The organism is Gilliamella apicola (genome assembly GCF_000599985.1).
Classification (GTDB): Bacteria; Pseudomonadota; Gammaproteobacteria; order Enterobacterales; family Orbaceae; genus Gilliamella; species Gilliamella apicola.
This window is the reverse complement of sequence record NZ_CP007445.1, coordinates 2247951-2305621: the sequence shown is the minus strand read 5'-3', so window position 1 is coordinate 2305621 and position 57671 is coordinate 2247951. Positions and strand designations below refer to the sequence as shown.

44 protein-coding genes, 7 tRNA genes, 1 other RNA gene and 1 riboswitch (1 of these 53 only partly in view) are annotated in these 57671 nt (G+C 33.9%); of the genes, 33 read left to right on the top strand and 19 right to left on the bottom strand.

The features are described 5' to 3' along the window. Positions 1 to 207 precede the first annotated feature (207 nt). Positions 208 to 888, top strand: coding sequence for a tRNA (cytosine(32)/uridine(32)-2'-O)-methyltransferase TrmJ (trmJ, locus tag GAPWK_RS10335; RefSeq protein WP_051516314.1), 681 nt, complete (start codon positions 208 to 210; stop codon positions 886 to 888). Between the two features lie 82 nt (positions 889 to 970). Here trmJ and cysS read toward each other — a convergent pair whose 3' ends face one another. The 5 genes from cysS to mog form a co-directional block, all read right to left on the bottom strand. Beyond that, a complete protein-coding gene (cysS, locus tag GAPWK_RS10330) occupies positions 971 to 2362 on the bottom strand; it encodes a cysteine--tRNA ligase (RefSeq protein WP_025316151.1) in 1392 nt (463 codons plus the stop codon). Positions 2363 to 3450: 1088 nt separating this feature from the next. Beyond that, positions 3451 to 3693 (bottom strand): GlsB/YeaQ/YmgE family stress response membrane protein, encoded by a 243-nt coding sequence (locus GAPWK_RS10320; protein WP_025316149.1) that lies wholly within the window; start codon positions 3691 to 3693, stop codon positions 3451 to 3453. A 365-nt stretch (positions 3694 to 4058) separates the two neighbouring features. Further along, on the bottom strand, positions 4059 to 5420 hold the full coding sequence (lysC, locus tag GAPWK_RS10315; RefSeq protein ID WP_025316148.1) for a lysine-sensitive aspartokinase 3: 1362 nt from the start codon (positions 5418 to 5420) through the stop codon (positions 4059 to 4061). Between the two features lie 82 nt (positions 5421 to 5502). Next, positions 5503 to 5677: riboswitch (Lysine riboswitch) on the bottom strand. A 110-nt stretch (positions 5678 to 5787) separates the two neighbouring features. Next, positions 5788 to 6246: a transcriptional regulator ArgR gene (gene argR, locus GAPWK_RS10310; protein ID WP_025316147.1), complete on the bottom strand. Its 459-nt coding sequence runs from the start codon at positions 6244 to 6246 to the stop codon at positions 5788 to 5790. 194 nt (positions 6247 to 6440) lie between these two features. Further along, a complete protein-coding gene (mog, locus tag GAPWK_RS10305) occupies positions 6441 to 7019 on the bottom strand; it encodes a molybdopterin adenylyltransferase (protein ID WP_038517465.1) in 579 nt (192 codons plus the stop codon). 241 nt (positions 7020 to 7260) lie between these two features. Here mog and GAPWK_RS10300 point away from each other — a divergent pair, with 241 nt between their 5' ends. Together GAPWK_RS10300 and GAPWK_RS10295 are read left to right on the top strand one after the other, a co-directional pair. Further along, positions 7261 to 8202, top strand: a complete 942-nt coding sequence (locus tag GAPWK_RS10300; protein ID WP_025316145.1) for an ABC transporter ATP-binding protein — start codon at positions 7261 to 7263, stop codon at positions 8200 to 8202. Next, entirely contained in the window at positions 8195 to 8965 is a 771-nt protein-coding gene (locus GAPWK_RS10295; protein WP_025316144.1) for an ABC transporter permease, read from the top strand. Before GAPWK_RS10300 ends, GAPWK_RS10295 begins: the two co-directional genes overlap by 8 nt. A gap of 48 nt (positions 8966 to 9013) precedes the next feature. Here the strand turns inward: GAPWK_RS10295 and GAPWK_RS10290 are convergent, their stop codons facing one another. The 3 genes from GAPWK_RS10290 to accB are packed head-to-tail and all read right to left on the bottom strand — an operon-like array spanning position 9014 to position 11557. Further along, a complete protein-coding gene (locus tag GAPWK_RS10290; RefSeq protein ID WP_025316143.1) occupies positions 9014 to 9652 on the bottom strand; it encodes a bifunctional 4-hydroxy-2-oxoglutarate aldolase/2-dehydro-3-deoxy-phosphogluconate aldolase in 639 nt (212 codons plus the stop codon). Positions 9653 to 9709: 57 nt separating this feature from the next. After that, the gene (gene accC, locus GAPWK_RS10285) at positions 9710 to 11056 is read right to left on the bottom strand and encodes an acetyl-CoA carboxylase biotin carboxylase subunit (protein ID WP_025316142.1); all 1347 of its coding nucleotides are present in this window, start codon (positions 11054 to 11056) and stop codon (positions 9710 to 9712) included. A gap of 33 nt (positions 11057 to 11089) precedes the next feature. Continuing rightward, complete coding sequence (accB, locus tag GAPWK_RS10280; RefSeq protein WP_025316141.1) at positions 11090 to 11557, bottom strand: acetyl-CoA carboxylase biotin carboxyl carrier protein; 468 nt, start codon at positions 11555 to 11557, stop codon at positions 11090 to 11092. 367 nt (positions 11558 to 11924) lie between these two features. Between accB and GAPWK_RS10275 the strand changes: the two genes are divergently transcribed. The 6 genes from GAPWK_RS10275 (at position 11925) to GAPWK_RS10250 (ending at position 18176) form a co-directional block, all read left to right on the top strand. Further along, positions 11925 to 12968, top strand: a complete 1044-nt coding sequence (locus GAPWK_RS10275) for a rod shape-determining protein (RefSeq protein ID WP_025316140.1) — start codon at positions 11925 to 11927, stop codon at positions 12966 to 12968. Positions 12969 to 13107: 139 nt separating this feature from the next. After that, entirely contained in the window at positions 13108 to 13950 is an 843-nt protein-coding gene (gene mreC / locus GAPWK_RS10270) for a rod shape-determining protein MreC (RefSeq protein WP_025316139.1), read from the top strand. Then, positions 13937 to 14422 carry a rod shape-determining protein MreD gene (gene mreD, locus GAPWK_RS10265; protein WP_025316138.1) on the top strand — a complete coding sequence of 162 codons (486 nt, stop codon included), beginning with the start codon at positions 13937 to 13939 and terminating at the stop codon, positions 14420 to 14422. Before mreC ends, mreD begins: the two co-directional genes overlap by 14 nt. A gap of 14 nt (positions 14423 to 14436) precedes the next feature. After that, complete coding sequence (gene rng, locus GAPWK_RS10260) at positions 14437 to 15912, top strand: ribonuclease G (RefSeq protein ID WP_025316137.1); 1476 nt, start codon at positions 14437 to 14439, stop codon at positions 15910 to 15912. A 107-nt stretch (positions 15913 to 16019) separates the two neighbouring features. Beyond that, complete coding sequence (gene tldD, locus GAPWK_RS10255; protein WP_025316136.1) at positions 16020 to 17477, top strand: metalloprotease TldD; 1458 nt, start codon at positions 16020 to 16022, stop codon at positions 17475 to 17477. Positions 17478 to 17507: 30 nt separating this feature from the next. Beyond that, a complete protein-coding gene (locus tag GAPWK_RS10250) occupies positions 17508 to 18176 on the top strand; it encodes a DedA family protein (RefSeq protein ID WP_025316135.1) in 669 nt (222 codons plus the stop codon). A 9-nt stretch (positions 18177 to 18185) separates the two neighbouring features. Here the strand turns inward: GAPWK_RS10250 and rnpB are convergent. The 3 genes from rnpB to GAPWK_RS10240 all read right to left on the bottom strand — a co-directional run bounded on the left by rnpB (position 18186) and on the right by GAPWK_RS10240 (position 19595). Continuing rightward, an RNA gene (rnpB, locus tag GAPWK_RS14375) (RNase P RNA component class A) lies at positions 18186 to 18574 on the bottom strand. A 200-nt stretch (positions 18575 to 18774) separates the two neighbouring features. Continuing rightward, the gene (bamE, locus tag GAPWK_RS10245; protein WP_025316134.1) at positions 18775 to 19137 is read right to left on the bottom strand and encodes an outer membrane protein assembly factor BamE domain-containing protein; all 363 of its coding nucleotides are present in this window, start codon (positions 19135 to 19137) and stop codon (positions 18775 to 18777) included. Between the two features lie 140 nt (positions 19138 to 19277). Then, complete coding sequence (locus GAPWK_RS10240; RefSeq protein ID WP_025316133.1) at positions 19278 to 19595, bottom strand: helix-turn-helix domain-containing protein; 318 nt, start codon at positions 19593 to 19595, stop codon at positions 19278 to 19280. Between the two features lie 178 nt (positions 19596 to 19773). Here GAPWK_RS10240 and GAPWK_RS10235 point away from each other — a divergent pair, with 178 nt between their 5' ends. From GAPWK_RS10235 to GAPWK_RS10180, 12 genes are all read left to right on the top strand, one after another. Further along, positions 19774 to 20130: a DNA-binding protein gene (locus tag GAPWK_RS10235; protein ID WP_025316132.1), complete on the top strand. Its 357-nt coding sequence runs from the start codon at positions 19774 to 19776 to the stop codon at positions 20128 to 20130. 69 nt (positions 20131 to 20199) lie between these two features. Continuing rightward, positions 20200 to 20748: an RNA chaperone ProQ gene (proQ, locus tag GAPWK_RS10230; protein WP_025316131.1), complete on the top strand. Its 549-nt coding sequence runs from the start codon at positions 20200 to 20202 to the stop codon at positions 20746 to 20748. Between the two features lie 9 nt (positions 20749 to 20757). After that, on the top strand, positions 20758 to 22833 hold the full coding sequence (gene prc / locus GAPWK_RS10225) for a carboxy terminal-processing peptidase (RefSeq protein ID WP_025316130.1): 2076 nt from the start codon (positions 20758 to 20760) through the stop codon (positions 22831 to 22833). 199 nt (positions 22834 to 23032) lie between these two features. Then, positions 23033 to 23120: transfer RNA gene (locus GAPWK_RS10220), tRNA-Ser, on the top strand. A gap of 145 nt (positions 23121 to 23265) precedes the next feature. After that, a complete protein-coding gene (gene prmB / locus GAPWK_RS10215; RefSeq protein ID WP_025316129.1) occupies positions 23266 to 24159 on the top strand; it encodes a 50S ribosomal protein L3 N(5)-glutamine methyltransferase in 894 nt (297 codons plus the stop codon). Positions 24160 to 24187: 28 nt separating this feature from the next. Continuing rightward, positions 24188 to 25261, top strand: coding sequence for a chorismate synthase (gene aroC, locus GAPWK_RS10210; RefSeq protein WP_025316128.1), 1074 nt, complete (start codon positions 24188 to 24190; stop codon positions 25259 to 25261). Further along, a complete protein-coding gene (locus GAPWK_RS10205) occupies positions 25258 to 26010 on the top strand; it encodes a TSUP family transporter (protein ID WP_025316127.1) in 753 nt (250 codons plus the stop codon). The genes aroC and GAPWK_RS10205 overlap by 4 nt, the downstream gene beginning before the upstream one ends. Positions 26011 to 27277: 1267 nt before the next feature. Further along, complete coding sequence (locus tag GAPWK_RS10200) at positions 27278 to 28201, top strand: LysR family transcriptional regulator (RefSeq protein WP_025316126.1); 924 nt, start codon at positions 27278 to 27280, stop codon at positions 28199 to 28201. Positions 28202 to 28349: 148 nt separating this feature from the next. Beyond that, entirely contained in the window at positions 28350 to 28619 is a 270-nt protein-coding gene (gene rpsO, locus GAPWK_RS10195) for a 30S ribosomal protein S15 (RefSeq protein ID WP_025316125.1), read from the top strand. 276 nt (positions 28620 to 28895) lie between these two features. Next, positions 28896 to 31010: a polyribonucleotide nucleotidyltransferase gene (gene pnp / locus GAPWK_RS10190; RefSeq protein ID WP_025316124.1), complete on the top strand. Its 2115-nt coding sequence runs from the start codon at positions 28896 to 28898 to the stop codon at positions 31008 to 31010. A gap of 22 nt (positions 31011 to 31032) precedes the next feature. Then, entirely contained in the window at positions 31033 to 31893 is an 861-nt protein-coding gene (gene nlpI / locus GAPWK_RS10185; RefSeq protein WP_025316123.1) for a lipoprotein NlpI, read from the top strand. A gap of 353 nt (positions 31894 to 32246) precedes the next feature. Next, positions 32247 to 34016, top strand: a complete 1770-nt coding sequence (locus tag GAPWK_RS10180) for a DEAD/DEAH family ATP-dependent RNA helicase (RefSeq protein WP_025316122.1) — start codon at positions 32247 to 32249, stop codon at positions 34014 to 34016. Positions 34017 to 34099: 83 nt separating this feature from the next. Here GAPWK_RS10180 and GAPWK_RS10175 read toward each other — a convergent pair whose 3' ends face one another. Beyond that, positions 34100 to 35494: an MFS transporter gene (locus GAPWK_RS10175; RefSeq protein WP_038517458.1), complete on the bottom strand. Its 1395-nt coding sequence runs from the start codon at positions 35492 to 35494 to the stop codon at positions 34100 to 34102. A 146-nt stretch (positions 35495 to 35640) separates the two neighbouring features. Here GAPWK_RS10175 and GAPWK_RS10170 point away from each other — a divergent pair, with 146 nt between their 5' ends. From GAPWK_RS10170 to recB, 3 genes are read left to right on the top strand one after another with little or no spacing between them, the layout of a single operon-like run. Continuing rightward, entirely contained in the window at positions 35641 to 35937 is a 297-nt protein-coding gene (locus GAPWK_RS10170) for a YfcZ/YiiS family protein (RefSeq protein WP_025316121.1), read from the top strand. A gap of 10 nt (positions 35938 to 35947) precedes the next feature. Beyond that, entirely contained in the window at positions 35948 to 36403 is a 456-nt protein-coding gene (gene sixA / locus GAPWK_RS10165) for a phosphohistidine phosphatase SixA (protein ID WP_025316120.1), read from the top strand. Beyond that, positions 36385 to 39861 (top strand): exodeoxyribonuclease V subunit beta, encoded by a 3477-nt coding sequence (gene recB, locus GAPWK_RS10160; RefSeq protein WP_025316119.1) that lies wholly within the window; start codon positions 36385 to 36387, stop codon positions 39859 to 39861. Before sixA ends, recB begins: the two co-directional genes overlap by 19 nt. 60 nt (positions 39862 to 39921) lie before the next feature. Here recB and GAPWK_RS10155 read toward each other — a convergent pair whose 3' ends face one another. Then, positions 39922 to 43002: a beta-galactosidase gene (locus tag GAPWK_RS10155; protein ID WP_025316118.1), complete on the bottom strand. Its 3081-nt coding sequence runs from the start codon at positions 43000 to 43002 to the stop codon at positions 39922 to 39924. Positions 43003 to 43367: 365 nt separating this feature from the next. Between GAPWK_RS10155 and GAPWK_RS10150 the strand changes: the two genes are divergently transcribed. Beyond that, positions 43368 to 45152: a carbohydrate porin gene (locus GAPWK_RS10150; RefSeq protein ID WP_025316117.1), complete on the top strand. Its 1785-nt coding sequence runs from the start codon at positions 43368 to 43370 to the stop codon at positions 45150 to 45152. Positions 45153 to 45243: 91 nt separating this feature from the next. Here GAPWK_RS10150 and GAPWK_RS10145 read toward each other — a convergent pair whose 3' ends face one another. Both GAPWK_RS10145 and GAPWK_RS10140 read right to left on the bottom strand, forming a co-directional pair. Next, positions 45244 to 46248 carry a substrate-binding domain-containing protein gene (locus GAPWK_RS10145; protein ID WP_025316116.1) on the bottom strand — a complete coding sequence of 335 codons (1005 nt, stop codon included), beginning with the start codon at positions 46246 to 46248 and terminating at the stop codon, positions 45244 to 45246. A gap of 343 nt (positions 46249 to 46591) precedes the next feature. Beyond that, a complete protein-coding gene (locus tag GAPWK_RS10140) occupies positions 46592 to 48709 on the bottom strand; it encodes an alpha-galactosidase (RefSeq protein WP_025316115.1) in 2118 nt (705 codons plus the stop codon). Positions 48710 to 48937: 228 nt separating this feature from the next. Here GAPWK_RS10140 and GAPWK_RS10135 point away from each other — a divergent pair, with 228 nt between their 5' ends. The 8 genes from GAPWK_RS10135 (at position 48938) to GAPWK_RS10095 (ending at position 51561) form a co-directional block, all read left to right on the top strand. Continuing rightward, the gene (locus GAPWK_RS10135; protein ID WP_025316114.1) at positions 48938 to 49546 is read left to right on the top strand and encodes a TIGR04211 family SH3 domain-containing protein; all 609 of its coding nucleotides are present in this window, start codon (positions 48938 to 48940) and stop codon (positions 49544 to 49546) included. After that, a complete protein-coding gene (locus GAPWK_RS10130; protein WP_025316113.1) occupies positions 49547 to 50644 on the top strand; it encodes a CCA tRNA nucleotidyltransferase in 1098 nt (365 codons plus the stop codon). A 117-nt stretch (positions 50645 to 50761) separates the two neighbouring features. After that, positions 50762 to 50838: transfer RNA gene (locus GAPWK_RS10125), tRNA-Met, on the top strand. A gap of 37 nt (positions 50839 to 50875) precedes the next feature. After that, positions 50876 to 50960 (top strand) — tRNA-Leu (locus GAPWK_RS10120). Positions 50961 to 50985: 25 nt separating this feature from the next. Then, positions 50986 to 51060, top strand: a tRNA-Gln gene (locus tag GAPWK_RS10115). 186 nt (positions 51061 to 51246) lie between these two features. Continuing rightward, positions 51247 to 51321, top strand: a tRNA-Gln gene (locus GAPWK_RS10105). Positions 51322 to 51386: 65 nt separating this feature from the next. After that, positions 51387 to 51471: transfer RNA gene (locus tag GAPWK_RS10100), tRNA-Leu, on the top strand. 15 nt (positions 51472 to 51486) lie between these two features. Then, positions 51487 to 51561, top strand: a tRNA-Gln gene (locus tag GAPWK_RS10095). Positions 51562 to 52483: 922 nt separating this feature from the next. Here the strand turns inward: GAPWK_RS10095 and GAPWK_RS10090 are convergent. The 4 genes from GAPWK_RS10090 to GAPWK_RS10075 form a co-directional block, all read right to left on the bottom strand. Further along, positions 52484 to 53908, bottom strand: a complete 1425-nt coding sequence (locus GAPWK_RS10090; protein WP_025316112.1) for a hypothetical protein — start codon at positions 53906 to 53908, stop codon at positions 52484 to 52486. A gap of 3 nt (positions 53909 to 53911) precedes the next feature. Next, positions 53912 to 55282 carry a DUF6384 family protein gene (locus GAPWK_RS10085; RefSeq protein ID WP_025316111.1) on the bottom strand — a complete coding sequence of 457 codons (1371 nt, stop codon included), beginning with the start codon at positions 55280 to 55282 and terminating at the stop codon, positions 53912 to 53914. Beyond that, positions 55282 to 56433, bottom strand: a complete 1152-nt coding sequence (locus GAPWK_RS10080) for a hypothetical protein (protein ID WP_025316110.1) — start codon at positions 56431 to 56433, stop codon at positions 55282 to 55284. Before GAPWK_RS10080 ends, GAPWK_RS10085 begins: the two co-directional genes overlap by 1 nt. Positions 56434 to 57016: 583 nt before the next feature. After that, positions 57017 to 57671 carry the 3' portion of a YdgH/BhsA/McbA-like domain containing protein gene (locus GAPWK_RS10075; protein ID WP_025316109.1) on the bottom strand. 146 nt of this gene lie beyond the right edge of the window, so the window shows 655 of its 801 coding nt (coding positions 147-801); its start codon lies off the right edge, out of view — the gene reads right to left on this strand; its stop codon occupies positions 57017 to 57019.

Sequence of the window (57671 nt, the reverse complement as noted above, 5' to 3'; positions counted from 1 at the left end):
TTAACATGAGTTTTTGTGATTTAAATCTAAAAAAAAGATTTTATTAATCATGTATTTTATGACTATATGGCTATGAACCTGCATTTTGCATCGCTTTACTATATACTGTAGCTAAATACTATTTCTATAAGATCTTTTAATGAGGAAGATGTGAGCTATTTAGACAATGTTAAGATTGTTTTGGTTGAAACGTCCCACACGGGTAATATGGGGTCTGCCGCTAGAGCAATGAAAACTATGGGTTTATCCAATCTTTGCTTAGTCAATCCAGTGATAAAACCTGACTCTCAATCAATTTCATTAGCGGCAGGTGCTAGTGATATTATTAAAAATGCAGTAGTTTTTTCATCTTTAGAAGAGGCAATTGCTAATTGTTCACTTGTGATAGGTACTAGTGCTCGTCCTCGTACCTTACAATGGCCTAATTTAACACCAAAAGAGTGCGGTGATAAAATCATTGAGGAGGCCGTTAATGCCCAAGTTGCGTTAGTATTTGGTCGTGAAAGAGTGGGTTTAACTAATGATGAATTGCAAAAGTGCCATTTTCATGTTGGTATTCCTGCTAACCCTCAATATAGTTCTTTGAATCTTGCTATGTCAGTACAAGTATTATGTTATGAAATTCGCATGTCAATGCTAAACTTTCAAGATAATCAATCAGAGCCAGCAAATTTAAATACGCATACAAGCGAGTACCCTAAAGATATCGATGTTGAGCGTTTTTATCAGCATTTAGAGCAAACTTTATTGCAAACAGAATTTATAAATGCTAATCACCCAGGTCAAATTATGGGACGTTTGCGAAGATTATTTACTCGGGCACGTATTGAACAGCAAGAACTGAATATTTTACGTGGTATTTTAACGTCGATTGATAAAAAATTCTAATTCCTAGAAATAAAAATAAATACCCACAAAAGAGTGGGTATTTTTGAATAATAATCAATTATGATAAGGTTAATTTAATGGATTAACTTTTTTTCCGCCAAGTTGTACCATTTGCCCCATCCTCCAACACAATATTCATTGCGTTAAGTTTATCACGCGCTTCATCAGCTTGAGCCCAATTTTTGCTAGCACGAGCTTCATTACGTTGTTTTATTAATGCTTCAATTAATTCTGCATCGGCGTCATCTTGCTGATTACCTTGTAAGAATTTTATTGGATCTTGTTCAAGTAGACCAAGTACGGCTGCTAAATAACGTAATTCAGCCGCTAATTTGTTGGCAAATGACATATCGTTATCAGCTTTAGCTTTATTGATTTCTCGGGCTAAGTCAAATAAGGTTGAATAAGCTTCAGGAGTATTGAAGTCATCGTTCATCGCATTACAGAATTGACGGTAATAATCACTCTCTTTTGTAGTATATGGATAATCTGCATCAGTATCACGAAGTGCTGTATAAAGGCGTTCTAAAGCCATTCTTGCTTGTTTTAAATTTTCCTCACTGTAATTAAGCTGACTACGATAATGACCCGATAATAAAAAGTAACGGACAGTTTCAGCATCATAGTGTTTTAATACATCGCGAATAGTGAAAAAATTATTAAGTGATTTTGACATCTTTTCTTGGTCTATCATCACCATACCTGAATGCATCCAATAATTAACATATTGTCCATCATGGGCACATGTAGATTGAGCAATTTCATTTTCATGATGAGGAAACATTAGATCTGACCCTCCGCCATGAATATCAAAGTGATTACCTAATTGAAAACTGTTCATCGCAGAACATTCAATATGCCAACCTGGGCGTCCTTTGCCCCATGGTGAATCCCAGTTAGGCTCGTTAGGTTTTGACATCTTCCAAAGTACAAAATCCATTGGATTACGTTTAACATCAACCACATCAACGCGTGCACCAGCCTGAAGTTGCTCCAAATTTTGACGCGACAAAATACCGTAATTGGGATCACTATCGACTGAAAACATTACATCACCATTATCAGCAATATAAGCATGATCTTTTGCAATTAATTCTTCTATTAATTGAATAATCTGTGGCATTTGCTGTGTAGCGCGAGGTTCGACATCAGGGCGCTTAATATTTAACGCATCAAAATCCGCATACATTTCTTGTAACATACGTTCAGTTAGTTGTTCACAAGTTTCACCGTTTTCTAGAGCGCGTTTTATAATTTTGTCATCCACATCGGTGATATTACGCACATAAGTTAGTTGATAACCTAAAAAGCGCAAATAACGTGTTACAACATCAAATGCAACAAAGGTGCGACCATGACCAATATGACAGAGGTCATAAATAGTAACACCACAAACATATAATCCAATTTTATTGGGATGAATTGATTTAAAAGTTTCTTTTTCTCGAGTTAATGTATTGAATATTTTTAACATTACAATCTTTAGGTTTAATTTAATGAAGTTTGCTAAATAATATAACAAAAATATTGTTATCGTGAAATTATTTATTATAATGCTTCTATGTACTGTAATTATAATTTTATCATATGCTAGGCGAAGTTTTTGGTTACTTTTTTGGTTACATTGCAAGTGGTTTCATTCATGTATTTTCTGAAGATATGCTGGAATTAGGATGGTCAAAAAGTACTTTTAAAAGCAAACTATTCTGGGTTTCTTTTATTATTTTAAATATTGTTATGTTTGCATTTGTCTTAATATTTAAGTGGCCTATTAGTATAACTGAGGGTTTGTTACTCTTTTTGATTTCATCTTTACTTTCATTTTTGACTATAAGTTTTTGTTGGGGTATGTGGCGCTTCATTAAACATTTTAAGAAATGTAAAATATAACTTAAAGTTTGCAGAAATAAATGGTTGTAGGTATCTAGTCAATAATAATCTCAATTCACTCTTTAATAAATAATTAATGGGTAATCCTAGCCAATTTTATTGGGATAAATTGATTTAAAGGTTTCTTTTTCTCGAGTTAACGTATTGAATATTTTTAACATTACAATCTTTAGGTTTAATTTAATGAAGTTTGCTAAATAATATAACAAAAATATTGTTATCGTGAAATTATTTATTATAATGCTTCTATGTACTGTAATTAGAATTTAATCATATGCCAGGCGATTTTATTGGTATTATTGTAGAAACTATCGTTGAAGAAGGTTTGAGAGGTATTTGTGAGTTGGTAACCTGGAAAGATACACCAATTAGGTATCCTTTCATTATTTTAAATATTGTTGTGTTTGTATCTTACTTAATTTTTAAGTGGCCTATTACTATAATAGATGGTTTATTTTTCTTTTTCATTTCATCTTTATTTTCATTTTTCATTGTGATTTTTTGTTTGTGTATATGGCGCCTGATTAAATACTTAAGAAATTTGATATGTTAAATATAAGCTATGGTTTACAGAAATAAATAGTTGATGTCATCCAGTCGATACAAATTTCAATTCTCTTTTTAATAAACAATTGGCGGTGAATCCCCGCCAATTTTGTGTAAAACAAAGTATTATTTCATTAGACGGTAGATATAAATAAGTAATATTGCGCCTAAGACTGAGATAAATAAACTAGGGAAATTAAATCCTGTCACAGTTCCCCAGCCAAAGAATGTACTTATATACCCACCAACGATAGCGCCTGCAATTCCTAATAGAATAGTTTTAAATACTCCTACACGTCCAAGTGGCATAAAAAACTTTGCAATCCAACCGGCAATTAATCCTAGAATAGCCCAACTTAAAATACCCATGATAATTTCCTTTGTTTGATTAAGGTTAAATTTAGTTTATAAACACAATCTAAAAATCTAAGAAATGTTGATATTTAATGTAATAGCTTTAACGATATTGATTAAAATTAATAAATCAAAATTTAAAAATATTAATAAATAACAGTCATAAAATGGAGATAGAAGATTTAATCGTAAGACTAAAGAATGACTATATGAATTGAGTGCATAAAAGCGTATTCATATAGTAATTGATGAATATTCTATAATTATTTGTAACAAAAGTTAAGGTCTTTTATTGCGTTTTCAAACTTTTAACATGCTTCTTTAAGATAGTCACTTTGATTTAAGTCGAAGGGAGATTAACTCTCCCTTTGAATGAGTTGTTATTCAAAAATAGATTTATGTAAAATTTTGATAATAGCTTCTGCATCATTACTTTTTGATAACAGGCACAGATTGTGGGTGCTTGCACCATAACAACAAAGTCTTATAACAAAATCATCTAACACGCCGAATACTTCTTTTGCTATACCTTTTGTCGTCGTTAAGTTATTGCCAATAATGGCAATAAGAGCTAAATCTTCCTCAACATCTACATGACAAAGAGTTGAAAGTTCATCAAATAGTTCTTTGGTTAATAAACTGTTACCATTAGTGTAAGTGCCTGTAGTATCAATTGTTAAAGCGATACTGACTTCTGATGTAGTAACTAAATCAACGGATATATTATGTTTAGCTAATATAGTAAATACCCTTGCAAGAAAACCTTGAGCATGCAGCATATTTAAACTTGTTAAGGTTAATAATGTCTGTTTGCGTCGTAATGCTAACGCCCTAAACACAGGTAATTTTGATGTAATACTATTAGTGTTATAAACAATTGTGCCGCCATCTTGTGGTGCTTTGCTTGAGCCAACAAAAACAGGAATGTTACTTCGTACTGCTGGAACCAACGTCGCAGGATGTAAAACTTTTGCTCCGAAGGTTGCCATTTCCGCGGCTTCTGCGAAAGATATTTCATCAATTTTTTTTGCCGCTGGCGTAATTCGTGGGTCATTGGTATAAATTCCTGCAACATCAGTCCAAATGTCTATTTGTGTTGCATTTAATGCTTCACCAAGTAACGCAGCTGTATAATCACTTCCACCACGTCCTAATGTTGTCGTCTTACCTGTACTTTCACTGCCAATAAAACCTTGAGTAACAATTAGCGCATTAGTATTTAAAGATTTTAAATGTGCACAACAAAGTTGTTTGATTTCTTCAATTTTGGGTTGAGCTTTACCAAATTTATCATCAGTACGCATAACTTTACGTACATCAAACCATATGGCACTTTTTTGTTTTTCTCTTAATACCTCAACAAATAGTTTTGAAGACATAATTTCACCATGACTGACTAACTCATCAGTTAATGCTGGTGACGTTGCTAAACTTGCAGCTTCCGATAAAGAGGCTATATTTGCAATAATTCGGTCAATTTCGGCTCTTAACGTAGGGTTTTCAGGAAGTTGCTCTAAAATATTGTATTGAATTGATTGAATTTTGGCTAAATGCTGAGCTCGAACCTCCGCATCACGTCCTTCTGCTAATGCAACTAATAAGTTCGTAATACCCGCAGAAGCAGATAATACAACAACTTTTACACTAGGGTTAGCAATAACAATATTAGCACTATTTACCATTGCTGAATAATCAGCAACACTAGTACCACCAAATTTAGCAATTACGAATGATGTTTCCATGGATTCCTCATATTAAAAATTTTATTTTTAACAGAGTTAGAGCGAGGGTATGTGCAATTTACAGTTATAATTTAAAAAGTACAAACCGCGAAGCGCTCCACCTGTTAAGGTGACAACCCAAGGGATTCAGCCCTTGCAGTCGATTTGATTGCTTTCTGGCTACTCAATCAAACCTCGGCATTGCATCCCCTCAATTATTTATCACCGATTCCAGTATCTAAAATAATCTACCTGAGCAATGCGCCTCTTCGTTCTCGTAACTTGAGTTACAATTTAAGTGCTATATAGAATTAACGATTTTACTAAATGTGTCAATAGGTTAAATAGGAAAAATTATTTATTAAATATTAAATTGATATATCAATAGTTATAATTCTTGTTCAAATAGTTGAATAATAGTTTGATATAAACTTTTAACCGTACAGGATTTGGTTGGCGTACTAAAAATTGTATCATCGCCTGCAATTGAACCTAAAATACCTTCTGATTTACCAATTGAATCAAGTAAGCGAGCGATAAGTTGAGCCGCTCCTGGGCTGGTACGAATGACAACCATTGAGCTATTATAATCAATATCAACAATCAAATTTTTTAGTGGACTACTGGCTGTTGGCACACCCATTTCAGCAGGTAAGCAATAGACCATTTCTGATTTTGCGTTACGTGTTCTAACCGCTCCAAATTTGGTTAACATTCGTGAAACTTTAGATTGATTAATGTTATCAAAACCTTGTTCTTGTAAAGCTTGCACAATGCTTATTTGAGAACTGAACTTTTCTTGTAGAAGCATTTCTTTAAAAGCTTTAGTAAGATCATCTTGTTTCATATTTTTCCTTTTGGATTAATTGATTGCTGTTTTAGGTAAAAGCAGTAATAATTGTTTGTTGCTTGATATATTAGTAATAAAATCTAAGTTAATTAGTAAGTTTTATAGACATTTTGTTAATGAATTGAATATCAAACAACAAGTTTTAGACTTTAAAATATTTAAACATAATTATGCATAAGATTTGCATAAAATCAAATATTCGATTTGTTACTGCTTTTAGGGCGAAATGACTTTACTATTTGATCATGCGTCTCAATGTAGGGACCTTCTAATAACTCTAAACAATAAGGAACGCTGGCAAAAATTCCATTAACAATTATTTTTCCTGCACTATCTTTTACACCTTCAAGTGTCTCCTTTATCGATTTTGGTCTACCCGGTAAGTTCAAAATTAAACATTTTTTGCGAATAACACCAACTTGTCTGGAAAGAATGGCAGTAGGTACAAAATGTAAACTAATTTGGCGCATCTGTTCACCAAATCCAGGCATAACTCGATCGGCTATTGCTAAAGTTGCATCTGGGGTGACATCTCTAATAGCTGGCCCTGTACCGCCAGTGGTTAGAATCAAATCACAATGTAATTTATCAACGAATTCACATAATGTTTGTTCAATAATAGGTTGTTCATCTGGAATTATTCGATTTTCGGTAATAAACGGAGTTTTCAATGCTGTTTGTAACCAAGATATTAATGATGGGATACCTTCATCGTCATAGATCCCATTTGCCGCTCTATCAGACACAGAAACTAAACCAATTTTGAACATAATACTTATTCCTTAGGATATTATTTATCTATATTAATTAGAAATTAAGACCGCCTATATATGGCCAATGGTTCGCTAAAATTAATATACGCTAAAAGTTAAAAATTATAACTTATTTATACTCAATATAAAGAAAACTAAAAAGACCTTTACAACAATTGATTATATTGTCAATATTGCTGGTCATTAATAATTGAGTTTACATAATTTCAATCATAACTTATTCAATTAGGATTTTATCATGTCATCTATTCCTGCGCTTGAATTGGTCGCGCTTAAAAAAATTTATAAAAATGGTGTAGAAGCATTAAAAGGTATTAATTTAACGGTTCAAGCAGGTGACTTTTATGCATTGCTTGGTCCAAATGGTGCCGGAAAATCAACAACTATTGGCATAATTAGCTCACTTGTAACCAAAACTTCTGGTGAAGTGCGAATATTTGGTTACGATTTGGATACTGATATTGTCAATGCCAAAAGACAATTAGGCTTAGTACCACAAGAATTTAATTTTAACCAATTTGAAGAAGTGATTCAGATTGTCACTAATCAAGGAGGCTATTATGGATTGCCACGTAAATTAGCATTAGAACGCGCAGAAAAATATCTAAGAATTTTAGATTTATGGGATAAACGCCATAGTCGAGCCAACATGTTATCTGGTGGTATGAAAAGACGTTTAATGATTGCAAGAGCACTCGTTCATGAGCCTAAATTATTGATTCTTGATGAACCAACAGCCGGGGTTGATATTGAGTTGCGGCGCTCAATGTGGGACTTTTTACGTGAAATCAATCGTCAAGGCATTACTATTATATTAACTACCCATTATTTAGAAGAGGCAGAAATGCTATGTCGCAATATTGGCATAATTCAACATGGTCAATTGATAGCAAACTCTTCTATGCGTGAATTATTAGCTAATAGCCAATCTGAAACTATTATTATTGATTATGTACCAACAAGTGAATCCATTGTTTTAACAGATTATAGTTATGTAAATGTTGATACGGGCATGTTAGAAGTTAAAGTTGATAAACAACGTGGCTTAAATCAGTTATTTGAGCAACTTAATCATCAAAACGTCAAAGTGATTAGCGTGCGTAATAAAACTAATCGATTAGAAGAGTTATTTGTTGATTTATTACGTAACAATAATGCAAAAGGAGCTGATAATGTGTAATTTATATTGGATTGCCTTAAAAAGTATTTGGCGTAAAGAGGTGACTAGATTTTTAAGAATTTGGCTGCAAACATTGATACCGCCAGTTATCACTATGTCACTTTATTTTATTATATTTGGTAATTTAATTGGCTCACGTGTGGGGAATATGGGTGGCTTTAGTTATATGTCATTTATTGTTCCTGGTTTAATCATGATGTCTGTAATTACAAACTCTTATACCAATGTCTGTTCTTCATTTTTTAGCGCTAAATTTCAACGTAATATTGAGGAATTATTGGTTGCACCTGTACCAACGCATATTTTGATTTGTGGATATGTAGGTGGTGGCGTGATCCGAGGTATTTTAACTGGAATTTTAGTGACGATAGTATCGTTATTTTTTGTTCGTCTTGAAGTGCACTCTTGGCTCTTTGTTATTTGCACTTTATTATTAACATCAATTTTGTTTTCATTAGCAGGTTTATTAAATGCCGTATTTGCTAAGACTTTTGACGATATTAGTATTATTCCAACATTTGTATTAACGCCATTAACTTATCTTGGTGGGGTATTTTACTCAATAACCATGCTACCTACTTTTTGGCAATGGGTATCAAAACTAAATCCAATCGTTTATATGATTAATGGTTTTCGTTATGGTTTTTTAGGTGTGACTGACGTATCACTATGGATCACATTTTCAATGTTGATTTTATTTGTTACCGTGCTCTATATAATTGCATGGCGACTGATTGAAAGTGGGCGAGGGTTAAGAAGTTAAATTAATTAACTAAAAATACAACCGCCGAAAAATATCGGCGGAAAATAATTACTTAGCACCAGCAACTGCTTCTTTTGCCATTTGAGTAATTTTAGTAAAATCACCATTAGCAATAGCATCAGTAGGAATAAACCAAGTTCCACCAACACAAAGTACATTACTAAGCGCTAAATAGTCTCGATAATTTTTTGGATTTACACCGCCAGTAGGGCAAAACTTCATATATCCACAAGGACCAGCAAAAGCTTTTAATGCAGCCACGCCGCCATTGATTTCTGCTGGGAAGAACTTTAATGCAGTTAAGCCATATTCTTGGGCTGTTAATAATTCAGAAATGGTCGCAATACCTGGAATGACAGGAACAGATCCTTCAACTGCAGCTTTTAAAATAGCGTCAGTTATGCCAGGAGTAATAATAAATTCAACTCCAGCTTCGGTTACTTGCTTAAGTTGTTCAACACTTGTTACTGTACCCGCACCAACCACAGCTTCTGGAACTTCTTTAATGATTTTTTTAATTGCTTCAAGTGCACATTCTGTTCGAAGAGTAACTTCAAGAACTTTTACACCGCCAGCAATTAAAGCTTTCGCTAATGGCACAGCATCTTCAAGTCGTTCAATAACGATAACAGGAACAACAGGTCCCATAGTTAGAATTTCTTCAGCACTTCTTTTCCAGTTTTTCATTTGTATCAATCCATCTTTATTTATAGCAATAATCCCTAATTGATAGGGATTATTTTGTTACTCGTAAATGCCTAATTTTTTCTCTAAATAATGAATGTTTGTTCCTCCTTTTTGGAAGCCTTTGTCATTCATAATTTCAATGTGAAGATCAATATTCGTTTTAATACCATCAATCACTAGTTCAGCTAATGCATTTTTCATTCGTGCAATAGCAACATTACGTGTTTCACCATAAGCAATTAGCTTACCAATCATTGAATCATAGTAAGGTGGTACAGTGTAACCCGCATAAATATGTGATTCCCAACGAATACCAAACCCGCCTGGTGCATGAAAGCGAGTAATTTTCCCTGGTGAAGGCATAAATGTTTTAGGATCTTCGGCATTTATACGGCATTCAATAGCATGACCCTTGATTTCAATATCACTTTGTTTGATAGAAAGAGGTTTGCCTGCAGCGATTAGGATCTGTTCTCTAATCAGATCCACACCTGTTATCATTTCGGTAACTGGATGTTCTACCTGAATACGCGTATTCATTTCAATGAAATAAAATTCACCATTTTCAAATAAGAATTCAAATGTTCCTGCACCACGATAACCAATTTCAATACATGCATTAACACAGCGTTCACCAATGAATTTGCGCATTTTAGAAGTAATACCAACCGCTGGTGCTTCTTCAACAACTTTTTGGTGACGTCTTTGCATTGAACAATCACGTTCACCTAAATAAATAGCATGACCTTGACCATCAGAAAGCACTTGAATTTCAATATGACGAGGATTCTCAAGGAATTTTTCCATATAAACCATATCATTATTGAAAGCGGTTTTTGCTTCTAATTTGGTCATTTTAATTGCTTGTTCAAGATCTTTTTCTTCCCGAACAATACGCATACCACGACCACCGCCCCCACCAGATGCTTTGATAATAACTGGATAGCCTATCTGTTTGGCGATCTGCTTATTATTTTCAATATCATTACTCAAAGGGCCATCAGAACCAGGTACACAAGGTACACCAGCTTTTTTCATGGCATGAATTGCTGACACTTTATCACCCATTAAGCGTATAGTATCTGGTTTTGGTCCAATAAAAACAAATCCAGAACGTTCCACTTGCTCGGCGAAGTCAGCGTTTTCAGATAAAAAACCATATCCCGGATGAATTGCTGCTGCACCGGTAACTTCGGCGGCAGAAATTAACGCTGGGATATTGAGGTAGCTTTTAGCGGAAGCCGCTGGACCAATACAGACAGTTTCGTCTGCAAGTAATACATGTTTTAAATCTTTATCTGCCGAAGAATGAACAGCGACAGTTTTAATTCCAAGTTCTTTACATGCTCGTAGGATACGTAGAGCAATTTCTCCACGGTTAGCAATAAGAATTTTATCAAGCATATTCGATCTCTTAATCTTATAAATAAGTTAATATTACTCAATGATGAATAGTGGTTGATCAAATTCAACAGGTTGACCATTTTCAACTAAAATAGCTTTAATTGTGCCCGCTTTTTCAGATTCAATTTGGTTCATCATTTTCATCGCTTCAACGATACAAAGTACATCACCGACATTGACAGCTTGACCGATTTCTACAAAAGCTTTCGATTCTGGGCTTGGTGTACGATAAAATGTTCCAACCATTGGTGATTTTATAGTTGTTCCAGCCGGAGCCGGAGTAATAGGATCCGCTTCAGCTACACTTTCACCTGCTGAGCTTGGTGCAACAACAACCGGAGCTGCTTGAGGTATTTGAATGTTTTGTATTGGCGCTGAATAGTTTGTTGTAGGTATCGTTCGACTAATTCGAACTGATTCTTCACCTTCGGAAATTTCAAGTTCAGAAATACCTGACTCTTCAACTAATTCAATTAATTTTTTAATTTTGCGTATATCCATGAATTACACCGTGTTTATTTGATATAAGTAACAATTAAATTAATGCATCCTTAATATCTCAAAAGTAATCTTTCAAAATGATAATAAGGCAGTAACTCAACATTAACGCGGAAGCATACACTGTAAAATAGATTTTGTCATTATATATCTCTCCTTTACAAACTGTTATTATACTATTTTCTAGGTATTATTTTAGAATTGCGATACAATAGGTAAACCTAATTGTTATTGAAGTAAACAGGTTTTAAAAATAAACTAGAATACTATTTTATATGATATAAAATTAAAAATAAGTATTTTATTCTATGGTTTGCTTCAAGCACTCACTAACACTTTAACAAGATTATTTCTAGGAAGAGTTTTTATTATGTTCAAAAAAGTTCGTGGCTTGTTTTCAAATGATCTATCGATTGATTTAGGTACAGCTAACACCCTCATTTATGTAAAAGGTCAAGGTATTGTACTAAACGAACCTTCAGTTGTCGCCATCCGTCAAGATCGCACAGGCACACCTAAAAGTGTCGCTGCTGTTGGGCAGGCTGCGAAACAGATGTTAGGACGTACTCCAGGTAATATTGCTGCTATTAGACCAATGAAAGATGGTGTAATCGCTGACTTTTCCGTCACGGAAAAAATGTTACAGTATTTTATTCGTCAAGTGCATAGTCATAGCTTTTTAAGACCAAGTCCTCGCGTTTTAGTTTGTGTGCCAGTTGGAGCAACACAAGTTGAGCGTCGTGCTATCCGTGAGTCCGCATTGGGGGCAGGTGCACGTGAAGTTTATTTAATTGAAGAACCGATGGCAGCAGCTATTGGTGCTGATTTACCAGTTTCCTCACCAACAGGCTCAATGGTAGTTGATATTGGTGGTGGTACTACGGAAGTTGCTGTTATTTCGTTAAACGGTGTTGTCTATTCTGCATCAGCAAGAATTGGTGGAGACCGTTTTGATGAGGCAATTATCAACTATGTGCGTCGTAATTATGGTGCATTAATTGGTGAAGCAACCGCTGAACGAATTAAACATGTTATTGGAAGCGCGTATCCTGGGGATGAAGTTCTTGAAATTGAAGTTCGTGGTCGAAATCTTGCCGAAGGTGTACCGCGTAGCTTTACTTTGAATTCTAATGAAATTTTAGAAGCGCTTCAAGAACCACTAAGTGGTATCGTCAGTGCCGTTAAAGTTGCATTAGAACAGTGCCCACCTGAACTGGCTTCCGATATTTCCGAACATGGTATGGTGTTAACTGGCGGTGGCGCTCTATTACGTAATATTGATAAATTACTATCGGCTGAAACCGGTATTCATGTGGTTGTTGCTGAAGATCCTCTTACATGTGTAGCACGAGGTGGAGGCAAAGCTCTCGATATGGTCGATATGGAGGGAGGAGACCTCTTTAGTGAAGAGTAATTATTGTCTAATTATTGATTAATTTCATATTTATGAAATCGATAATTAATAAACATCTCACTTTTTCCGCCGACATAGTCGGCGGAGTCATATCTTGAATTAATTAGATTTTAAGCATATAACAGGTAAGTACTGGATAATGAAATTACTTTTTTCTAAACGTTCTCCTCTTAGTGTGCAATTATTTATATCTTTGCTATTATCTATTATATTGATAATATTAGATTTAAATTATCGTCCGTTTAAAGAAGTTCGTTACTATTTAGATACAATGATTTCGCCTTTGTATTACATTTCAAATGCACCAAAAGCGACCTATGACTCACTTTATGAGATGTCAAAGACGCGCGAAGCTTTAGAAAAAGAAAATGCAAATTTAAATAAAATACTGCTTGAAAAAAAGACAGACTTATTGTTGCTTGAACATCTTAGACATGAAAACGATCGATTAAGAGAATTATTAGGGTCGCCTTTAAGGCATGATGAGCATAAAATGGCAGCTCAAGTTATATTAGCTGATACAGATCCTTACGTTTATCAAGTCGTTATCAATAAAGGTAAAAAAGATGGTGTCTATATTGGTCAACCTGTCGTTGATGATAAAGGTATCGTTGGGCAAATTTATGAAACTGCTCAAAAAACTAGCCGAGCAATTCTAGTTTGTGATTATCAACATGCAATACCTGTACAAATATTAAGAAATGATATTTCTATGGTGGCAGTCGGTAATGGGTGCAGTAATGATTTAACACTCGATTTTTTACCAAATAATGTTGATATAAAAGTTGGGGACATATTAGTAACTTCTGGACTAGATGGTCGTTTTCCTGAAGGTTATCCTGTTGCGGTAGTAAGTTCAGTTAAACTTGATATTAGCGATTCAACTCCGGTTATTTCTGCAACACCGACAGCCGATCTAACACGTCTACGTTATCTATTATTACTATGGGGAGATCAAGGAGTAAAACATGAGGGCTCGTAATAGCATATTAGTTATTTGGTTCACTTTGTTAATAGGCTTATTTTTTCAAATTATACCTTGGTCACCTTCATATGATATGTTCAAACCACATTTGTTTCTATTAATTATCGCTTATTGGTTAATTACTCTGCCTTATCAGATTAGTATAGGTACAGCATTTGTTTTTGGTTTAATTATAGATTTATGTTCGGGAACAATATTGGGCGTACATGCCTTCATCTATTCTCTAATTGCCTATCTACTTGTATTCAAATACCAATTGTTGAGTAATTTAGCTTTATGGCAACAGGCTTTTATCTTATTTGGTATTTCAGTATGTTATAATGCATTAATCTTTATATTTCAGGCAAGTATTTATCATACAATTACTATGTCACCTTATATTCTATTATCAAGTTGTGTTGATGGCTTTTTATGGATATGGATATATTTGCTATTGCAAAGAATAAAACTGAGCTTTGCAATTAATTAGGGGAATATTTCTGTATGTCTGTTGAATTATTAATGAATGTAACTCCGTCTGAAACGCGAGTTGCTTATATTGAAGATGGTGTTTTGCAAGAGATTCATGTCGATCGTGAATCTCGTCGAGGTATTGTCGGTAATATTTATAAAGGAAAAATTATTCGCATTTTGCCTGGTATGCAGGCAGCATTTGTTGATATTGGTCTTGAAAAGGCTGCATTTTTACATGCATCAGATATCATGCCTCATACTGAATGTGTATCAGATTCAGAACAAGAGCAATTCCAAGTAAAAGATATTTCTGAACTTGTCCGTCAAGGGCAAGATTTGATGGTACAAGTCGTTAAAGATCCCTTAGGAACTAAAGGTGCTCGACTTACAACTGATATTACTTTACCGTCACGTTATTTAGTATTGATGCCAGGTCAAAATTCTGCACATGTTGCTACTTCGCAACGTATTGAAAGTGAGGAAGAGCGTCAAAGGCTAAAACATATTGTTGAACAATATGTAACTCCAGACGGAGGTTTTATTGTTAGGACAGCTGCAGAAGGTGCAAATGCTCATGAGCTTGAGCAAGATGCAAACTTTTTAAAACGACTATGGGCTAAAATTAAAGAACGGATGGCTCGTCCTACCAGTAAAAATTTAGTTTATGGTGAATTAGCTTTATCGCAGCGCGTATTAAGAGACTTTGTTGGTGATCCAATTGAACGTATTTTAGTTGATTCTAAATTAACTTACGATCTTCTTGTTGATTTTACTCAAGAGTTTATGCCAGAAGTTACAGATAAACTCTTTCATTATCGTGGTAATATCCCAATATTCGATCTATATGATACTGAAAATGAGATTCAACGAGCGTTGGATCGTAAAGTTAAACTAAAATCTGGTGGTTATTTAATTATTGACCAAACCGAAGCCATGACAACAATTGATATTAACACTGGTGCCTTTGTTGGTCATCGTAATTTAGAAGAGACAATCTTTAATACAAATATAGAGGCAACCATTGCTATTGCTCGTCAATTACGTTTACGCAATTTAGGTGGGATTATCATTATCGATTTTATCGATATGCAAGAAACGTTGCATCGAGAACGGGTATTACAGTCATTGCAAGATTCTTTATCGAAAGATCGAGCCAGAACAACAATTAATTCATTTTCTACATTGGGATTAGTAGAAATGACACGTAAACGAACTCGTGAAAGTATTGGGCACATTTTATGTGAAGAATGTCCTGCTTGTAAGGGACGAGGAATAGTGAAATCAGTTGAAACTGTTTGCAATGAAATTCTACGTGAAATTGTTAGAGTATATAAAGCTCATCGTTCTGAATATTTTTTAGTATACGCTTCATCTGCTGTTGCTAATGCTTTAACTATTGATGAATCACATGCACTAGCAGAAGTTGAAGTCTTTGTTGGTAAAAGAGTTGAAGTAAAAATTGAACCACTTTATATTCAAGAACAATATGATGTAGTATTAATGTAAAGCAATACTTTGTTAAAAAGTTTCAGATTAACTATACGTTTGAGTATAAGAAGAATAATGGATATATATCAAAAATATATCATTATAAATTAAAATTTAAGGAATTTATGATAGTAACTCAAGTGAGTGAACGGCTACTCACCCCTAATAATTTAAGCCATCAAGATATTTCACATTTGCTCGATATGTTAAGTTCAAGACAAATTGATTTTGGTGATTTATACTTTTTATCTGGTTATTACGAAAGCTGGGTACTGGAAGATAGCATTATTAAAAATGCATCTTTCCATCGTGATCAGGGGGTTGGTGTTCGTGCAGTTGTTGGCGAAAAAACAGGTTTTGCTTATACTGATCAGCTCTCCCTAAATCGTTTAGAACAGAGTGTATTGGCTGCTAATTCAATTACTAAGCAGCAAACCCCAATTGTTGTCACGCCTTTTAAAACGTCTAAAATGATACCAATGTATGCATCAATTAATCCAATTAACTCATTTTCCCAAGAGCAAAAGATTGCATTGTTGCGACAAGTTGATCAGTTAGCAAGGTCAATTGATAAAAATGTAATTGAAGTATCAGCCAGTTTAACTGGTAGTTACGAAGATATTTTGATTGCAGCAACTGATGGTACATTATGTGCTGATGTCCGTCCATTAGTGCGTTTATCTGTTTCGGTCATTGTAGAAAAAGGCGGAAAACGTGAGCGTGGAAGTAGTGGCGGTGGTGGTCGTTTTGGTTATGAATATTTTTTAAATATTAATCCAAAAACGTCTGAAAGCTTTGCTGATAGTTATACTCGTGAAGCGGTGAGATTAGCATTAGTTTCATTGTCAGCTAAAGCTACCCCTGCAGGTACAATGCCTGTAATTTTAGGCGCGGGTTGGCCAGGAGTACTACTTCATGAAGCGGTAGGGCATGGTTTAGAAGGCGATTTTAATCGCAAAAATAGCTCGGTATTCTCAGGAAAAATTGGTGAAAAAGTTACGTCAGAACTCTGTACAATTGTCGATGACGGAACAATTGAAAACCGTAGAGGTTCATTATCAATAGATGATGAAGGTACAGTTAGTCAAAAAACCGTTCTTATCGAAAACGGTGTTTTAAAAGGCTATATGTTTGATAAGATTAATGCTAAATTGATGAACACACATTCAACTGGCAATGGGCGTCGGGAAGGGTATTCATGCTTACCTATGCCAAGAATGACTAACACTTATATGTTAGCAGGAGAATCTTCTTTCGACGACATTATCAACAGTGTTGATTATGGACTTTATGCACCTAATTTTTCGGGTGGGCAAGTTGATATCACTTCTGGTAAGTTTGTATTTTCGACATCAGAAGCTTATTTGATTGAAAAAGGAAAAATCACTACACCAGTTAAAGGTGCAACATTAATTGGCTCTGGCATAGAAACCATGCAACAAATATCAATGGTTGGAAACGATCTGACATTAGATTCTGGTGTAGGTATTTGTGGTAAAGCTGGGCAAAGTGTTCCTGTAGGAGTCGGACAACCCACATTAAAAGTGGATAATTTAACCGTTGGTGGAACGATCAATAACTAATAAATATAAATAAAATGGGAAATTAAATAGATGGAAACAATCATCACTCTTTATCATGCTTTTATTAACATGGATATTGCGACACTATCCAATCCGAATGTGCTTTGGACACTTTATGGAATGTTGTTTGTCGTCATCTTATTAGAAAATGGCGTATTACCAGCAGCATTTTTACCAGGTGATAGTTTATTATTCTTAACTGGTGTATTGATTAGTCTTGATGTTTTTCATTTTGGTTTAATAAATTTTATTTTAATTTCTGGCGCGGCTTTAGGTACTTGGTTAGGTTATGTACAAGGTCTCTGGTTAGGTAACACTAAGCTGGTGAAGGGATGGATGGAGCATGTTCCTGAAAAATATCATAAAAAATCAGAAGTGTTATTCCATAAATATGGATTACAAGCTTTATTCATTGGACGCTTTATTGCTTTTGTTCGTACGTTATTACCTATGATGGCGGGAATATCGGGACTGCATAGTCGAAAATTTCATATTTATAACTGGATCAGTGCGACATTATGGATTTTTCTAATTGTGACATTAGGTTACTTATTTGGTTTATCGCCAGTTTTTAATAAATATGAAAAACAAATCATGTCTCTTCTTATGTTGATTCCTGTTTTCTTATTAGTATTAGGATTAATTTTCTCACTATGGCTTGCATTTAAACGTTGGTGGGCAAAGAAAAAACAATCTTGATATAAAAAAGGGCGAAATTAACCGATAAGCCGGGTTCTGTCGTGGACAATCATTCCTCTAGGCTAATGCTCACGCATTAGCTCAAGCAGTCTACCCGGATTCAACGCGGGCCGCGCCAATGAATCCCTATTTGACCTTGCTCCGAGTGGAGTTTACCGTGCCACAACTGTTACCAGTTGCGCGGTGTGCTCTTACCACACCCTTTCACCCTTACCTGTACTTATAAATAAGCCATCGGCGGTATACTTTCTGTTGCACTAGTCGTGAATGTTTGCTCACGCTAACATCCCCCAGGCGTTACCTGGCACTCTGCCCTATGGAGCCCGGACTTTCCTCCCCTCTGTTTGTCTCCTTTTTACAAAGGACTTCAACAAAGCAGCGATTGTCTGGTTAATTTCGCTAATGAGTATAACTTAATGTATGATTTTGTCCAGTAATGTCTGTTTTTAAATAGGCAGATGAATAAAGTGTATACTTTTTTAAACTGATATTATCAGAAAAGGTGGGAGCATATTAAGTGAAGTGTTAATGAATAAACAACATACTATAATAGCACATTATAACAATGTGCTATAGGTATTAAATAAAGTGAGTTTAACTACCATCTTTTTTGTTCATGATTCTCATCATAGTTATACCAAGTTACAACACCTTTCGAAATGATAACTTCCAGTGTACCGCTAATGGTATTAGATCTTGTTTCACCAATAATTAAATGACTGGTTGAACTCTTTCTAATATATTTATATGTCCACTTCACTTCATCAGAATTAATCACTTTCTTACTTGCTGGTTCACCAAACAATGATATTATTTGTGATTCAGTCGTTGAACCTTCAACTATTCTACTAACTTTCTCTTTACTTAGTGGTGTTCCTTGTTCAATAAAATTATTTTGTGAACAACTCGATAATATAATTATTGAGAATAAAGCGATAAAGAACTTATTAACATTTTTCATAATACTGTAGCCTGATAATTAATATTATTTCTCCATGAATATTAATGATAGCATATGTTTGGTAAGGTTCAAGATCAACTAAAATTTAATCTATAATGAATATAGAAAATGTATTATTTCTATATGTTTCCATAGTTTCATCATTCTTTATTAGTTTTTCTTCGTTTAGACGTTGATTTTCGCTTTTTCTTCTTTTTAGTAGTAGTAAGTCGTAATACGCGTTTTATCGGTTCATTGGTGATTGAGTCAATATAACGACTTGGCCAAATTTCATAAGGCTCCACATCTAGCGCTTGGGCAATAATGAACTCTCCTTTTGTCCATGGTCGAGCTAAAGCATTACTAAGCGTTGATGAACTTAGACCCGATTGTCGAGATAGACTTGCAAGCGTTGTCCCTTTCTTTTTTAGTGCGGCAATAATGTCTGCAGGATGCCAATCACTAGAATTTATTTTCATTTTTTATTTCCTCTTTGTTTATAACCTTGTATATCTATGTTATGCTTTGATGTTACTAAAACAAGTAAGTTTATAATCTAACTATAGTTATTTATGATTTCTTGTTTCTTATTTATTGTATCAAAGTTTCTTTAATTTCTGTATTTTTTTCTTATTGTGTTAAAATGGGATAATAAAAATGAAAGAATGGTTCTCATCAAAAGAGCTATTAAGTATTGCCGGGATGCCATCAACGATACAAGGTGTTAATCGTAAAGCAAGATCTGAAAATTGGATTGCACGCAAAAAAACAGGTGTTCGAGGAAAGGCTTTAGAATATCATATAAACAGCTTACCTCTTAGTGTCAAAAAAGCACTATATCTTGAAGAAGAAAGTGCTACTTATGTTGTTTCACCAATTGACCCATTGCAATTATGGATGACAGCATTTGAACAGTTATCTGTTGATGAAAAATCAATTGTTATATCATGGTTGATGCGAAACGGTATTAAAGATTTTATAAGTTTTATTAATAAACATAAAAAAGATAGTTAGTGTTATTGCGCAAGCTGCGATATACTTTAACGCTAGTAAAAAATCAATTTAGTTGCTACGGAATAAACAATGGAAAGTCAGTTTCAATTAACAAATAGTAAAGATATTATTGCATATTTAGCTCAACAATTTCCAAATTGTTTTACTCTTGAAGGTGAAGCAAAACCCTTAAAAATCGGAATTTTTCAAGATATTCTTTCTCGCTTGGATGATGAGGCACTAAGTAAAACAAAACTTCGTGTTGCCTTACGTGCTTATACTATGAGTTGGCGTTATTTATACAGCATTAAAGAGGGCGCTCATCGCATCGATTTAGATGGAAATCAAGATGAGCTTATAAGCAAAGAGCAAATGGAATATGCCCAACAACAGTTAAAAGAAAGTAAGCAGAAAGCAAAAGAGCGTTTAAAAGAACGGACACAAAAAGAAAAGCGTAAAAATATACGCCCACCTATGAAAAAAGCTAAAACTTTAAAAGTGGGTGATTATGTTAAAGTATTATTAGGCAATAAACCGTTAAGAGTACAAATCATTAATATTGAAAAAGAGCATATCAAAGTAAATGTTGGCTCTGGAATGGAATTAACTGTTAAACCTGAGCATATTATTACCAAATAGAGAATTTGAATGAATAAATTACTCAAAGGCACCATTAAATTAAGCCTTGCATTATGTATTGTAAGTCTGACTGTCCAGGCCAAACAGCCTGACGCTGAATCATTACCAGTACTTAAACAAGATGATGTTCATCAAGTCGTTGCTAAGCGATTAACGAATTTTTTTACTCAAGCACACTATCGTAACTTTGCATTAGATGGTGCATTTTCAGCTAAAATTTTTGATCGCTATTTTAAAATGCTAGATGGTAGTAAAGCGATATTTATTCAAAATGATGTCGATACTTTCCGTAATCGACAAGATTCATTAGGTCAAGAATTATTCAGTGGTAATTTAAAAACTGCTTACGATATTTATAATCTTGCAATGCATAAACGTTATGAACGTTATAAGTATGCACTTAAAGTTTTACAATCTCCAATGGATTTTTCTACTAACGATGAAATTGATTTTGATCGTGAAGATATATCTTGGCCAACTACTGAAAAAGAGCTCGACGCTTATTGGGATAAGCGCGTTAAATATGATGAGCTTAGCTTATCCTTATCTGGTAAAGATGAAAATCAAATTCGAGAAACGTTAACTAAACGTTATAAACGAGTTCTAAAAACCATTGAACAATCAAATAATGAAGATGCTTTTCAAGTGTTTATGAATGCATTTGCGCGAGAAATTGATCCTCATACCAGTTATTTAGCGCCACGTAAAAAACGTGATTTTAATTCTGAAATGAGTTTATCTTTTGAAGGTATCGGTGCAACACTTAGCCAACAAGATGATTATACAGTAATCATGTCTTTTGTTACTGGCGGTCCGGCTGAGAAAAGTAAATCGATTGCCGTAGGGGATAAAATTATTGGTGTTGGGCAAAGTAATTCCCCAATAGAAGACGTAATCGGTTGGCGTTTAGATGATATTGTTGACAAAATCCGTGGTCCTAAAGGAACTGTGGTTAAACTCGAAATATTGCCTGCGGGTAATAATAGCAAGCCTAAAGTTATTGAGCTTACCCGAGATAAAATTCACTTTGAAGATCGTGAAGCAAAATTAAATATTGTTGATAACCCACGAGGAAAAGTTGGTATTATTGATATTCCAAGTTTTTATATGGGATTAACCGATAAAGTTGAATCACTCTTATTAGAAGCTAATAACGCTAAGTTACAAGGTCTTGTCATCGATTTACGCAATAATGGCGGTGGTTCTTTAGCTGAAGTTATCTCTTTGACAGGACTTTTTATTGACTATGGGCCAGTGGTTCAAGTTCGCGATAATCTTCAAAAAGTTATTGTTTATGATGATAAAAATAAAGGCATTGAATATACAGGCCCGATTGTTGTAATGGTTAATCGTTACAGTGCTTCAGCTTCTGAGATATTTGCTGCCGCATTGCAAGATTATGGTCGAGCTGTAATCGTTGGTGAAACAACTTATGGTAAAGGGACAGTACAAACTTCTCGAGATATTGCTTATCCAACAGATGCTAGACTTCATCCTAATTGGCCGGAGCTTGGTGGTGTTCAGTATACCGTGCAAAAATTTTATCGTATCAATGGTGGTAGTACACAACTTAAAGGTGTCGAGCCTGATATTGAAATGAGTAAAACTAAATACGACGATGAAACAGGTGAGCGTTTCTTAGATAACGCTATGCCATGGGATAAAATTCCATCATCTGAATATTTAACTCTGGCTAACATAAAACCAATATTGCCTTATTTGAAATCAGAACATTTAGCACGAATTTCAAATAACCCAGAGTTTGTTTATATTGATCAAGATATTAAAGAGCTTAATGATAAAAAAGATCGTCGATATATTGTGTCTCTCAATAAAAAGAATCGTGAGGCAGAACAAAAAATTTATGAAGATCGTGATTTAAAAAGAACGAATGAACGTTTAGCTCGAGAAGGTAAACCACCTATTTCTAAATTAGAAGATTTACCTAAAGATTATAAGCAACCTGATGCTTATCTAAATGAATCAGTTGAAATATTGTTGGATTTGGTAACTAAATATCCGGATATTGAAGTTAAAAAATCAATTCAACAAATTATTTCACTTGATTCACCAATTAAAAAATAGGTTATGATAAATAATAAAATTATTGGAGATAATAAACATGTGTACAGATTTGAAATATGCTTTAATGGCAACGATTGGAGTTCTATCCGTTTTTTTTGTGTTTGGTGCTATCGTTTTCATGAATTAAAAAAGCTTGATTAATTAGCTTGAGATTATTATAGTATGCAACCTGCTTTAGAAGAGCAGGTTGTAAATAGAAGGTGAGGTGTCCGAGTGGTTGAAGGAGCACGCCTGGAAAGTGTGTATACGGCAACGTATCAAGGGTTCGAATCCCTTCCTCACCGCCATATTTATTTTAGTTATTGGAAGTGACCTCTGGTTTAACATAGTTGTTATTAGTCGCTTGCAATATTATTTAAGTGCATTTCCTCATTATAATGTGATCGGAAGTGACGAGTAATACCTTCCCACTCCTTAATCATTGGAGCCATTATGGAAAACTTACGCACGGTTCAGGATTTTATACGCTGGACATCATCACAACTTAGTCTATCAGATGTTTTCTTAGGTCACGGAACAGATAATCCTATCGATGAAGCTAAACAACTTATCTTAGCCACTTTGGGGTTATCATTGTATATTCCTACCGAATTTTATGCTGCAAATCTTACTAATGACGAAAAACAAGAGCTTTTCGCTATAATTCAAAAACGGATTAGTGATCGAGTACCAACGCCATATTTAACTAATCAAGCTTGGTTCTGTGGACATAGTTTTTACATTGATGAACGTGTATTGATTCCACGTTCTCCGATTGGAGAATTAATTGATAACCATTTCCAATCTTTATTATCACAGCCACCCCAACAGATTTTAGATCTCTGTACCGGTAGTGGCTGTATCGGTATTGCTTGTGCTTATGCTTTTCCTGAGGCACAAATTGATATTACTGATATTTCATTAGAAGCGTTAGATGTAGCACAACAAAATATTGACTTGCACGAAATGAATTTTCAAGTTACACCAATGCAGTCTGACTTATTCAATGATATTCCAGAAAAACAATATGATCTTATTGTTACCAATCCTCCTTATGTTGATAATGAAGATATGGGCGATTTGCCCGATGAGTTTTCCTATGAACCTAAATTAGCACTTGAAGCAGGATTTGATGGTTTAGACATTGTTAAACGAATTTTAAGAGATGCAATTGATTATTTATCACCACAAGGAGTATTAGTTTGTGAGGTAGGTAATAGCTGGGTTAGCTTACAAGAGCAATATCCTCAAGTTCCTTTTAATTGGTTAGAATTTGAACGTGGCGGTCTAGGTGTTTTTTCTATCACGCGTGAAGAATTAATTCAATATCATCACTGTTTTAAATAAGCTGTTTTTAATATACGGAAAAATTCTTATGGCTGGAAACTCAATTGGAAAATTATTCAAAGTTACAACATTTGGAGAGTCACATGGTATTGCTTTAGGTTGTGTTGTTGATGGCGTACCTCCAGGCCTTGCTTTGACTGAATCAGATCTGCAACATGATCTCGATCGTCGTCGTCCTGGTTCATCGCGCTATACCACTCAACGGCGTGAAGCTGACCAAGTAAAAATTTTATCAGGTGTTTTTGAAGGGGTAACAACGGGAACCAGTATTGGTTTATTAATTGAAAATACCGACCAACGTTCGCAAGACTACAGCCAAATTAAAGATATTTTTAGACCGAGTCATGCTGATTACACTTATCAACATAAATATGGGATTCGCGATTACCGAGGTGGAGGACGTTCTTCCGCGCGTGAAACAGCTATGCGAGTTGCAGCAGGTGCAATAGCAAAAAAATATTTGTATGAAAAATTAGGAATTACCATTCGTGGCTATCTAGCTCAAATGGGTGAGATAAAATGTCAATTAAAAGATTGGCAACAAGTTGGAAAAAATCCATTTTTTTGTGCTGATGAAAGTAAACTTGATGAGTTAGATCAATTATTAAGATCATTAAAAAAAGAAGGCGATTCAATTGGGGCCAAAGTTTGTATTGTTGCTGAAAATGTACCTGTTGGTTTAGGTGAGCCTGTCTTTGATAGATTAGATGCCGAACTAGCTCATGCACTTATGAGTATTAATGCCGTAAAAGGTGTAGAAATTGGTGATGGTTTTGATGTTATCAATAAACGTGGCAGTGAAAACCGTGATGAAATAACGCCACAAGGCTTTTTATCTAATCACGCTGGTGGTATTTTGGGTGGAATTAGCTCAGGGCAAACTATTTTAGCCAGTATTGCATTAAAACCGACGCCGAGTATTGAAATTGCTGGTCAATCAATTAATATTCATGGTGAAAGTGTTGAAGTATCAACACATGGTAGGCATGATCCATGCGTCGGTATAAGAGCCGTGCCGATTGCTGAAGCAATGGTTGCTATTGTTTTAATGGATCACTATCTTCGTTATCGTGCTCAGTGTAATGATGTAAATGAATTATGAGTTATGAACTACTTTTATTATTATTTGCTATTGCTGCTTTAGCTGGCTTTATTGATTCAATTGCTGGTGGAGGTGGTTTATTAACCGTACCAGCATTATTGGCAGTTGGTTTACCACCAGCTAGTGCATTAGCAACCAACAAATTGCAAAGTTGTGGTGGTTCATTTTCTGCGAGCCTCTATTTTATTCGGCAAAGAATGGTTGATTTAAATCAACAAAAATGGGCAATTGTAGGGGCTTTTGTCGGTTCAGCAATCGGTACGGTTTCGGTAATGCATATCCAGACCGATTTTCTGAAATTATTGCTGCCAATATTAACGATTAGTGTTGGGCTATATTTTTTATTATCACCAACGATTGGCGAAAGTGATCGTAAAAGTCGTTTTACGGTTCTCCAATTTGCTCTAATTCCAGCTTTAGGTATTGGCTTTTATGATGGCTTTTTTGGACCAGGTGCCGGGTCATTTTATGCTTTAGCATATATTACCTTGGCAGGATTTAATCTAACTAAAGCAACTGCTCACACTAAAATTCTCAACTTCACCTCAAATTTAGCTGGATTGCTATTTTTTATTATGGGCGGGCAAGTGGTATGGTCAATTGGTCTTGTCATGCTAGTTGGGCAGTTTATTGGTGCAAGGTTAGGCGCTAAAATGGTCATAGCTAAAGGGCGTAAATTAATAAGACCAATGCTTATTACGGTTTCTACTATTATGAGCATTAAACTGATTTATGAAAATTTCTTTTAAAACACGGCGTTCAATTTGTTTAATCTATAATAAAAGTATATAAAAAAGAAATAATTCGGAGTTAATATAAGTTTAGTTTGCGATTTAAGTAGTAACAAACTTATTACAATAATCACAAAAGCGATTATTTTTATATAACCAGCTTCTTTAACTTTTCTTATGTCCAAATATTGTTTGATTTCAAATAAATATTAGAATAATAAATTTAATGATAAAGCAAGTAATCTGAAAATTAACCAATATTACTCTCAACCCTATTTTTTATTCGTATTCCTAATACTATTTTTTTATTCTCCTAGAAATAATACACGAATTTTACCAAAGTCTATAAGTTGTTATGTAAAAAAGTTGGCAAGTTTACTGGTTTATAAAGGCGCTTGGCTATGTATAGGAAACAAATACATTAATAGAAAAAGCATGGTTTATCCCTATGTGTATAGAGAGTAGACCAATTATAACCTATTGTTTTATTTTTAAAATAGTGATATGCAAATTTCCACCAATTTTTTTTTGTGTTTTTTAAGCAACCTGACGATTTTATAATGTTACAAGAGTTAAATATGATATAAGTTAAAAATATTTATTTTCACAATAAATAAAATCTATTCAGAATCATTGTAAAAAAGTTTGAGGTTATGCCTACGTTTCAGTATAAAATCACATTAAATTCAATGATTAACTAATAATGTAATGAAATAAGAGAAATTTAATAATTCATTAGAAGGTATAAAGTTTTCAGCATCGTTTTTAATGGTTATTTAACTTTTTGTAAAAAAGTTTGAGGTTATACCTACGTTTCAGTATAAAATCACATTAAATTCAATTATATAACTAATAATCATAATAAAATAAGAGAAATTGAATAATTTATTAAAAGGTATAAAGTTTATCGGTATCGTTTTTAATGGTATTTAACTTTTTGTAAAAAAGTTTGAGGTTATGCCTACGTTTCAGTATAAAATCATTGATTTTTAGTTAATAATTAAATATTGAATAGATTAACCTTAAGAAAAAATTAAAATTTCTAATAGCAACTAGAGAATAAAACCTTTTGTATAAAAATTCATCATTAGTATATTTCTTATGTCCTATATCCAATCATCTTTTGATAATGATTATCTAAAGTTTAAATCAAATGGCATAAAATTCATTGCATACAATTTTTGCTATGTAAGTTATGATGTATAGGATATTTTAGATAAGCAAATAATTATAAAGCTTGTTTAATTTAACCTATTTTACTTTTGACGATAATCTATTTGATGTTATGAAATTACAACAATTACGTTATATTTTAGAAATTGCTCGCTCAGGTTCAATAAATGAAGCGGCTAAAAATTTATATATTACTCAACCTAGTTTATCAACTGCCGTAAAAGAGTTAGAGGCTGAATTTGGTATTGAGATTTTTGTTCGAACATCAAAAGGCGTTTCACTTTCAACTGATGGTGTGGAGTTTTTAGGGTATGCTAAACAAGTTTTGGATCAAGCTGAACTGTTAGAACAGCACTATGCTAAAAAAGAGCCTTCTAAACAACTGTGTAGAATTTCAACTCAGCATTATGCGTTTGCGGTAAACGCATTTGTTAATTTAATAAAAAAAAATCATACAGATGAATATGAGTTTACCTTAAGAGAAACTAGGACTTACGATATTATTACTGATGTGGCTAATTTACGTAGTGAAGTCGGCATTTTATATATTAACGATTTCAACCAGAAAGTGATATTGCGTTTATTAAAAGAACATCGGCTAACGTTTAACCCGTTATTTGAAGCGGATCCTCATGTATTTATCAGTACTAATCATCCTTTAGCTGATATGAAATCGCTAACCTTACATGATTTAGAAGAGTATCCTTACTTATCGTTTGAACAAGGTGAGTATAATTCGTTTTATTTTTCGGAAGAGATTTTGAGTACGGTGTACCATAAAAAAAGTATCCATGTTAGCGATAGGGCAACTTTGTTCAATCTACTACATGGTCTGAATGGTTATACTATAAGTACTGGAGTATTGAGCACGGATTTAAATGGCTCTGATATTTTATCTATACCGCTTAAAGTTAAAGAAAAAATCTTAGTAGGGTGGATCACATCACAAAAAGTACAATTGAGTATGTCGGCACAAAATTATATTGAAGCACTTAAAAAGCTTATTCAAGAAGAGTATGGGTTTACCCTTAAATAACATTAATGCAATAATACAAATGAAATTGCTATTTCAGTAAATTCTAGTATAATTGCGCACGATTCATATACCTAATATATGAATATCGAGGAGTGTCTGAATTAGAGATCGGTCATTCCATATTTTATGTTAATTTAAGAGGTTTATTATGTCTCTAACTGTAGAAGCTAAAGCGAAAATCGTTGCCGACTTTGGTCGTGGTACTAACGACACTGGTTCAACTGAAGTTCAAGTTGCACTTTTAACTGCACGTATTAATGACTTACAAGGTCATTTTTCTGAACATAAGAAAGATCACCATAGCCGTCGTGGTTTGTTACGCATGGTATCTAGCCGTCGTAAATTATTAGATTATTTACGTCGTAAAGATTTCGATCGTTATAGCCAATTGATTCAAAAATTAGGTTTACGTCGCTAATTTACAATCTACTTGAAAAGAGGCTTAGGCCTCTTTTTCGTTGTGAAAAATTAGGGCTCTGATATAATACAGGGTTCGAAAAAGTAAAAGATTATATCTCATGTTTCGCGCGACTAATGAGAGCTCTATAATTTATAGATTTGTCATTAGTCGTGACAGTGAAATAATCTTTTGTTGATTATCCCCACATTGTTGAAGTAAGTGTCATAACTTAAGTTGTGTTGCTCTCTATCAAAATAATAGACTTCAACAAAATTACTACAAGAGGACATTATTTTGTTTAATCCGACAAATCAAAAATTTCAATATGGTCGTCATACCGTTACTCTAGAAACAGGCATTATGGCTCGTCAAGCAACTGCTGCTGTAATGGTTAATATGGATGACACGGCTGTATTTGTAACTGTTGTTGCTGATAAGAAAGTTAAAGAAGGTCAAGATTTCTTTCCTTTAACAGTTAATTACCAAGAGCGTACTTATGCTGCTGGACGTATTCCAGGTGGATTTTTTAAACGTGAAGGTCGCCCAAGTGAAGGTGAAACTTTAATTGCCCGTTTAATCGACCGTCCACTTCGTCCTTTATTTCCAGAAGGTTTTGTTAATGAAATTCAAATCATTGCAACAGTTGTATCGGTTAATCCAGATGTTAGCCCTGATTTGGTTGCGATGATCGGTGCTTCTGCTGCACTTTGCCTATCAGGCGTGCCTTTCCATGGACCAATTGGTGCTGCGCGTGTAGGCTTTATTAATGATGAATTTGTTTTAAATCCATCTGTAAAAGAACTAGCAACAAGTCGTTTAGATTTAGTGGTTGCCGGTACTAAAAGTGCGGTATTAATGGTTGAATCTGAAGCGGATTTATTAACTGAAGATCAAATGTTAGCAGCTGTCGTATTTGGTCATGACCAACAACAAGTTGTAATTGATAATATTAATGAGTTTGTTGCCAAAGCTAATTGCGAAAAATGGGATTGGGTTGCACCAGTTAAAGATGAAGCGCTTTATAATGCCGTTTCTGAACTAGCAAAAGATCGTTTAGGTGAAGCTTATCGAATCACTGAAAAACAAGCGCGTTATGCCCAAATTGATTCAATTAAAGAAGATGTGCTAGCAGCACTTAAAGCACAAGATGAAGAACTTGATGAAAACAAAGTCATCAATATTATTGTTGATTTAGAAAGTCAAATAGTACGTCAACGCGTCATTGCTGGTGAGCCACGTATTGATGGTCGTGAAAAAGATATGATTCGTGCGCTTGATATTCGTACAAATGTATTACCAAGAACACATGGTAGTGCACTATTTACTCGTGGTGAAACTCAAGCATTAGTAACAGCTACTTTAGGTACTGAACGTGATGCTCAAATTATTGATGAGTTAACTGGTGAATATACTGAACGCTTTTTATTACATTATAACTTCCCTCCATATTCTGTTGGTGAAACGGGTATGGTTGGTTCGCCAAAACGTCGTGAAATTGGTCATGGTCGTTTAGCTAAACGCGGTGTTGCAGCAGTAATGCCAAGTATTGAAGAATTCCCTTATACTGTTCGAGTTGTTTCTGAAATTACGGAATCTAATGGTTCATCTTCAATGGCTTCTGTATGTGGTGCATCATTAGCTCTTATGGATGCAGGTGTACCAATTAAATCATCTGTAGCTGGAATCGCAATGGGACTAGTGAAAGAAGGTGATAAATTTGTCGTTTTATCTGATATTTTAGGTGATGAAGATCATCTTGGCGATATGGACTTTAAAGTAGCTGGTACTCGTGACGGTGTTAGTGCATTGCAAATGGATATCAAGATTGAAGGTATCACTAAAGAAATTATGCAAATTGCCCTTAATCAAGCAAAAGGTGCTCGTTTACACATTTTAGGTGTGATGGAACAAGCTATTAATAAACCTCGCCAAGAGATTTCAGAATTTGCACCACGTATTTATACCATGAATGTCAATCCGGATAAAATTCGCGATATCATTGGTAAAGGTGGCGCAACCATTAGAGCCTTGACCGAAGAGACAGGCACGACTATTGAAATCACGGATGATGGTACTGTTAAAATTGCTGCTTCAGATAGTAATAAAGCGAAAAATGCAATGGAGCGAATCAACAATTTAGTTGCGGATGTTGAACTTGGTAAAATTTATACAGGTAAAGTAACACGAATTGTTGATTTTGGTGCTTTTGTATCAATTATTGGTGGTAAAGAAGGTCTTGTCCATGTATCACAAATTGCAGACCATCGCGTTGAAAAAGTTTCTGATTATCTAAAAGTCGGACAAGAGGTAAATGTTAAAGTCTTAGAAATTGATCGACAAGGTCGAATTCGTTTGAGCATGAAAGATGCTGTTGAACAAACAACAGAAACAGCTCAGATTACCGAATAAAAATTATTTACTAGGAGTTAAGATGAGACATTTCAACCTGATGAGAATTATTAGCTTTTCATTAGCGATTATTCTTATGTCAGGTTGTTCTAACTCTCAGACTTTACTTGCTGTTCCTGAACAAGTTTCGTATGATGATGAATTGAGAATAGCGCAGATTAGTCAACAGTTATCTCAAAAAGACATTGATACAGCAACTCGGATACAGCTTATATTTCAACGTGGCATTGTCTACGATTCGCTAGGCTTTAAAGCATTTGCACAAAGTGATTTTAGTTATTTGATGGAATTCAATCCTGAAATTCCAGACATTTACAATTTTATGGGAACTTATGCTTTACGGGAAGGGGATTTTGACAATGCTTTAATGGCGTTTAATACAACATTAGAACTTGATCCAACTTATGCTTATGCTTATTTAAATCGTGCTATTACTTTATATCGTACTGGTCATTATAAGTCAGCAGAACGAGATGCATATCAATTCTATCAATATGATGTGAATGAACCGATCAGAATTTTATGGCTTTATTTGATTGACAAAGAGATAGATAATGAAGCTGCACAAAATAAGCTACAAAAACGTTACGATCTAATAAATGATAAAACGATTTATAGTAGCGATCTTATTGCATTTTATTTAGGTAAAATTAATGAATCTAAGTTAATGCAAAATCTTCAACAAGGCGTTGAAAGTAACCGGCAGTTAGCCGAACGTCTTTGCGAAGCCTACTTTTATTTAGGTAAATATTATCAAAGTAAAGGTAACAACGAGCGTGCTAAAATGTTATTTAAATATGCTTTAGCTAATAATATTTATAACTTTGTTGAACATCAACAGGCGCTCTATGAAATGAAGTTACTTGAAGAAAACGAAAAGTAACATGGGTCATGCCAGTTTAAAAGTGAAAATATTGTTATAGCGTAGTTCTGATTTGCCAAAAAATATATTCTCAACATTTGATAATACAGTTAGTTTTATCATCTTTTAAATAAATATCATTTAGCTTTAAATTTATTTATTTTGTATACATTGGATCGTAGTTGAGTCAATATCGGCAGTTAGTTATTGGGGTGAGTTGTAAATTTTCAATTTAGTGAGCTGGCATAAATTTATATAAACTTTCTTTGTTTGAGACAGTAATAATTTAACGATTACTGTTATTTGTTAATCAAAATGCTTAATTGGATTAACTAAAAGTAAGTTTGTATATTCAAATTTTTAAGCGAGTTTACATGACAAAAGAAATTTCTTTTATTGACCTTGGTTTATCTGAGGATATCCTTAACGCATTAAATGATCTTGGTTTTAGCAAACCATCACCAATCCAAACTGAATGTATTCCTCTATTATTAGCAGGCAATGATGTATTGGGTATGGCACAAACAGGTAGTGGTAAAACCGCTGCATTTTCAATCCCTTTCTTAATGAATATTGATGCAAATCTAAAAGCACCACAACTTTTAGTTCTAGCACCAACGCGTGAACTTGCCATTCAAGTTGCTGATGCTTGCGCAGAATATTCAAAATATATGAAAGGGATAAAAGTATTAGCATTATATGGCGGTCAACGTTATGACGTTCAATTGAGAGCATTAAAACAAGGGCCTCAAATTGTGGTTGGTACACCTGGACGTTTACTTGATCATTTAAATCGTAAAACGTTAGATCTTTCTAATCTTAAAGGGTTAGTACTTGATGAAGCTGATGAAATGCTAAGAATGGGCTTTATTGATGATGTTGAAAGCATCATGGCGACAATACCTGAAGATCACCAAACAGCACTATTTTCAGCGACAATGCCAGCGCCAATTCGTCGTATTACTAAACGATTTATGCATAATCCTAAAGAAGTACAAATCAAAGGCACTAACCAAACTGCACCAGATATCGAACAGAGCTATTGGCTTGTTCGTGGTATGCGAAAAAATGAAGCGATTGTTCGCTTTTTAGAAGCTGAAGATTTTGATGCAGCAATTATTTTTGTTCGTACAAAATCAGCGACATTAGATGTTGCAGAAGTGCTCGAAAAACATGGTTATAGCTGTGCTGCTTTAAACGGTGATATGACACAACAATTACGTGAACAAACATTAGATCGATTACGTAATGGTCGTTTAGATATTTTAATTGCAACCGATGTTGCAGCTCGTGGTTTAGATGTTGAGCGTATCAGCTTAGTTATCAATTATGATATTACCTTAGATTCAGAGTCTTATGTTCACCGTATCGGGCGAACAGGGCGAGCAGGGCGTGCAGGTCGTGCAATTTTATTTGTTGATAGCCGCGAACGTCGTTTACTTAAAAATATTGAGCAAACAATTAAAAAACCAATTCCCGAAGTGGGCTTGCCGTCAAAAGAGCTCCTTGAAGCACGTCGCTTAGCGAAGTTTACTGAACAAGTTCAAAAACAACTTGAAAGTAGTGATTTACCACAATATCAAACTTTGTTAGCGCAAATACAAGCTGATAGCGGTGCTGATCTTGAAACGATTGCTACAGCGTTATTAAAATTAGCTCAAGGTGAACGCCCATTAATTTTACCACCAGACCCAGTATTTAAGCCGTCACGTGAAATGCGCGATCGTGATAATCGTGGAGGTGAGCGCCGTTTACGTGGTGATAATCGTGAAACGCCAAAACGTCGAGAACGCCGTGATGTTGGTGAAATGGATATGTACCGTATTGAAGTGGGTAAAGAAAACGGTGTTGAAGTACGTCATATTGTTGGTGCAATTGCAAATGAAGCAGATATCAGTAGTCGTTACATTGGTAATATTAAGCTCTATGAAACTTACTCAACAGTTGAGTTACCAAAAGGCATGCCAAAAGATATCTTAAAACATTTTGAAAAAGTAAGAGTACTTAACCAACCAATGAAAATGAGCTTAGTTAGTGGTAATACTTCGGAAACTAAGCGTGGTCGTAAAAGTACTAAATCTGATGCAGGTGATAACAAAAGTTCACCTAAAAAACGTGGTCGTCCAGCAGCGCCGAAGTTTTAATACATTTAGTTTTAATACATTTTAGTGTTAATACTTTTTTAGTTTTAATTGTTGCAAACCTCTATCTTTATGGTAGAGGTTTTTTATTGTTTTTCTTTTAGATTGTTGCCTGCATTTTTAGGTAAAGTGATGAAGTCAATCATCGCCAGTAAAGTCATTCCTGCCACCATAAACAGCGCTAATTGAAAGTCTTCAACCATTAAACCCATTTGGCTATGCCCATTATAGCTGGAAGCAATAAATAGAAATAACGCACTTAAAACAATACCCAGTACGTTATTTAATTGCTGAAAAATGGTTGATAAGATGTTGGCGCTTTGTATTTCGTTTTTATCTATTTCTGAAAAACTAAGTGTTGTGATTGTGGTAAATTGGATAGAACGCGCACCACCAGAAAAGAATAGAACCAATATAATCCATATGATTGGTGTTTCTGGTGTGAAAAGAGCACATAATACAAAGCTAAATGACAGTAACAAACCATTAACGATAAGAATTTTACGGAATCCAAACTTGTGTATTAATTGGGTATTAACGGTTTTAAGAATAATATTGCCGGCAAATAGTGAAAGTAGTAACGAACCAGCGGTTAATGGTGACCATCCAAAGCCGACTTGAAACATAAGAGGTAAGATAAATGGTGCGCTGTTTAAACCAATTCGTATTAATGAACCTCCAAAAAAGGTCATTCTAAATGTGCGTTTTGAAAACGCATATAGGCTGATTAATGGAGACTGCGTATGTGTAAGATGATAATAGGCAAAGATTAATACTAAACTACCGGCAAAAGAAATGGCAAGTCCCTGCCAGAGGCTATTATTTGAGTGAGAAACCATTTCTAGCCCATAAACAAACAGTAATAGACCTAAGCCACAGGCGATAAAGCCCGCACTATCAAATGTTCGCTTTTCAGGTTGTTCTTTGGGTAACAGTCGATGAGCGAAAAACAGAGCGATAAAACCTAAGGGAATATTAAGAATAAATATCCAATGCCAAGTGAGATATTGAGCAAAGAATCCACCAATAATTGGTCCCATCAATGGCGCAATTAGGCCTGGCCATACTAGAATCGAAATTGTGCTAACCAGATGCTGCTTTTCGGTTCGACTTAATACAACAGTTCTGCCTACCGGTACCATTAAAGATCCACCTAATCCTTGAATTAACCTTGCGATGGTAAACATGGTCAGACTGGTCGATAAAGCACACAATATTGACGCTAACATGAATAATACAATCGAAATGGAAAAAGTTCGATACGCAGTAAAACGATTTGCTATCCAGCCACTCGCAGGTAAACCAATTGTAAGTGCTAACATATAGGCGCTAATACCAATAGATAAATCTTGAGGATTGGTTAAAAATGATTTTGCCATTGCAGGTATTGCCGTGGTGATCACCGTAGCGTCCAGATTTTCCATAAAGAACGTTGCGGCAACTAAAATCGCCATTTTTCGGACGTGATTATTTTGTTGCATTATAATATTTAATTGATTGGGAAAATAAAAATAAGTTTCTAATATACGCCAAAAATTTGAGTTATGATAAAGCTTTTTACATTTTGCCCTTAGTTATGATTAAGAGTATACTATATATTAAATTAATTGGTAAATAGAGGTATAGCATGACAGATTCTTTAAACAAATGTAAAGCGAATGAAACTCCAGCGTGTTGTTGTGTAGATGTTGGTACTATTATTGACAATGAAGATTGCAGCGCTGAGTATGAACATGTCTTTGCAACAGAATCAGAAGCACAAACTAAATTAGCATCATTGACACAAGCTGCCAAAGCTGTTGAAACGGAACCTTGTGAAATTAATAGTAATATAGAAAAAGTTAATGATGGTTTTAAATTATCAGCAACATTTACTTTTTGCTGTGGCGCAGAATGTATGATCTTCCAATTAAAATTACGTTAATAAAAAATTGATGAAAGTTTGTATTATGAGACATGGTGAAGCAGGATTTTCTGCTTCATCCGATTCAAGTCGAACCTTGACTGATTATGGTATGGAACAAGCAAAAAAAGCTGGAATTTGGCTTAAAGAGCAAAATTTCCATTTTGATTTAGGTCTAGTCAGCCCCTATTTACGAGCGCAACAAACGTTAGCAGAATTATCGTCGCAGGTCAGTGTTGTAAAAGTGACAACCGATAAATTTTTAGTTCCAGGCGGTAACGCATTTCAGGTAGCCGATACATTAACGATGCTAGCAACTAATGGTGTTAGTAATGTAATCGTTGTCTCACATTTACCATTAGTGGGATACCTTGTTAATGAGCTTTGTCCACAAGTGTCACCACCTATGTTTCCAACAGCTGCAATTGCTTGTGTGGAGCTATCATTAGATGCTTCTGGAAAGCTAGAATGGTTTCATCAAGCTTAGTAAAAAAACTTAATCTTTTTGAATTACCTTTAACTGGTCGAAGTTTAATTGAGGCATCGGCAGGAACGGGTAAAACCTATTCACTCGCCTTTATTTATTTAAGGTTATTACTTGGTATTGGTCAAAATAGTTATCCAAAGCCACTTGATGTTAGCCAAATTCTTGTTGTAACTTTCACTAAAGCGGCTACGCAAGAATTACGTTCACGTATTCGTCAAAATATTCAAGAATTAAGACTTGGTTTACTTCAAGGACACCATAACGATCCTATTTATCAAAAATTAATTGAGTTAATTGATGATCGTCAGTCAGCTGTGCAAAGACTTACTGATGCACAACAGTCCATGGATGAAGCGGCGATCTATACTATTCATAGTTTTTGCCAACGTATATTAACCAGCCATGCTTTTGAATCTGGAGTATTATTTGAACAAAAGCTAGTAGCTGATGAATATCAATTGCAATTGCGTGTAGTACAAGACTTTTGGCGTCATTATTTCACGCCATTAGATAAATCGCTTGCTTATCTTATTATTGATACTTGGAAAGATCCTGCCACATTATTGAAAGATATTAACCCTTATTTGGGATTAGGTGTTGAGGATAGTAATGAATCAGAGCCTGACATTAGAGCAACGATTGAAGCTTTTTATGAAAAGAATTATAAAAAAATAGAAGAGATTAAACAATATTGGTTGGCTGCTTGTGCTGATTTGGCTGAAATTATTACTCAATCTGGCGTAAGCAAACAATCTTATAGCAGCCGAAATTTACCCAATTGGTTGAACAAAGTGTCTACATGGGCAAATAAAGCAACACAGACCTTTGAATTACCCGATGAACTTGAAAAGTTTCGTCAATCTGTATTAAACGAAAAAACCAAAGATGGGAAAAGTGCTCCTTGTCACTCCATTTTCGAAAAAATCGAGTCACTTTATCAACAACCACTTAATTTACGTAGTCAAATTTTAATGGATATTGTTGGTGTTATACAAAAAGGGATTTATAAGGAAAAACTAAAAAATGGTGCTATAAGTTTTGATGATCTTATTTGGCAACTTAATCGTGCTCTGCATGTAAAAAATGGTAAACGGCTGGCGAAAAGTATTGCCTCGCAATATTGTGTTGCCTTAATCGATGAGTTCCAAGATACCGATCCATTACAGTATCAGATATTTAATCGTATTTACGATAGCCAGCAGTCCGATCGTGGATTGTTATTTATTGGTGATCCAAAGCAAGCTATATATAGTTTTCGTGGTGCAGATATCTTCACTTATTTGGAAGCTAAACGATCGACGGGCGAAAATCATTATACAATGGATGTAAATCATCGTTCTTCTGCAACAATGGTGAATGCGGTTAATCAGCTATTTGCTAATCATGATAACCCATTTGTGTTTGATGAGATTCCTTTTTTACCAATGCAGGTAGCAGAAAGAAATCAAAAAAAAGCATTGTTGTTAAATGATCAAGAAGTCTCCGCATTAGCAGCTTATTTATTACCGCAGGAAATTTCAACAAATGCTGATTATCAAGAATATATGGCAAGTTGTTGTGCAACGCAGATTGTGACTTTATTGTCGAGTTCTTCAATATTAGTGGATAATCAAGAAAAACAACGTCCGGTAATAACGGCAGATATTGCTGTTTTAGTGCGTACAGGACGTGAAGCTGAAATCATTAGACAAAAATTAGCAATATTAGGCGTTAAAAGTGTTTACTTATCAAATCATAGTAGTGTTTTTTCATCAACGGATGCAAAAGAAGTACTTAGCCTATTGCAAGCAGTGTTAATGCCTGAGAACGAATCAACACTGCGGTTAGCCCTAATGACATCACTGTTTGGTCATACAATGACTGAACTTGAGCAAATTACTGATGACCAAGATAAGTGGGAAAGTTTGGTAGAAGAGTTTAAACAATACCAAGCTATTTGGCTACATTATGGCGTTTTAGTCATGTTACGCAGAATGATGAGACGACGTCATTTAGCTGAAAATATCTTAGCACGTCAAGATGGTGAACGAACTTTAACCAATATAATGCATCTAGGAGAATTACTTCAAGAAGCCGCGGATGAATTAGACAGTCCTCATGCTTTAGTTCGTTGGTTGACCAAACAAATAGTGAGTCCAGATCTTAATTTAGAAAATCACGAACAACGCCTTGAGAGTGATGAAAACTTAGTTAAAATTATTACAATCCATAAGTCAAAAGGGTTAGAGTTTCCTATTGTTTGGTTGCCTTTTATCTCATTGTATCGATCATCTGACAGTCAATTTTATCATGATAAAGAGAATAACTATAAGTTAACTTATGCATGGTTATTGACAGATGAAATTAAGCAACAAATAGAAGATGAACGTCTTGCTGAGGATTTACGTTTATTATATGTGGCTATGACGCGCTCGGTATATCATTGCAGTATCGGTCTCGCTTCTTTGAAAAAAAGCCAGTCGGCAATTAATCATCTTTTAAGAAATGATTTAAGGGCTATTGCGAATATGGCAAACTTAATTGATGTCCAATTGCCAATTAATAGTCAACACTATATTCCTCCTGTTTTATTAGTTCCAACACTATCGGCTAACATTTTTACACGCAAGATGTCAAATTGTTGGCGAGTAACCAGCTATACTGAATTACAGCAACATCAGAATACGGTATTAAATTATAATCTTGATATCATCAATGATTGGGATGAACCGCAATTTAAATCCAATAGTGAAGATTTTATCGAATTGCAATATGACATTCATCATTTTCCTAAAGGGGCATATGTTGGTACTTTAATGCACAGCATAATGGAATATGTCTCATTCGATAATATTGATAAATTATGTGCAGAAATGGTGAAAAAGCTCAATCTTGATTCTAATTGGAATGACATTGTCGCTGATTGGATGAGACGAGTATTGGCGACTGAACTAAATAAACCAGGATTAATCTTATCAAAAATATTAATGGGTAGATGTATTAACGAGTTACAATTTTATTTACCTATACGCCAATCTGTAACTTGCCAACAATTAGATTCTTTGTGTAAAAAATATGATGATTTATCTCAATCACGTTCAGAATTATCCTTTGAGACTGTGCAAGGTATGTTAAAAGGGTTTATTGATTTAATCTTTGAATTTGAAGGAAAATATTATGTGGTCGATTATAAGTCAAATTGGTTAGGTGATAATATTGACTGTTATGGGCAAAATGCACTGAAAAAAGTGATGATAGAACATCGTTATGATCTGCAATATCAGCTTTATAGTTTGGCATTACATCGATTTTTGAGAAGTAGAATATCTAATTATCAATATGAGACTCATTTTGGTGGAGTGTATTATCTCTTTTTACGTGGAATGCCTGATCATGGCATTTTTTATCATCGACCTCAGCAAGAATTTATTGAAAAACTCGATCAATTATTTGATGGCGACAAAACATCAACCCTTTAATTAACTAAGAGTAAGGCACGATTAAACCGTGCCTTATTTTAGTCATATAATCTTTGTTTGTTAACATTTAAAAACTAATTGGTAACGATAATGTTTATCCGTTAATAAAAATTCTGGATGTACATTTGGTGTCCAAGAATCATCACCACCAATGCCCATATGATAAGCATCTATACTGACATAGGCGCATGTTTGAGGCTCTAATAAATGACGATGTGTTTTTTCCATCAACTGTTTAGTACCATATTGATTAATGTTAAATTTAAAATGATAGCCTGTAATTATCATATCATTTAGCGTTAATTGTTTGACATCACAACGTAAGCCATTTTCACAAGGATAAATATAAGGCGTATAAAGTTCGGCAAATGGTAATGACCAATCACCAAAAATTGCAGAGGTTTTTCGATCAGGATAATTTTCATGAGGTCCTAATCCAAGCCATTTTACCTGTTTTGGTATCTCTTTTAATTGATATGTTAAACCAATGCGCGCTGGTGCTGGCATATCATTTGCAATATCGACTTCTACTGATATTGTTAAGTTTCCATCCTGATCAAATTGATGTAACCATTTACTTTGAATGACTTTGCGTTTTTTCACACTATAAGCATGAAGCGCTTCAATAATTATATAATCATCTGTTTGTGATGCCTTAATTCCTAAACACTGATGGCGCAAATCAAAATAGCCAGCAGCTTTCCACTTTTCAACCCATGCAAAAGGATTGTTATCGAAACCACTACTGATGCCAATATCGTTATCAATTGGTGCTCGAATAAACTGATCAGTCAGTGCGCTGGCTAACAATGGTTTCTTATTTTTAACCCATTGGCTCAGTTGTCCTGATTTTTTGTTAATTTGCCAACTTTGATTTTTCCAATTGACAATAAATTCATTGTCATTTTCAGTTAATTTTAGTAATTTTTTATTTTTACTTAATGCTAATTGCGGAATAAAATTATTAATTAGTTGGAATTGTTCCCAAGCCACAATATGCTTTTCTGGAGACCATGCGGTGGCTCTGTTTTGAATGACTTTAAGCGATAGGTGTAAGTTTTCTCCATTAATATTATTACCTATCTCGTCAGTAATTTTTAGTTCAATTGTATCGTTAGGCTTAATATTAAGTTTAAGTTTACCATTTTGTTGATTTTTACCATCAAGCAGCAGTTCCCAATATAGTATTTCATTGTCTGTAGTACGGAATAAATACTCACTAGTTACTTCAATAATCAAAGGTTTTTGGCTGACAAGTTTGAATTGAAATGGCTGTTGTACTTTTTTGGCTTCAATTAAACTTGGATGAGGTTTGCGGTCAGGAAAAACTAAACCATCTAAACAAAATTGTCTATCGTGATAGGCTTCACCAAAATCACCGCCATAAGCCCAATAACTTTCACCTGATTGATTATGGCAACGAATACCATGATCTGCCCATTCCCAAATAAAACCACCTTGTAATCTAGGATATTGCCGAAAAGCCTGCCAATATTTATAAAAAGTACCTAAACTGTTACCCATAGCGTGGGCATATTCACATAAAATAAGCGGGCGTTTTTCATCGGGCATTGAAATCCATTTTTTAATAGACCACTTGGGAACATTTGGATGAGGTTGATCTTGATCCACTCGTGCATACATAGGACAAATAATGTCAGTGGCAGCTGTATTAGCGCCTCCTCCTTCATATTGGACAGGGCGGGTTGGATCATTACTTTTGATCCAACTATAAAGTGCATCGTGATTTGCACCATGCCCTGATTCATTACCAAGTGACCAAATGATTATAGATGGGTGATTGCGATCGCGTTGAACCATACGAGTTACTCGCTCACTATAGGAAGCCAACCAGTGAGGGTCATCAGACAAACGTGACATTGGGAACATCCCATGTGACTCAATATTTGCCTCATCTACTACATAAAGGCCATATTCATCACAAAGTTCATACCAACGAGGATCATTCGGATAATGGCTACAACGCACAGCATTAAAATTGTGTTGTTTGATTAATTTTATATCATGAAGCATAGCTTGCTCGGTAACCGCATATCCCATATCAGGATAAAATTCGTGACGATTCGTTCCCTTAATGATTAATGGTTTATTATTTAAACAAAGTTGCCCATGTTTGATTTCTACAGTTCGAAAACCAATGTTATAAGCTTCAGATTCAACTAAACCTGTATTAGTATGATTCAAGCTGATAACTAGCCGATAAAGATTTGGCGTTTCAGCACTCCATAATTGTGGTTTAGTCACTGGAATATGGCAAACTACTCGGTCATTGTAACCACCTTTTTCATCAATATCAGAAGTTCCAATTGATTGCGATTGTTCAAGAACTAGTTTATCTTTTTGCCATAATTCAATGTCTACATTGAGCATCTCAATATCGTCTTGATGCTTTACATCAATTTGCAAAGATAAGGTAGCATTTTCATAGCAAGCATCAAGTAATGTTTTAACTTGAATATCTTGTAAATGTGATTTTGGTTTATTAAGTAGTGAGACTCTACGGAAAATGCCACTTAATCGCCACATATCTTGATCTTCAAGATAACTGCCATCGCACCATTTTAAAACTAGCACTGCTATTCGGTTTTCACCTTTCTTTAAAAAAGGAGTTAAGTCAAATTCGGCAGCGATACGACTGTCTTGTGAATAGCCAACCCATTTACCATTACACCAAAGATGAAATGCCGCACTAACTCCATCAAATATAATTCTAGTATCACCTTTATTTAACCATTTTTTATCAATATTAAAGTATCGTGAGTAACAACCCGTAGGATTATCTTCAGGAACAAAAGGAGGATTATAAGGAAAAGGGTAACGAATATTTGTATAAACAGGTGCATCGTAACCATGAAATTGCCAATTTGATGGAACAGGAATAGTGGTATTATCGAGTTCTTTATTCAACCATGATTCTGGTACTTGTTTTGGGTTGTTAAAATAACTAAAAAACCAATCACCATTGAGTGATAATACTGCATCTGAATCACTATTATTTTTAGCTTGTTGTTTATCTCGCCAGCTATTAAATTTGGGATGTGTATTAAGTCGATTAATGCTTAATATAGATAAGTTATTCCAATCCAACCGGTTGATGATTTCACTGAAACAAGGATTCATTATTTTCTCCTTTTATTTAATTTGAAGAGCAGTTTTTAATTTATTATAAATAGTTTCTTTATTTATTTTAGTGATCAATTTAACACTTTATGTAATCGATTACATTTATATTTTGGTGATTTCTTTTAAAAATGGGAAATTTAGTTATTAATTAAATATTAATGTGACACATGTCACATATATGTTTATTTATATTGTTAATGATCAATTTTATTAGTTATATTAAATAAGCTTATTTATTAAGCATTGGATTGCTACTGTAAGATTATGGGCAAAACCTAAAGAATAGTTATCGCTATTTTTTAGGTTTTTTTTTGTCTCAAATTTTTGAGACTCTTTAATATATAAAATAATGAGTAGAAAAAATGAAATATTTAACTAAGGCAGCATTAAACATCAAACCTAAACGAATTGTTTTAATTACTTTACTTGGCTTGTGTTCAATACAAAACTCTTTCGCTGCTACTCAAGACGAGTTAGAGGCAAGAATATCGATGTTAGAACAAAAATTATTGGCACTTTCTGAAGAATCTATAGATTTAAAAAAGCAAGTGATCGAATCTAATAAACAGCTAGCAGAATTAAATAAGAATATTCAACAACAACAGATTGTAATAAATAATCAACAAAAAACGCTGAAAAATCAGAGTATTGCTTTAGCTAAAACTTCAACTCAAACACCAGCATCTAAACAAACCCAAAATCACACTCAAATCAATATTAATTCTAAGTCTACTGTTCAACAACAACCGGCAGTAGACAATCAAGTTGTTATAGTTAACGATACTAAGCCAACTGATAATGCAGATCCAACATCCCAAACAACATCACTTAAAAATTCTTTTACTCTGTCAGAGTTTAAAGATTACATCAAAGACGAAATAGGATTTTCATTCAATGGTTATTTTCGTGGTGGTTGGTCTACTTCCCAAAATGGCAAACCTAAAAATTATGCTGAAGGAGCATTAGGTAGGTTTGGTAATGAATATGGTGGTTGGTACGATCTTGTGTTTAAACAAAAAGTGTATGATGAAAATGGCCATAGAGTGGATGCCATTGTTATGATTGATGGTAATGTCGCTACCAATAAAGCTGCTGGTTTATTTAATACCCAAGATGACAATATTATGCAGTTTTCTGATATCTATTTATCGACCAAAGGATTTGTACCGGGATTTCCTGACGCAAATTTATGGGTAGGTAAACATTCACTTCCTTATAATGAAATCCAAATGTTAGACTGGAAAACACAAAAAACACCAGCAGGTGGTGGTATAGGTATTGAAGATCTTGGAATTGGCGTGGGTAAACTTGATTTAGCTTTGGTGCGAGCAGATGTCAACGTAAAACAAGTTAAAAAAGTTGAAGTTGTAAACAATGGCAATACTGAAGTACAAACCGTAACCAAGCGGGAAGAAGTCGATTTGAATGAAGTCGAGCTTCGCTATCGGGATATTCCTTTATGGCAAGATGCTACTCTTGCAATTAATGGTCGTTATTCTGCACCCAATAAATCCAAAATCCAGGACAGTGTTAGTGTAAAAAATGCTTGGTTAGGAAGTTTTGTTTTAAGACAAAATAATTTCTTTGGTGGATTTAATCAATGGACTTTACAAACAGCAACCAATTCTGTTGCGTCACAATTAGCTAATATAAATACTAATAACCCTGAATTTGCGGCTAATTCTGATAATGATTACATCGGTACTCATACAGGGGGAAAAGCTTATCGATTGGTGTCTGAAGGTGAAGCTTATTTATCCGATAAAGTTATTATAGCCCATGCACTTGCGCTTACAACGGGAACAGATGTTTATTCTTATGACCTCAATTTAGCTCATACCGATTTTTCGAGTTTCAAATCAGCAGTAAGACCTGCTTATATATGGGATAACTATAATCAAAGTGGCATCGAATTAGGTTATTTTAGACAAAAAAATAAAGTTAAAGGCAAAAGCTATAATGAAGAAGGTTTTAAAACGACGGTTTTCCATTCATTTAAAGTAGGTGAAAGCATTTTAACATCAAGACCTGATATACGTTTCTATGTTTCTTATATAGAGTCTTTGCAAAATGATATTAGTAAATTTGACTTTAATGGTAAGGATAATCAAATTAGCTTTGGCGTGCAAACTGAAGTTTGGTTTTAAATAATCTTATCTGATAAAAATTTAAATGTCGAAAACACATAATTTTTAGGGTTTTCGACATTTTTTAATGTAGTTTTTAATCTAGTGTCGATTATTTAATTTGGGTAACCGAAAATCGCTTAGTTAATGTTGGAGTATAAACATTAATTAAATTTGCAGGTGGAGTTTCTTCTTTAGCTAATTGTAATGCGAGTTCAGCTGCTTGCTCAGCCATAGTTTGTAATGGGTAACGAATGGTTGTTAGTTTAGGATGTAAATACTGAGCAAGTAATAGATCATCAAAACCAATAATAGAAATATCTGACGGAATTTTTATATCATTGTCGTATAATACAGAAATAGCACCTGCTGCCATAGAGTCATTGTAGCAAGCAATGGCGGTAATCTGTCGATTGCGCTCTAAAAGAGACATCATAGCTTGTTCACCACCTCTTTCATTTGGCGAAGAAATAGCAATCAAATTATCATCTATGTCAATATTATGTTCTAAAAGCGCATCTTTATAGCCTTGTAAGCGATCAGATGAATCAGATATATCATGATTTGAACACAAATAACCAATATTAGTATGACCATGTTGAATTAGATGTTTAACAGCTAAGTAAGAACCATAACGGTCATCAAGTGCTATGCAGCGTTTTTCAAAACCTTTTACTACACGATTAATCAATACCATCCCTGGAACTTGTTGCATCAATCTTATAAGAGCACTATCGGAAAGCATTTTTGCATGGACTACCAATGAAGAGCAGCGATGTTCAATTAATTGAGTTATAGCATTATATTCTTTATTTTCATCGTGATAACCATTGCCAATCAATAAAAAATGTCCAGTTCGATAAGCTACTTTTTCAACTGCACTGATCATGGCACCAAAAAAAGGATCTGAAACATCAGCGACAACAATACCAATGGTTTTGGAATTTTGCTGAGATAAAGCACGAGCGTTTGCATCTGGATAATAATTTAATTTTTCCATAGCAGTTTTTACAATCTCACGCTTATTATTGCTAACATTGCTTGCATTATTGATAACACGAGATACTGTTGCAACTGAAACATTGGCTAATTGTGCAACATCTTTTATTGTCGCCATAAAACTTCCTTTTAATTTGATATTACTACTAAAAATTTATATCCCTATTGTTTAAAGTTTATCCATTTAAAATTTTGTAGTTTACCAACGATTAAAGCAAAAATGGTTCGCAAAGGGGGAGGGAACCTATACTTGAAATATTTTTGTTTATATCTTTTAGCTAATTCAGTCGGTTGGATACTGAATATATGAGATAAGACCTTATAATAATGGAAAAATTTTCATTTGCCAATCATTGTATTATTTGCTGAATCGTTTCAAATTCAATACGTTATTAAGGAGAATGAATGCGTTCATTCCCCCTTATTGTTAAAAAATATTATGATTTTTGTGTTTTTTTGATTTATTTGGATGTTATTTTGATAAGCATTGCCGTTGCAGGATCAAGCACAGGTAATGGTAATCCTATATTCATTAACCAATCGCCGGAAAGTATTGTTTTAGTTTGCATCCATAATGGTAAAACTTTCATAGCATGACCATTAACTTTAGGATCAATATTATCTGGCATATCAAGAATTTCAATCTGATATTGCTTATCCGATAACAACCCCGTCAAACGTAAATTACCACTCAGTGCATAAGTTGGTAATGCTAATTGGGCGATAATAAATGCTGCTTCTTTTTGATCTTTGCTAATAACACCATAACTTTGCATTGCGTTAGGATCGTCGACATCCAGACGCACACTATTTCCGCTATGTAATAATGGACGCAATTGTTTATGTAAATTAATATAATGAGCAAATGCTTTTTGTTCTTTCTCAGATTCTTTAACTGGATCAAGTTCAACGCCCATATGACCAAATAGTGCAGTCAAACCACGTAAATTCATATGTAATTCGCGGAATGTAGTATGACACAAGGCACCACCAATATGAGCGCCCATTACTTCAGGAGGGAAGAAGTAACTCATACCACGCTGAATGATTTGTCGATCTAATGCATCGTTAGAGTCTGACGTCCAGAAACGTTGAGTACGTTTTAATATTTCATAATCGATACGTCCTCCTCCAGAAGAACAAGACTCAATTTCAACATGAGGGAATTTTTCTTGTAAAATATCAATTAAATGATATAACGCTTCTGTTTGTCCAACAATCGCAGGATTACCATTATGACCTGCTTGCACAATTTCGCGATTCATATCCCATTTTATATAGTCAATGTCATAGCTTCCAAGCAACCATGTTAATCTTTCAAGTAAATATTCAAAAACCGCTGGATTTTGTAAATCGAGTAAATATTGATGACGACCTTCAGGTTGGTTATAACCATGCAATTCAAGTAACCAATCAGGATGAGCACGATAAAGATCGGAGTTTTTATTAATCATCTCTGGTTCGACCCAAATACCAAATTCCATACCCAGATCTTTAACATGCTTAATTACGGGTTCTAAGCCGTTTGGATATTTTCGTTTATCCAAATACCAATCTCCTAACCCTTGATAATCATCGTCACGTTTACCAAACCAGCCATCATCAATTATAAATCGTTCAACCCCCATGTGTGCAGCCTTAGTTGCCATTTGCATAATATAATCTGGATTATGATCAAAAAAGATGCCTTCCCAAGTATTAAGATGGACTGGGCGCGGTTTATTTTGGCTAAATTTAATAATGTTACCACGTAAAAATTCATGAAATTGCTGACTCATCTGATTCAAACCATGATCACTATAAGTTGCATACATCCAAGGAGTTGAAATTGACTCGTCTTTAGCTAATGTAATTTCACCAGCCATATACAAAGCTTCGGCTTGAATAAAACGTTTACCATTACTTTTTACGGCTACTTGGATTCGATGATTTCCACTCCAACCTAAATGAACACCCCATACTTCACCAGATTGTTCTTTAAAGCTATTGGTACCAACTATCATACCTGGAAAATATTCGTGTGAAGTACGTCCACGACGGTTTTCTTGCAAATAACCACAATGTTCGATTTTTGTGCGATGAGGGAAAAACTCCTTAATCCAACGCCCACTAAAAGCCATTAATTCTTGTGCTCTTTCAGGTAGGGGAAGAGTAATTGATAAACGGTTGACCTGATAAGGTTCATCGCCTAAATTAGTTAAACTATTTTGGCATTGTAATACGCCACTGTCATCTAAAAGAAAATCGCTGGTGAAACGAAGGTTAGCAATATTGTCCTCACTAATAATGGTGATCTGATTTTCTGTTTGAATAACTTCTTTGGTTATAAAAACTGGAGACCAATCTTTGCCATTGCGATGACCTTCAAGTCCGGGTGTACTAAAATTACCCAAACCTTCTTCAGGACACAAGGTAAAAGGTACGTCGACATCAATACGAGCGTTAGGAACAGCAGGATTTAACATTTCCAGCTGTTCCAATTGGATGTTTTGTAAACGTTTACCAAAATAGCTGAGTTCAGCATAAGGTTTTGTACGGAATAGTACATCTATATTGTTATTGTTAAGACGATAGTTCATAATTACTCCAAGATTGTGGTTCTTTATCTATTTAAAATAATTGTATTTCTATTAAAATAAAATAATTAATTTTTTATTTTGTGATTAAGATCTCATAAAAAATGTAATCGATTTCATTTTTTGTTTTATTTGTTATTTTGTAGACACATATAATTGTAAAATGAATGTGCGAAAAGTTATTTTTTTATGTTATTATGGTTAAAAAATAGATGGATTGAATTAAATATGATGAAAAAACATAAGATTATTATAATTTCTTTTCTTGGTTTTGTTTTTAGCACTAATGCTGCAGAAAAATATGTGACAGATGATTTAGATATCTACGTACGTCGTGGTCCTGGTGCTAATTATGGTTTCTCTGGTGCAGTTAAAACTGGTCAAAAAGTCACTTCTCTTGAAAAAAGTGACGATGGCAAATACACAAGAGTTCAAATCAGTAATGGTAAGATTGCTTGGATTGAAACCAGCAAACTTAATGATGAACCAAGTTATCGAGAACGCCTTCCAGAATTAGAAGCAAAATTAGCCGAATATCAAGATAAAGTGAATAACGTTGATGAACACCAACGAATAATAGTAAATGAATACGAACAAAAATTGCAATCTGCGGAAAAATTAATTGAAACTCTTCAAAATAAAAATACCGATCTTGAGAAACAAGTCAAACAGCAGAAAACTCAAATAGATTCGATGTTAAATCAAGTTGATGATAAACGACTCGATCTTATCCTTACATGGTTCACTTACGGTGGTCTTGTTGCTGGTGGTGGTCTTGTATTAGGTCTAATTTTACCAATGATAATGCCTCGTCGTAAAAAAGATCGTTGGATGCGTTAAATGTCTAAAATCTACCTTGTTGGAGGGTATGTTCGAGATAGATTATTAGGATTAGTGAGCTCGGATCGTGATTGGGTTGTTGTTGGAGCAACACCTGAGGAATTACTATCTTTAGGCTATCAACAGGTCGGTAAAGATTTCCCTGTATTTTTACATCCGGTTACAAAAGAAGAGTATGCATTAGCGAGGACAGAACGCAAAGCAGGTAATGGCTATACTGGATTTATTTGTGATTTCAGTAAAGACATTACTTTAGAACAAGATCTTATCAGGCGAGATCTTACCATCAATGCTATTGCTATGGATGAAGAAAATAATATTATTGATCCTTATCATGGCGTTGAAGATATTAAACGTAAACTGTTACGTCATGTCTCGCCAGCTTTCCGTGAAGACCCTTTACGAGTTTTGCGAGTCGCGCGTTTTGCTGCTCGTTATCATCAATTAGGTTTTGTTGTTGCAACAGAAACAATGAATCTTATGAAAGATATGGTTTTAGCTGGAGAAATTAGTTACCTTACCCCAGAGCGAGTCTGGAAAGAAACCGAAAAAGCCCTATCTACTTTAGATCCTCAAATTTATTTTCAGGTTTTGGAACAATGTGGCGCACTTGCTATATTATTTCCATCGTTAATCTTGTCCGATACAGTTATTGATGCTTTAAAACGCTCTGTTGCATTAACTAACGATTTAACCATCCGTTTTAGTATTCTTTGTTCGCAGTTATCAACTAAGTATATGGTTGAAGATTTATGTAATAAAATCAAATCACCCAATAACTATACTAAGCTTGCCATAATGGTTAAACAATACTATAAAGATGTTCAGTGTGTTCAAACACTCACTGCTGAACAAATTATCTGTTTACTAAATAGAATTGATGTATGGCGTAACCCACAATATCTTTATCAATTGATTATGGCAAGCAAAGCTTTAGCTAAAACAATATCCTTTCCACAAGCACAATATTTAGAAAATGCTTATAAACTAGCTAATAGTGTTAATGTGCAAAAAATTATTGCGGATGGATTTATTGGAAAAGAAATTCAAACTGAACTCCAAATAAGGCGAATTGAATTGTTATTAAACCGGATTTGATTGCATCTTAGTCGATCGTGTTTTTTTTTCAAAATATCTAAAAAAAAGTGTTGACGATTTGCCTGAACTTAAGCATAATGCGCCTCGCAGTGTTGGTTATGACGTTGCGAATGAGATGGCTACGTAGCTCAGCTGGTTAGAGCACATCACTCATAATGATGGGGTCACAGGTTCGAATCCCGTCGTAGCCACCATTAAGATTAGGTAGTACTTTTACCGGAAGTATTCAGTGCGGGTGTGGCGAAATTGGTAGACGCACCAGATTTAGGTTCTGGCGCCGCAAGGTGTGTGAGTTCAAGTCTCTCCACCCGCACCATTTAATCTTAATATTTATCCTTTATTGGGGTATAGCCAAGCGGTAAGGCAGCGGGTTTTGATCCCGCCATGCCCAGGTTCGAATCCTGGTACCCCAGCCATTACATTCTGCGTAATTTTTTAAGAAGCTCTAATCCGTTTAATCCTTAGGTTTATACCTCTTTATCGATTATTTATATGGATGTGGCAAAATTGGTAGATGCACCAGGTTTAGATTCTGGCGCTGTAAGGTAGGTGAGTTTAGGTCTCTTTATCCGCACCATTTTATCTTAATAATTATCCTTTATTGGGGTATAGCCAAGCGGTAAGGCAGCGGGTTTTGATCCCGCCATGCCCAGGTTCGAATCCTGGTACCCCAGCCATTTTATCCTGTATAATATATTAAAATTTTTTAATTTGATATATACTATTCTATCAATAGTGCAATGCGGGTATGGCGGAATTGGTAGACGCGCTAGATTCAGATTCTAGTTCCGGAAGGTGTGCGAGTTCAAATCTCACTACCCGTACCATATATTTATTTATAATGGGGTATAGCCAAGCGGTAAGGCAGCGGATTCTGATTCCGCCATTCCAAGGTTCGAATCCTTGTACCCCAGCCATAAACATTGATTCTCTGCATTTATTTAGTTAATTCTTTCCCAATGTTATTTGAGGTTATAAATAACATTAATTCATACTTCTTTTTGTTGTTTTTTCTTCTTAAATGCAATTTGTATTAATGAATATTATTACTAAAGTAAGAGTGGATAATGTTAATTTTTGTTACATAATCCTATTTTTTAAAAAAACTTGTATTAACTTAATCATGTTAATGTTGAGTTAAGCTAATTATTGTATAAAGTTTCTGTATATACTTTTAAAGTAAATATGTATTGAATATTGTTAGTAAAAACCCAATAGTCGATAAAACATAATTTTCTTGGTTATGTTGCGTTTTTAATCATAAAGTGATGCTTTTCATCTATGATGAAATAAAATATCAATAGGCTGTAGAGCGTCATTAGATACTTGATAATAAAAAATTAAAAATAGAAAAATGGTAATCTCAAAATAAATTTAGGTTCAATTAGTGTGAAATCTAAGCGTTAGAAAGGAATAATTAAAAGTCGATGTTCCGACACGAGTAAAAAATTAGCTCAAATTCATATAGAATTTATGATTAATTACATAAAATCTGTTTGTCGTTATTATAGAACTTTTATATCGCAATTTTTCTATAATAATTTAACAGAAGTACTATATTAATTATCAAGTCAGAATAAATTAGTAACCTAGTGGAAAAATGTTAGAAGCGTATAAAATCAAAATATAGTATAAGTAATCAAATAATATGACCCAAATCGAATATAGATAAGTAGTTAGTAATCAGTATTATTTTCATATTGATTTATGTATTTCTAATAAGTAATTTATATGCAAATAGTATATAAATTGCTGACAAAACAGAGATTTGTAAAATTAATCATTATCCACGATAGAACGTGAATAATGAATATATTATAAAAAAGTTCATACCTAGATTTAAAAACTGTCTGTCGTTTTATATCCTCCACCACCTGACGATGAACTTGATGAGTAACTACCGCGACTTGATGATGAACTACTACTGGATGATGAACTACTACTGGATGAAGAACTACTACGGTATGAAGACCCCCAAGAAGATGATTTTGATGAATTGCTAAATAATGATCCGATACTGCTTTGATGTAACGATGTTCTGTTTTCGATTTTTATTCGTACTCTATAGCTAAGTAGTGTCTCAACAATGGTAATCGGAAAAATCTCATTGTTTAATAATTTATTTAATAGTTCATTAAGATTATACGAAGATATCCTATATTCATATAAAGAACTGGAAATATTGTATTCCTTAAAAAGATGAAGTGTTTCATTAAAACGCTCATAGATTTTCATTAAATCTGAAGTTGTACTACGAAGATGAACAATATGATTTTCAGATTGCTTTATCTGTTTCTCTATTTCATAGAGCTTTTTAAGTAATATATCATCTCCTTTAGTTTTTGTTTGTAAGGTTAGCTGCTGAAGTCTATCAAAAGACTTGTGTTTTAAAAACTCAGCAAGTTGCAAAGAGAGTCTTTTAAACTCGAGGCTTTTTCCTGTTTGTGTTTCATTTAAAACATTATGATTTTCTTGTTTTTGTTGTTCTAGATTCGCTAAATCTTGCTCAATTTCTGCTAATTCAACTCTTATCGCTGGTATTTTCAAAACAGTTTCAACACTATGCTCTTTCTGTTCTTTTTGTTTTAATGCTAATTCATAAGATCTTTTTTGATTTTCGTAACGTGAGTTTGACTCCTTAAGTAATGAATTTATTAATTTGAAATTTTTGTAATTTTGAGAAAAATTAACAAATCTTGCTAACCATGCATCTAGGTTTTTTAAGATCCAAAAACCTTGGTAATTATTTTCACCATAGTTTCGGTTAATTAAATAATTAAAATACCTATTTTCGTTATATTGAACAAGTTTTTCCGAAAACTCGCTTTGAGACACTTCAAAGTTTTTGGTTTCTTTATCAAAGCGCTCTTTTTCGATAGTAAAGCGATTAAATAGCGATACATAATCGGGATCTTTTTCAAGTTGTAGCGTTTTTTCGGTTGTAAGTTCATCTAACCTTATCAAAATTTCTGTTAATTTTATCTGCTGCTTATCAATTTTTTTGTCTAAACTGTAAGATTCGCTTTTTAATTGCTTTAAAACATTTTGTAACTGGTCGATAATTTTTTGTATTTTAATATCGTTATTTTTAGGTGGTTCTAATAAATAGATGGTCGCAATTTTATTATAAATATTTGCTTGTTGAGTCTTTAAATCAAGTAATTTTTCATGTGTATCATGCAATTCTTGATTGGCTGAGTCTAAAGAAGCCTTAGTTGTTTGAGCTTGTTGATTTATGATGCTTTCAATTTTTCTTGTTTGCATGGTTTACCACTCTGAAATCCTGCCTGATTTAACTGAATTTGGACAGTTAAAAATTAAACGTCCTTTTGGTTTAGCACAAAGTTTGTTATTATCAATATGCCCATCATTTATTTTATCCTCTTTAACGTCATTAAATGTTTTTAAGGTAACTTGTTGACCAAACATCTCTACTAATTTGGTTTCACCCGTTTCGATGCTTTTTACCCATATTGATGTTGGCTTACCAGTTGGTGTTAATGCTTGAACAATTAAATACCAAGATTTACCATTAGTATTCTCATGAGTGCGTTCTACCCCAGATTTATGATCTGGATGGTCAACGATAGTCAACGTTAAATTAGTTTGTGCTAGTTTGATGTAGTAAGCCATCATTGTTTGATAATTTTCAACATTTTCAAAATTTAAATCTTTTAAATCAGCAAGTAATGATGTTTGAAGCGCAATAATGGGATCCATATCTGATTCAGGTACGTTTAATTCTAGTAACTGTTTGGTATCAGATTCAATTTTCTTTTCAAGAAATTCTGCGCGTTCAATTGAAGAATAAAGTGTTTCAATCCGATTAATATCAATATCTGTTTGACCTTGATTAAGATTATCAAGAATAGAATCGACAGCATTTTGTAAAATAGGGTACTTCTTACTTACATCATTAAATACTTGATTTTGAATTAATTTAGTTAATTTCTTATCCTTTTCAAGTAATTCATGCAATTGGATTATTTGTGAAGTGATTTCGGATAATTTAGTATTGATTGATTCGTCTGTCTCTTTTAAATATTTAAGTATATCTTCATCTTTCTGCGCTATTGAAGATATATCTGTCCCAGATTTTATTATAGAAGGAATAATATTTTGGTTGAGCAAATCGATAATTGAGTTTTTTAATTTCTTTATCGGAACTTGGCAAAAATTAATGGGATATTTGTCAATTTCAAGAAATTTTTTATTCAAATCATCTAAAGTACTTTTTGTGGATAAAATATGGTTATAAGTAATATCAATATTATTTCTTATTTTTTTTGCAAACGTTATTTCTGCAAAGTTAATTAAAGCTAAAGCAGATAAAATAATAAATATAATGGAATATAAAATGTTTCTCTTAATATAACATAAGGCAAGAAAATGCATGAACCAATTACGTTTAGGTACATTAAACCGCAAACGTTTATCAAACCAAAGATTAATTCCTTTTTCTATAAGACTATCATCAATAAATTGTCCTTTGGTTTGATAGTAATTTTTTATGTTTTCTTTCAATTTATCCCGCAAAACATTGCGATCAAGGTGCTCAAGTAATAATTGCTGCTTTTGATAAAGCTCATCAATTATTGCCATCGCACCTAATTGCTCACTAAGCTTAATTTCCGACATTAACTATTAACCTTTAAAATAATATTGTTAAAGCGTTGTTTTCCATCTTCAACAATACGATCTATTTCTTTTGCGTTTTCAATTGATTCATTTCGCAGCTCACTAATTAGCTGTTGGCTTGATTCTTGATAATTAACAATCGCTTCAACTAAAGAACGTAACGAATCGGCTTTGATGGTAGAACCATATCCTGCACGTAAGGCCTCTTCTAATTGTTTATTACCTACAGATGCTATACTTTCTATACCTTTATTCATACCATCTTTCAAAGCTTCTAAAGTTTTAGTACTTTCGCTCAAACCAGTTAAAGAGGTAATTGAAGCACTTAAAGCAGTAAACACAATTTCATTAGTTGAAAAAAAGTTAACGCTTTGTTGATATACTCGTTCTTTCACAGAAGTTGTTTGTTGTAAACGTGCAAATACTACTTCTGCTGAATTATAAGAAACAGTTAAATTATTCGCTAAATCTAAAATAATTTGATAACGGCTATCTTCTTGTTGAACATTACGTAATGCTTCATCTCTAATGAGTTCTAAACGCGCTCGCGCTACATGATCATCAGAATTGAAATTATCTACTTCGGCAATGGCTAATGATAATTTATTTTTACAATCTTCAAGGCGGGCTGTAGCCATTTTGACTAATTCTTCGGCGGTAATCTGTGCTTGTTTTAATCCAAATCTAAAATCCTGATAAGCATTTAAAATAATACGTTCACGTTCGACTTGATTACCTGTTTCTTTTGACACTTCTAGGTAGGTATCTTTGATAAGATTAAAACGATCTGGAATTGATCCTCGTTGAAGCCTCATCCAACCAATTTTGATCCTTTCAAAAAAGTCTAATCGACCATCATCAAGCCAACCTATCATTTTTTCCATATCAGTACGAATACTATCAAAATGATTAACTATTTTGGTATAACGCTGTGATACTTGAACACCATCAATTTGTTCTCGAACTACTTCATTAAACGCACTTTGTTGTTGCAGGGTACGTGCTATCGACATAACCCGATTTTTATCAATCTCGGTAACATTATCCAGTAATTTTAAAATTGGTGCATCGGTTTGAGGTTTAAGTATAATGCCGATTTTATTTAATACCTGTACCGCTCTATCGACATAAGTAACAACTTGGCTAGACATTTTTTAATCCTTTAAATTATTTTTATAAATTTATGAGTTAACTTAAAAAATTATATATCATTAACTTAAATTTAACAATTTACCATTGATTTAAAATAGAAATTATAAAAACTCTTTTTAATATAATTATTAAAATTTAATTAAACATATTCAAAAGAACGATTTATTTTCTTTAATGTTGTTATATCTTTTGTTGAAGAAGTTGAGGTATAAACATTATGATGATGAAAACTAATTAATGCATTTCCAAATGTTATAACTCCTGATAATCGTAAATCAGATAGTATTTACTTAAACAAATTTTAGTGGATCATTGTACTTGACATATTAAGCAGAAGATTTGAATGGTATGCATTTAATAATTGTGGTTCAGTCAAAACCAAAGGAAGTATAATATGGAAACTTTTAGCATCAAAAAACTATATAATAATTAAAATAGTAGTCAACAAATAGCCCACAAAAATATCTAGCAAAAAATATCATTTTCAGTTCAATCGGTATACTTTTAATGAGGGGCTAATAATAACTTTCCACGTGCTTGAACTGATATTTCACGTAGAAAGTTATGTAAGAAATTAACTTATTATTTATATAAATTTACATAAACGGTTTGTATTGTACCAGCTGGATTTGTCGATATTTCTTTCACATAATAGAAGTGTGCATCATTAGCAATTGCATATTTTTGAGCCTCAGCACTGATTTCAGCTGTATTATTGAATGAACCATGGAAACTAATTGTTTCATAAGGTGTCATTGTTTGAAACGCATCACTCGTGATTTCGTAAGCATCTTCACCTTCTATTGCTTTAGAAACAATGAAATCTCTTACTACTGCATCTTTTTTGTATAATGCAACATCAATGTCTTGCTCCTGATTTTTGATATCAGAAGGTGCAATAGAGTAAACATAAAAAGCATATGCATCCTTTTCTGCAGCTAATTTACTCGCGTCATTCATTATTTCGGCAGTATTATTATAATTACCTTTAAATTTGATAACTTCAAATGGAAGATAATAAAGGGCTTTAGCGCGCGGATAAAGAACGACACCATTTTGTGTCACTTCTTTTTTTTCCACAGCGACAGGTTGGTTAGATTGATAAATATCGGCGTAAACAACAGCGCTATCGGCTGAATTATTAGTCATTGCATTCTCAATAGATTTGATATGATAGTATTTTGCACCAGCTTCATCTGCAGCTCGAGAAATATCATCTGCTGCATTTTCAGCTTGT

Bases quoted from the DNA above. Each gene is read 5' to 3' on its own strand.
- nlpI (WP_025316123.1), top strand. From the start codon at position 31,033: ATGAGACATTTCAACCTGATGAGAATTATTAGCTTTTCATTAGCGATT.
- bamE (WP_025316134.1), bottom strand. From the start codon at position 19,137: ATGAAAAATGTTAATAAGTTCTTTATCGCTTTATTCTCAATAATTATA.
- GAPWK_RS10180 (WP_025316122.1), top strand. From the start codon at position 32,247: ATGACAAAAGAAATTTCTTTTATTGACCTTGGTTTATCTGAGGATATC.
- mog (WP_038517465.1), bottom strand. From the start codon at position 7,019: ATGTTCAAAATTGGTTTAGTTTCTGTGTCTGATAGAGCGGCAAATGGG.
- GAPWK_RS10235 (WP_025316132.1), top strand. From the start codon at position 19,774: ATGAAAGAATGGTTCTCATCAAAAGAGCTATTAAGTATTGCCGGGATG.
- tldD (WP_025316136.1), top strand. From the start codon at position 16,020: ATGATAGTAACTCAAGTGAGTGAACGGCTACTCACCCCTAATAATTTA.
- mreC (WP_025316139.1), top strand. From the start codon at position 13,108: ATGAAATTACTTTTTTCTAAACGTTCTCCTCTTAGTGTGCAATTATTT.
- GAPWK_RS10275 (WP_025316140.1), top strand. From the start codon at position 11,925: ATGTTCAAAAAAGTTCGTGGCTTGTTTTCAAATGATCTATCGATTGAT.
- GAPWK_RS10205 (WP_025316127.1), top strand. From the start codon at position 25,258: ATGAGTTATGAACTACTTTTATTATTATTTGCTATTGCTGCTTTAGCT.
- GAPWK_RS10290 (WP_025316143.1), bottom strand. From the start codon at position 9,652: ATGAAAAACTGGAAAAGAAGTGCTGAAGAAATTCTAACTATGGGACCT.
- recB (WP_025316119.1), top strand. From the start codon at position 36,385: ATGGTTTCATCAAGCTTAGTAAAAAAACTTAATCTTTTTGAATTACCT.
- lysC (WP_025316148.1), bottom strand. From the start codon at position 5,420: ATGGAAACATCATTCGTAATTGCTAAATTTGGTGGTACTAGTGTTGCT.
- prmB (WP_025316129.1), top strand. From the start codon at position 23,266: ATGGAAAACTTACGCACGGTTCAGGATTTTATACGCTGGACATCATCA.
- argR (WP_025316147.1), bottom strand. From the start codon at position 6,246: ATGAAACAAGATGATCTTACTAAAGCTTTTAAAGAAATGCTTCTACAA.
- GAPWK_RS10135 (WP_025316114.1), top strand. From the start codon at position 48,938: ATGAAAAAACATAAGATTATTATAATTTCTTTTCTTGGTTTTGTTTTT.
- GAPWK_RS10130 (WP_025316113.1), top strand. From the start codon at position 49,547: ATGTCTAAAATCTACCTTGTTGGAGGGTATGTTCGAGATAGATTATTA.
- rpsO (WP_025316125.1), top strand. From the start codon at position 28,350: ATGTCTCTAACTGTAGAAGCTAAAGCGAAAATCGTTGCCGACTTTGGT.
- prc (WP_025316130.1), top strand. From the start codon at position 20,758: ATGAATAAATTACTCAAAGGCACCATTAAATTAAGCCTTGCATTATGT.
- GAPWK_RS10150 (WP_025316117.1), top strand. From the start codon at position 43,368: ATGAAATATTTAACTAAGGCAGCATTAAACATCAAACCTAAACGAATT.
- GAPWK_RS10155 (WP_025316118.1), bottom strand. From the start codon at position 43,002: ATGAATCCTTGTTTCAGTGAAATCATCAACCGGTTGGATTGGAATAAC.
- trmJ (WP_051516314.1), top strand. From the start codon at position 208: ATGGGGTCTGCCGCTAGAGCAATGAAAACTATGGGTTTATCCAATCTT.
- GAPWK_RS10200 (WP_025316126.1), top strand. From the start codon at position 27,278: ATGAAATTACAACAATTACGTTATATTTTAGAAATTGCTCGCTCAGGT.
- sixA (WP_025316120.1), top strand. From the start codon at position 35,948: ATGAAAGTTTGTATTATGAGACATGGTGAAGCAGGATTTTCTGCTTCA.
- GAPWK_RS10170 (WP_025316121.1), top strand. From the start codon at position 35,641: ATGACAGATTCTTTAAACAAATGTAAAGCGAATGAAACTCCAGCGTGT.
- accB (WP_025316141.1), bottom strand. From the start codon at position 11,557: ATGGATATACGCAAAATTAAAAAATTAATTGAATTAGTTGAAGAGTCA.
- GAPWK_RS10080 (WP_025316110.1), bottom strand. From the start codon at position 56,433: ATGTCTAGCCAAGTTGTTACTTATGTCGATAGAGCGGTACAGGTATTA.
- mreD (WP_025316138.1), top strand. From the start codon at position 13,937: ATGAGGGCTCGTAATAGCATATTAGTTATTTGGTTCACTTTGTTAATA.
- GAPWK_RS10145 (WP_025316116.1), bottom strand. From the start codon at position 46,248: ATGGCGACAATAAAAGATGTTGCACAATTAGCCAATGTTTCAGTTGCA.
- GAPWK_RS10320 (WP_025316149.1), bottom strand. From the start codon at position 3,693: ATGGGTATTTTAAGTTGGGCTATTCTAGGATTAATTGCCGGTTGGATT.
- GAPWK_RS10175 (WP_038517458.1), bottom strand. From the start codon at position 35,494: ATGCAACAAAATAATCACGTCCGAAAAATGGCGATTTTAGTTGCCGCA.
- GAPWK_RS10250 (WP_025316135.1), top strand. From the start codon at position 17,508: ATGGAAACAATCATCACTCTTTATCATGCTTTTATTAACATGGATATT.
- aroC (WP_025316128.1), top strand. From the start codon at position 24,188: ATGGCTGGAAACTCAATTGGAAAATTATTCAAAGTTACAACATTTGGA.
- GAPWK_RS10140 (WP_025316115.1), bottom strand. From the start codon at position 48,709: ATGAACTATCGTCTTAACAATAACAATATAGATGTACTATTCCGTACA.
- GAPWK_RS10240 (WP_025316133.1), bottom strand. From the start codon at position 19,595: ATGAAAATAAATTCTAGTGATTGGCATCCTGCAGACATTATTGCCGCA.
- GAPWK_RS10085 (WP_025316111.1), bottom strand. From the start codon at position 55,282: ATGTCGGAAATTAAGCTTAGTGAGCAATTAGGTGCGATGGCAATAATT.
- GAPWK_RS10090 (WP_025316112.1), bottom strand. From the start codon at position 53,908: ATGCAAACAAGAAAAATTGAAAGCATCATAAATCAACAAGCTCAAACA.
- proQ (WP_025316131.1), top strand. From the start codon at position 20,200: ATGGAAAGTCAGTTTCAATTAACAAATAGTAAAGATATTATTGCATAT.
- accC (WP_025316142.1), bottom strand. From the start codon at position 11,056: ATGCTTGATAAAATTCTTATTGCTAACCGTGGAGAAATTGCTCTACGT.
- rng (WP_025316137.1), top strand. From the start codon at position 14,437: ATGTCTGTTGAATTATTAATGAATGTAACTCCGTCTGAAACGCGAGTT.
- GAPWK_RS10295 (WP_025316144.1), top strand. From the start codon at position 8,195: ATGTGTAATTTATATTGGATTGCCTTAAAAAGTATTTGGCGTAAAGAG.
- GAPWK_RS10300 (WP_025316145.1), top strand. From the start codon at position 7,261: ATGTCATCTATTCCTGCGCTTGAATTGGTCGCGCTTAAAAAAATTTAT.
- cysS (WP_025316151.1), bottom strand. From the start codon at position 2,362: ATGTTAAAAATATTCAATACATTAACTCGAGAAAAAGAAACTTTTAAA.